The sequence below is a fragment of the Puniceicoccus vermicola genome, assembly GCF_014230055.1.
GTDB lineage: Bacteria > Verrucomicrobiota > Verrucomicrobiia > Opitutales > Puniceicoccaceae > Puniceicoccus > Puniceicoccus vermicola.
Genome location: NZ_JACHVA010000082.1, coordinates 113,536 through 170,166 on the forward strand (window position 1 = coordinate 113,536; position 56,631 = coordinate 170,166).

Sequence of the window (56,631 nt, forward strand, 5' to 3'; positions counted from 1 at the left end):
TGAGCCTCCCAGACAGTCGATCCGAATTCCCAGGCGCGTTCCCGGTCGGAGGTGAAGGAGCTGAGGTTGTTCAGTCGGGCGGTCAGGACTCGTTTCCGAGAGGGCTCGATGATGTTGTATTCGTCGGGATCGCACGTTCCCCGGTAGAGCGTGAGATGGGTCTCGCCGAGGTGACGACGGGTGAGTTCGTATTGGCAAAACTCGAAGAGGAGGTCGAGTTGAGAGTCGATGGCGTTGGTTCGGGCGTGTCCCTTCATCCGGTCTATGGCATATCGCGGCTCATCGTCGGTATGCTCCTCGGTCAGGCGACCCCGGTGATAGGTGGGAGGGATTCCGAAACGGCTTTCAACCCAACCTTTTAGAACGGCTCCTTCGACGCTGTTGGAGTCAACGCCCCAGCCTCGAATGAAGCGAAGGTAGCTGTTGCGAAGGCTGCGTCGGGCGTTGCTCTCGTATTGTTCCCAGTCGTGCAGTCGAAATTTCACCGAAAGGTATCCGTGGAAAACTTTTCCTCGTTCTTCCGGATCGTCAATCGTGTCGAGTCGCGTGAAGAGGTTTCGATTCGAGGACCGGACTCCGTCGAGCTCCACAGGGACGGGGTGCTCATTGAAGTTCAAGGAAGCCAGAGCCCAGGGAGGAACATTACAGTGATTGACGCGAATGGGACCCGACTTTCGGGGGAGCGGAGAGACTTCCGAAATTTTGGAGAGAGTATCAGCCATAGACGCGGAGGGAACTGGTCTTGAAGAATAGGACGATCGTCATCCCGGGTTCGAGCCTAAGCTCTTCGATGGCGTCCGAAGTCAGCTCAGCTACTAGGCTTCCGGAATCTTCCTTCTCGGCAAGCCGTGCGACAAGGAGGTGTTTGTCGCCGGATTTTCGGATGGTTTCAATCTTTCCACAGAGACGGTTGCGGGCCGAAACGCGACCGGGCGATGCCAGGCCAATGAGGATGTCGGTTGCGGAAATTCCGAAATGGACGGAATCGCCGAGTTGGCAGGGGGATGAGGGCATGTGCAGCATCTGGCCGCTGGGGAGGCGGCCGATCACGTGTTGGGCGGAGGCTTCGACGATGGTGGCTTTGAGGATGTTTTCGAATCCTCCGTCCTCGATGCCGGCGTAGACCCGGGAATCGGTTAGCACTTCTACGGGTGGACCTTGGGCAATTGCTTTTCCGTTGGCTAGAGCGACAACCTCGTCGCATATTCCCAGAACCTCGACCGGGTTGTGGGAGACCAAGAGAATCGGGAGGTCGAAGTTTTCCCGGATCCGGAGGAGAAAGGGAAGAATCCGGGAGCGCAAGCGAATGTCCAATGAGGCGAGGGGTTCGTCGAGAAGGAGTAGCCGAGGACCGGAACACAGGGCTCGGCCGAGGGCGACCCGTTGACGTTCACCTCCCGAGAGGGTAGGTACTTTACGCTTAAGAAGGGGATCCAGCTCCAGAGTTTGGATGACTTTCGTAAAGTGCTGGGCGTCGTATCGACCGCTGGACTGGGCCCGTTTTTCGCCAAAGCGGAGGTTCTGCTCCACGGTTTTGTGAGGAAAGAGAAGATGATCTTGGGGGACATAGCCAATTCCCCGTTTTTCAGGGCGGGTTTGCTGTCGCTTCGAATGATCGAGCCAGACGGCGCCTTGAAATCGAAGGATTCCTTTCGTCTCGGGACCGAGCCCACAGATGCAATTCAGAAGGGTGCTCTTCCCACTTCCCGAGGGGCCGAAAATACCGGTCACCCGTTTCGAAAGGGTCAGGTTTAGGTCGAGATCAAATCGGTCGAGGGGGACCCGGATCCCTATATCAAGGAGGGAAGGAGCACTCATAACGCTCGCCTCCGGCTGGATAGGCTCGGATCCCGTCCGAGCCATTCGGTGATGAAGATCGCAATGAAGCCAATGACCAGAGCCACTGCGACGAGAACATTTGCCCTGCCATCATTCCCAGCCTGTTGCGCACTGTAGATCGCCGAAGACAGCGTCTGCGTGTGCCCAGGGATATTGCCGGCGACGATGACGGTCGCTCCAAACTCTCCCATGGCCCGGGTGAATCCAAGAATAGCCGCGGCAATCAGTCCTCGATGGGCGAGAGGAAGGGTCACCGTCATGAAGGTGCGAATACGGCCGATCCCGAGGGTCAGTGACATCTTCTCCAGTCTTGGATCGACTTCTTCAAAACTCACCCGAGTGGTCCGGATCACGAGGGGAAGACTCATGACGGTACAAGCGAGAATCACCGCTTTCCAAGTCAGAAGGATTTGCAGGTCGAGCCCGAGGAAATCCCGCCCGAGAGGTCCGTGGTCGGCGAGTAGGCAGAGGAGTAGATAGCCCACTGCCGTCGGCGGTAGGACTAACGGGAGGCTGGTGAGCGTCGCGAGGATCCGTTTGCCCGGAAACGAGAAGCGGGCGAGGGCATATCCGAGAGGCAAGGAGAGAGAGAAGGCGAAAAGAGTGCTCAACGAAGCCCAGAGAACGGTATGGATGAGAGTCTGGAGAATGCTGGACACTGATTAATGCGGCGAGGATTGGACAACAAATCCAAGATTCCCGAATACCTTACGCGCTTTGTCTCCTTGAAGGAAAGTGAGAAACTCTCGCGCCAACTCGGGGTGGTCAGTATGCCCGAGGATCGCGGCGGGGTAGGAGATCTTCGGTCCCTCTTCAATTGGGACAGTGAAAAGTATCTTAACGGCTTCCGGGTAAGCTTTGGCGTCGGTTTGATAGACGATCCCGACGACGTCATGGTTGGATCGAACCTGAAATAGGGCCGAACGCACGTCGGTCGCCGGGGAAATGCGGTTTTGTAGCAGGTCCCACAGAGTATCTCCGGGACCGGCGGAAAGCCCTTCCAGCCATTGCTGGGCATAACGCCCGGCCGGGACGGAGGCCGGATCACCAATCGAAAGGTAGCGGAAGGGTTGATCGATAAATACGGAGGGCGATCCCCATCGGTAGTTGGCATTGGGGTTCTGGATTACGACAAGTTGATTGGAGAGGAGGGAAATGCGAGATCCAGCAAGGAGGAGATTGGCGGATTCGACTTCGTTCATCCACTTTCGGTTGGCACTGAGGAACACGTCGGCTCGTGGAGCCGCGAGAATCTGGCGCGCCAAGGCACCCGAACCCGCGAAATTGAACACGAGTGAACAATCGGTTTCTTCTTCGAACAACTCTCCGATCTCCGTCATGGCATCGGTTAGGCTGGCTGCGGCAAAAACGGTCAATTCCTGTGAGGAGGAAGCTTCTTGTCGGTGGCAAGAAACCAAAGAGACGCTCACAATCGTGAGGAGAAGAACTCTCAGGAGGGTCATGGCTGGCTATGTGCAGATTTCAGACCAGCCATGAGGTTTGGCGGGCAAATTCACGAAGGAGATTGAGAAGAACTCGCTCGAGAGGTTTCTGATCGGTTCGACTCGCTGACCAATTTTCATGGAAGACGTTCATGTGCAAAGGGATTCTCGTGGGTGAGAATAACTAATTTTCCCGATTAGAGAAATTTCTATCGAAAGTCGGAAACGCTGGTTTCACGAAGTTATACCGAATTTAGTAAGTTTTGACTGTTATGGTGCAGCGCAGAATCGAAGCAGCGCAAGGCGCAGGGATCGGATTCGTATCGAGATACGCTCCGATCCCTGCAACGCCGCGACCTTCGATTCTAGGCGCATCCCCTTGGGACGGGCGGGAAATGAGCCTGAGCAGCGTTGGCCCAAATGGCACGGGTCGCAGACCCGCCTCCAATTGGGCCGCCTCGCTCAGGCTCATTTCCCATCCCGCCATAACTATCAAAACTTCCTAAATTCGGTATTAGTTTTTCCGTGTGCAAATTCTGCCCACTTCCAACCTTCGTCGTTCGTTTCAGAATGTTATCGAGCTCGGCTCAATCGTTTTGGGAATCATCCTTCTGGCTGGACTGCTCGGTTGAGAGTTTGACCACTAGGGGATCCGTAGGGTTGTCGAGACTCCGGCGTCGTCGTTCTGGTGGATCGTTAAGGTGCCATTCAGGTGCTCACAGATTTCCCGAGCGAGGGCTAGTCCGAGTCCGATGCCTTGCTGCTCCTTTTTCTTCCGGCCAAACTGGACCATGGCTCCGACTTTTCGGATCTGCTCGGGAGTCATCCCTTCACCCTGATCGACAATCTCGATGAGAGACTCTTCGTTATCCCGGGAAAGGGTGACGGTCACGTGAGTACCAGCTTTTGAGAACTTGAATGCATTGTCGATCAGCTCGCAAAAGGCTTTTCCAATTAAGCCACAGTGTTGGGAGGTCGCGATGCCTCTCGGTAGGTTTAGCTTGAGGTCTTCACTACGGTGATGATGGGTAGCGATCGAATTTGCCAGAGGGAGGAGGTAGAGGTGGAGATCTTCGGGGTCGGAGTTCGAAGGCGATTCTTCGCTCGAGCTTTCGCGAAGGGACCGGAGGCGGGAGTAGAGACTGAGGTTCTCCGCAACATGGCGGAGCCGGTCTCCACTCTCGCTCATTAGGTCGAGATACTCTTGGATCTCGGCGGCCTCCAATTCTTGCCAATGGTCACGGAGGAGTTCCGTAAGAGTGCAGATGCTATTGAGAGGAGTCTTGAGCTCGTGCGGGATCATGGACGAGATCTCATCGCTCAACTGGTTCCATTCGCGGCGGGAGACCTCCTCGCGTTTGCGGAGTTTTTCGAGCCGCGTCTCCACGGCGCCAATGAGTTCTGCTGCCCTGAAAGGCTTGGCTAGGTAATCGTCGGCCCCGAGCTCCATTCCCTTGCGCACCTCGCTCTTTTCATCATGGGCGGTCAGGAAGATGAAAGGTGTGGTGTTCAGGCCCGGATCGTTGCGGAGTTCGGCAAGAACCTTATAGCCATCTTTTCCAGGCATGTTGATGTCGCACAAAATGAGGTCGGGGCGAAGGGTCGAAGCCATCTCCAAGCCTGCAATTCCGTTTTCAGCGGCAGCGACCTCGTATTCTTCATATTCGAGAATGTCCCGGATATTCTCCCGAATGCTTTCGTTGTCTTCAATGATGAGAATCTTTTCTTTCGGATTCATGACGTCGGTCTTCAGATTTCGGCAATAATTAGGCGGCCGGTAGCCTGAACGAGAACATCGTTCCTTGTCCGGGTTCACTTTCGACCCGAACTGCGCCCCCATGGGAATCGATGATCTTTTTTACGATGGTGAGCCCCAAGCCCGTACCGGGAATATTGCGGTGATCGGTGTCTTCCGAGCGGAAAAATCGTTCGAAGAGTCGGGGGATATCGGTTGCGGGAATCCCGATGCCCTGGTCTTCGACGAAGACATAAATCGACGGGTCGGGCTGCTCCTCTGACGAGGCGAGTGGGTTGGTTGAATCTTTATCAACGTCTGCGAGGGTGATGGTAACGGTGCCTCCTCCGGGTGAATACTTTAGGGAATTGCTCAGGAGGTTGTTGAACACCTGCTCGATTTGCCCTGGATCGCCGACTGTCTGGGTGTGAGGAGTTTCGATCTTTAGGTCTACGCGGGATCTCTCGTTTTCCGAATCCAAATTCTCGATCGATCTTTTGGCTAGCTCGACAAGGTCAATGGTATGTCGATTGTGCTCTTGGCCAGCTTCCAATCTGCCGAGATCGAGGAGGTTTTCGACAAGCCGTTTCATATCGTCCATGGTTCGCTCCATCCGCGCGAGTTGCCGTTTTTGTTTGGCAGTCAGATTCTGTCCGCGGTGCACCAATTCGATTCCCAGCATGAGGGAACCTATCGGGCCTTTTAGGTCGTGCGAGACCGTGTGAACAAACTCACTCTTTATCGCGTCGAGCTCCTTCAGGGAGGTTACATCCCGGAAGACCGCGGCCCAGCCGAGGATCTCGCCATATTCGGATTGGACAGGGAAGAGAGTTGCCTGGGCCACTCGTTTCTCGCCGAAACAGACTTCTGCCGCATCTCTCCGGTCTCGAAACAGATTGGCCGTTTCGGGGGAGGCTACGACCTCTTCGATGGGGGAGCCCGGTGCAGAATCGACGTCCGTCGAGAGCAGTGGGGCCGCCGCAGGATTGGCCATGAGGAGAATATTGTCCGGATTTACGAGAAGAAACGCGTCCTTCGAAGCTTGGAGAACGGCTCGCAGGGTGAGTCGCTCGTCAGACAGTTCCTGATACAGCCGGGAATTTTGGAGAGAGCTCCCGACCGCAGCGCTAAGGGCCTGGGCCAAAGCCTCATCGTCCTCGGTAAATGCAGCGGAAGTTCGTGATCCAAAGGCGAGCGCTCCTATGATCTCTTCTCCTTGCCGGATAGGTGTGACCAGCGTCGATTCGATTTTGGCTTCGTGCCAGAAGGTCTCAGCGCTAACTCCTTCTAGGCGATCATTGCGCTGAGTTCCGTCACCATTCAATACGGAGCCACAAATGCCTCCGGAAACAGGGAACTCGGATCCTTCGGTGGTTTGGTTTCCCGCGAGAACATGAGTTCGAAAATAGTCGGGTTTCTCGGATCGGAGGCATATCGCCAGAAAGTCATGAGAGATCAGGGCGGGGGAGAAATCAGCAACCACCTGAAAAATGTGACTGGGGATAGGGGAAGTGGCGAACTCCTCGAGAACCGTTGTCAGGGTTTTGAGCTTGTGGAGAATCATGCCAGGCAGCGTTCGCGAATGATGGACATCATCTCTTCGATCTGGGGAATGGGATCAATCGGGCCGACGACGGTTTTGTGTTGAATGATGCGTCCTCGATCGATGAGGAATAGCCCGTGCTCAACAGCAGTAGCTGCGTGGTGGTGAAGTCGCCGGAAGAAATTCCGATTGGCGACGTCGAGATAGACGCCTCGGGCGGTGGTTCCAATCTCGCCGGTTTTTATGGAAGTGGCGAGGGTCACTACTGCGTTTTTGGCGGCGTCGAGAGCTCCCCGATCCCCGAGCCCATAAACAGCGTAGAGTCGCTTGTCAGGGTCGCAGACAAAGGGAAACGGGGGGATGTCCGATCCGAAGAAGCGTTGGGCGGAGGAAGAGAGATTGGGGGCAACTTGAATCAATTCAGCTCCGACCTGCTTTACCTGATCGTATCCCCCGATGAACTCCATCATGTGGCTGCGGCAAAAATTGCACTGAAAGCCTCGGGAAAACCAGAGGAGGACATTCTGGCTTTGGCAAATTCTTTCGAGATCGATCCGCTGCCCATCCAAACTGGAGAGGGAGAAGGTCGGGGCCTCTGAACCGATGTCCCCAGGATCGGGGCTGTTGCCGGCGTTCGGAGAGTGAGTGGAGTCGGGCATAACGAAGAAAGCAGTTCTAGTGATTAAGGGGGTAAATATTCCTCAGATTGCAAATCATGGGGGAGAATGGTTGCCCGGAAATACCCCGATCGAATCGGGGGTTCCGCGCTTTCGGTGCACCCGGCTACGGAATGGCGCTAGGCTAGAGTCGAAGGCCATCGGAATCTGTTAATCCTTGAGAGCTGCGTGGAGGATCTCCACAGGATGCAAAGCGGTGCGTCCAGTGCCGTCGTGGATTTGGTGTCGGCAGGAAGTTCCCGGAGCGGCGATCACCGTTTCCTCCGGGGTATTGCGGACGGTCGGGAAGAGAACGAGATTGCCGACCTTTTGGGAGAGTTCGTAATGCTCCTTCTCATACCCGAAGGATCCCGCCATACCGCAACAGCCGCTGGGAATGACCTCGACGGAATAGTTTTGCGGAAGCCGGAGAGCTTCGACGCTGCCGGATGTCCCGACCAGAGCCTTCTGAAAGCAGTGGCCATGAAGCTTGATGGCTTGGTGGCGGTCGGTAAACGAATCGCTATGGATCCGCCCAGCGGCGGCTTCACTGGCTAGGAAGGTTTCCATCATCATGCAATGAGGAGCCATTTCGCGAGCGGTCTCCTTGAGGTCCGCTTCGGCGAGATCCAGGGCCTCGTCGCGGAAGGTAAGGATGCCGGAGGGTTCCACGCCGACCATCGGTTGCTCGGCCGTGACTTTACCCTGCAGCGCCCGCAGGTTCCCATTGATCAGCTTCTTGGCTTCGTGGACCAAGCCTTTTGAGAGCCAGGTGCGTCCGCTCTCTCCGTGTTCTGGCAATTCCACTGCGTAACCCAATCGCTCCAGCAGTTCAACGGCCTTGATGCCGACATGGACGTCGTTAAAGTTCGTGAACTCGTCGTTGAAGAACCAGACCTTGCCGACCTTGCCCGCGTTGGCGTGCAGTTCATGCTTTTTGAACCAAAAAGAAAAGGTGTGCTTCGGGAGGAGTGGAATTGTGCGGTCAGGATGAAATCCCACCATCGGGTTGAGAATTCGGCGAATCCAAGAAGTCCCGAACAACAGGTTCCAGGCCCAAGGGGCTTTGGCGGCAAGCTTTTGAGAACGGGCAAAGGAGGCAATCATCTTGGATCGCAGGGGAACTCCGTTGATCTCGTAATAATGCTGCATGAACTCGGCTTTGAGTTTCGCCATGTCCACTGTGGAAGGGCACTCCTTTTTGCAGCCTTTACAGGAGAGGCAGAGGTCTAGGACCTCTTTTACATCGGGATTGTCAAAGACGCTTTTCCGGGCCTCCTTCGGGCCTCCAGTGAGAGCGTTACGCAGGGTATTGGCGCGGGCTCGGGTCGTATCCTTCTCTTCGCGGCTAGCCATATAACTTGGGCACATGGTGCCTCCGGCTAGTTGAGTTTTGCGACAGTCGCCGGAACCATTGCACATTTCGGCGGCACCCAGCATGCCCTTTGTCTCCGACCAATCAAAGATCGTCGCTGGCTCTTTTGTGACCTGTCCCGGCTTAAACCGGAGAGAGCTGTTCATCGGAGGCGTTCCGACGATCTTGTTTGGATTGAAGATTCCTTTTGGATCCCAGCTCTTTTTTACGGCTTGTACCAGCGCGTAGTTCTTTGCACCGATCATTGTTTCGAGGAATTCTCCCCGCAGCCGACCGTCACCATGTTCGCCGGAGAGGGAGCCGCGGTATTCGCGCACGAGTTCGGCAACCGTCTGGGCGACTTCGCGGAACATTCGATTTCCGTCCTCGGTCTTCAGGTCAATGATCGGGCGGAGGTGGATCTCTCCCGATCCGGCATGGGCGTAGTGAACGCAGCCCAGGCCAAAGCGTTCTTTGAGCCGACGGTTAAACTCGGCGATGTACTCAGGCAGATCCTCGACACGTACGCAGGTATCTTCGACGACGGGCACCGGCTTGGCGTCTCCGGGCATGTTCGAAAGCAGTCCGAGGCCCGCCTTGCGAAGATTCCAGATCTTTACGGTGTCTTCGCCGAAGAGAACTGGGTAGGCATAGCCGAGCCCGGCTTCCCGCATTTCCGCCTCCAATTTTTTCGTGACTTCCAGAACCTGTTCTTGGCTGTCCTTCCGAAACTCAGTGACCAGAACTGCACCCGGTTTGCTCTCGATGAAAAAGCGATTTTCCCTGTGCTCGATGCTCCTCTCGGTGCACTCGAGGATATAGTGGTCGATGAGCTCGCAGGCGAAGCACTCGTGGCGGATGGCCAGTTGCGTCGCCCGGAGGGCTTCGTCAACGGTGGCAAATTGGGCACAGAGAAGTCCGTCCACCTTCGGCGGTAAGGGATCGCAGTGGAGCTTTACCTCAAGAACGAAACAGAGTGTTCCCTCGCTTCCGGCAATCAACTTGCCGAAATGAAAGAGTTTTTCGGAATTTGGATCGAAGCACCCCGCATCCATCAGCAAATCGAGGGCATACCCGGTATTTCGCCGGGGAATGTCTGGATGGGGGAAGTTCTTGCGAATCTCTTCTTGGTTTGCGGTGTCGCCAAGAAGGTCCCGGATCTCTCGGTATATCCGAGTCTCCAGAGTTTCGGGACCATCGCATTTGGCCGCAAACTCATCCGGAGTGAGAGATCCAAACACTACTTTGGATCCGTCGGAGAGAAGGGCAGTTACTTCCAGAACGTGGTCTCGGGTGCTGCCATATTTAATCGAGTTGGATCCACAGGAATTGTTCCCGAGCATTCCTCCGATCATGGCGCGGTTCTGGGTCGAGGTTTCCGGGCCGAAGAGAATGCCGTGTGGGCGGAGGGCGTCGTTGAGTTCGTTGCGGATGACGCCCGGTTGGCAGCGCACCCAGCCTTCCTCTCCGTTGATCTCTAGGATGTCTGTGAAATGTCGGGATACGTCGACGACAATGCCGTGACCCACTACCTGTCCTGCCAATGAGGTTCCGGCTGTGCGGGGGATGATTCCTACCCCTTGCTCATGAGCGTAGCGAATAATTTCGATCAGATCGTCTTCTGACCGCGGTATCGCCACGGCGAGCGGCATTTCCTGATAGGCGGAAGCGTCAGTGGAATAGATCCGACGTATGAATTCGCCTGTGTGGAATTCGCCTTCGAGTTGCTGGGCCAATGTTCCAAGTCCTTCGACCGAGGGGGAAACTGTCATGAAGAACTTTCTGACGGATTCGTCTCTTAATGGCGAGACTTTGGATGAAAAATTATGAGAGAAAGGGCGTTCTAAACGACAGGGACAATTCCCCGGAGGGCGATTCTTCTCAATCGCCGCAGGTATTTTTCCATTGGATAGCGGAGGCGAGGGTTGCTAGGATTCTTTCCATGAAAAAAGTAGCAGTCCTTCTCTCTGGCAGTGGGGTTTATGACGGTAGTGAAATCTACGAGGCGACATTTACTCTGCTGGCGTTGGAAGAGGCCGGGGTGGACGTGACCTGTTGCGCTCCGGATATACCGCAGATGCACGTCATCAATCATGTCACGGGCGATGTTGCGGAAGGCGAGTCGCGCTCTGTGCTTGTCGAGGCGGCTCGGCTGGCTCGCGGAGAGGTGACAGATTTGGCCAAATTGAGTGAGGCGGAGTTTGACGCCCTGATTCTTCCTGGAGGATTTGGGGCCGCCAAGAATCTTTGCGATTTTGCAGTGAAGGGCCCCGACTGTCAGGTCGAGCCGCAGGTTGCGGGGGTCGTTGAAGCGTTCCACGCCGCTGGTAAACCGATCGGGCTCATGTGTATTGCACCCGCGATCGGGGCGGCTCTTTTCGGAGGCAAGGGCATTCGGCTCACGATCGGAAACGACGCCGATACCGCCAGCGGGCTTCAAGCGTTGGGTGCCGAGCATGTCGATTGCCCGGTGGACGAGATTGTCGTGGATGAGAACAACAAGGTAGTCACGACTCCCGCCTATATGCTCGGGCCGAAGATGGCCGATGTGAAAGCGGGCATTGATAAGCTCGTGGCCAAAGTTTTGGAAATGGCCTGACGGCGATGCGCTTCGATGTTTTGACCCTTTTCCCGGCCATGCTGGAAGGTTTTTTGGCCGAGAGTATGGTCGGGAAATCCATCCAGCGAGGTATCGTGGAGGCCGCTGTCCACAATCTGCGTGATTGGACCACGGACAAGCACCAGATAACCGATGACCGCCCCTTCGGGGGAGGTGCAGGAATGGTCATGAAGCCGGAACCGATTTTCTCGGCCATTGAGGAGCTTCGGAGTGAGCAGAGCACCGTCATTTATCTCGCCCCGGATGGAGAACAACTCAGTCACTCTCTGGTCATGGAACTGGCGGCCAAGCCGCATTTGATCCTCCTGAGTGGCCACTATGAGGGGATCGACGAGCGGGTGCGGGAGAATCTCATCGATCGGGAGATCAGTATTGGCGACTACGTTCTCACCAATGGAACTCTGCCAGCCGCAGTTTTGATTGACGCAGTGGCCCGGCAACTCCCCGGAGTCCTGGGGGAGGCCCAATCGCTGGAGCAGGATAGCTTCTCGGACGGATTGTTGGGGCTTCCACAATACACCCGTCCCGCCGAATTTCGCGGGATGAAGATTCCGGAAGTTTTGCTTTCCGGCAATCACGCCAAGATCGAGGCTTGGCGGCAAGAGCAGCGAAGAGCGCGGACGGCGAAGCGACGGCCGGATTTGTTGTAGAGATGGCTGTGGCCATTCCTCTCCCTGCAAAAAGAAAATAGGTTCCTAACGCGAATCCCATGTGGGGTGGTCGCTTCAGCGCCACCCTTCGCGATTAGAAACGGCTCTCTCCAAGGCGCAGGAGAGGCGGAGCGGAAGCGCGATAAGCGATTTCGATTAGCCCCCGGCGAGTGCCGGAAGACTCTGCCACATCGCAAGGAAGGGCGATCTTCCTTTCTTCTACGGAGCGATGGTATCGAGAAGGGCTTGGACGCAGTCTATCCGGGTCTTCGGGCTGAGGCCGTGGCCGCCATTGAAGATGAAGCCGGGATCGCCTTTGCGGTTTTCGAGAATATTGGCAGCGGCCGCCCGGACATATTCGGGATCTGTTTCGAGAAGAATCGGGTCGAGATTTCCCTGGATGGCGATGTTGGGTCCGATAGTGGCTCGGGCTTGGGAGAGGGAGGTAGCCCAGTCGATCGCGATGGCTTCGGTCCCGACCGTCACTTGATCCGTGAGGCGGTTGGCCGCGCCTCGTGAGAAAAGGATCATCGGCTTGTCGCAGGCTTCCTTGATCTTACGGATGGGATCCAGACACCATTCTTCGTAAAACTCGCTGGGACAAAGTGCTGCCCAGGAATCGAATAGTTGAATTGCATCCGCCCCGGAGGCGCATTGCAGTCGGACGTAGTCGGTACAAGCGGTGGTAATGCCTTTCAAGAGGAGGCGGGCACTGTGCGGGTCGCGGTAGAGCATTTCGCGCAAGTTGCGGCCTTCGCCGGGAGATCCACCTTCGACGAGGTAGAGCGCGAGTGTCCAGGGCGCTCCGCAGAATCCGAGAAGGGTTTTCTCTTCGCCCAGCTCTTTTTTCAGCATTTGTAGAGCCTCCCCGACATATTCGAGACGTTCGGCGGCTCCTTCGGGAGTCAGTGAATCCACCTCGATTTCAGAACGGATCGTCCGCTCCAGTTCGATTCCGCCTTCATCGCGAAAACGATAATCAACCCCGAGGGCTTCGGGGATGACAAGAATGTCACTGAAGAGAATGGCCGCGTCGAGCTGGGGGAAACGCTTGAGCGGTTGCAGAGTCACCTCTGTCGCCAATTCGGGTGTGCGGACCATCGTCCGAAAATCGCTCTCTTCTTTCAACGCACGGTATTCGGGAAGATAGCGTCCAGCCTGTCTCATGAGCCAGACGGGGGGGCGGTCGAGATTGCGACAGGCGAGTGCGTCGAGAAAACGTTTCCTTGAAGTGGTCATGAAGATTGCTCGTTGTTTTCGAGAGGATGGGTCGGCGCGAGCCAGTCCCGTGGTCGTAGATATCGCTCGGTCAATTGTTCTTCTGGGGAACCGGGTTCGGGCGTCCAATTGTAGGACCAATTGGCTTCGGCGGGAAGCGACATGAGGATCGATTCCGTGCGTCCTCCTGAGGCGAGCCCGAACTTTGTGCCGCGGTCATGGAGTAGATTGAATTCTACGTAGCGGCCCCGCCGGAGGCGCTGAAATTGTTTCTCTCTTTCGCCGAACGGAGTGGATGCACGCCGATCCAGAATACGAAAGAAGGACTCGCGGAATCCGTTTCCGACCTCAAGCGAGAAGGCAAAGGTGCGCTCAAATCCCAATTCTGAAAAATCGTCGTAGAAAATACCTCCGATCCCTCGGCACTCGTCGCGGTGGGGAAGATAGAAATACTCATCGCACTCCCGCTTGAAGGATCGGTAGAGGCCAGGCTTGGCTTGCTCACAGATGTCATGGGCCGCCTGGTGCCATTCCACTGCATCCTCGTCAAAACCATAGCAGGGTGTCAGGTCGAAACCGCCGCCAAACCACCACTGGATCGATTGCTCTTCCAGAGCCGGGAGGACGAAGAACGCGCGGACGTTCATGTGAGCGGTCGGTGCGTAGGGGTTCTGCGGATGCAAGACTACGGAGACTCCCATCGCCTCGAACGGTCGCCCGGCAAATTCGGGTCGGCGAGCAGAGGCAGGAGCGGGTAGGGCGTCGCCGCTGACGCGGGAAAAGTTTACGCCTCCCTTTGAGAGGATTTTGCCGCCTTCTACGGCCCTTGAGATTCCACCTCCGCCGCCGGGGCGTTCCCAGGAATCCTCACGAAGGATATCCGATCCTTCCCGGTTCTCGATCTCCCGACATAGGTCATCTTGGAGCTTTTGAAAAGCGGCTTGGACCTGGTCCGGATCGGGCTGTGCGCTTTGGATCACTCTGCGATCGGGAGATCTGCCGCGAGCTGGCGTCTGCGTGAGTTCAGAATCGGGAAAAACCCTTCGCTCTGGAGGATCTCTGCAACCGAATCGGAGAGCAGGAATTCGAGGTAGGGAGCGAGGAACCGGTATTGGCTTCGCGGGACACAGACGTAATAAGCGAGGGCCAACGGGTAATCCCCGTAGTTCACATTCTCGAGGGTCGGGCCGAACGAGACGCCGCCGTCTTCAGCTTCGATGCGGAGAGCTTTCAGCTCGGTGGAAAGGGGCAGGGTGTCGATGACCCCGATCGCTCCGTCATTATTGCTGACGAAGGATTCCAGTTGAATGGAAGAGTCGTATTCTTGGATGCCGGAGCGGATAGGTTCCCTGTCGAGGAACCGGGCGCTGAACAAGTCGAGGACGGGGCTCGTTCCGGGGTTGGCGTAGGCAGCCTGAATGTTCCGGTTCTGCCAAGCGCCGGAAAGGCCGAGGTCCGACCACCGGGCAATCGCGTTTTCGGTCAGAGATCCATAAATCCCGCCAATCTGTTGCCGTGTCAGGGACTTCAGCGGATTCTTCCGATTGACGACAACGGCTCCAATTTGAAACGCGAAGGGCAGGACGGGGAAGTCTAGCTCCGTCGGATCCTGATGGGGCATGGCGACCAGAATCAGGTCGGCCTCTCCTTCGTAGAAATCGCGAAATGCGAGAAGACTGCCACCCAGTTGGATTTCGAGCTGGTCGCCTTCTTCGCTCGCGAAAGCTTCGAGAGCTTCGACGAGAGCGGGCGGAATGTAGTCGGACCCTTCGATGCGGACGACCCGCGCTTGAAGTACGGAACTGAGTGCAAGAGTCAGGAGAAGAATTTGGGGGAGAATGCCTTTCATGAGTGAGAGATTAAGATTCGAGGAGTTCGGGCCAGCGTGCAAGTTTGCGGTGGAGAGTACGGCGACTCATTCCGAGGAGGTCCGCAGCTTTCGTCTTGTTGTTGCCGGTTTGCAGAAGGGCGTTCCGCAGCAAGCGCTTTTCATTCTCCTCGACGGAGAGAGGGTTGGCCGCGAGTGTTTTGGAATTGCTCGTCGGAGTTTGTTGTTCGCCGAAGAATTTGCTGTCGAGATCGTACTCAGTGACCCGACTGCCCCGTTTGAGAATGACCGTATTTTCGCAAAAGTTGCGCAGTTCCCGGATGTTCCCCGGCCAGCTATATTTCTGGAGGACCGAGAGTGCTTCGGGAGAAAAGGTGACGGGCGGGACTCCGTTTTCGCGGCTGAAGTTAGCGACATAGTGCTCAAGCAGGAGCGATATGTCGCCTTCACGCTGGCGGAGTGGAGGGAGATCGACCGTGACGACGTTGAGCCGATAGAGGAGGTCTTCGCGGAAATCGCCTTTGCGCGCCATCGCCTCGAGGTCGCGATTGGTGGCACATACGAGGCGAACATCGACTTGCACAGGTTTGACGCTACCGAGTCGCTCAAAGGAGCGGGTTTCCAGAAAGCGGAGGAGCTTGATCTGGGTTGATGGATCGATCTCGCCAATTTCATCGAGAAAGAGGGTTCCGGAATCGGCAGCCTCGAAGCGGCCAATCCTTCGCTCGGTCGCACCGGTGAAGGCCCCTTTCTCGTGGCCGAAGAGTTCGCTTTCCAGAAGGTTTGAGGCCAGAGCGGCGCAATGCACGGCGACAAAGGGCCGGCGGCTGCGTTCGCTGTTCTGGTGAATGGCCTGGGCGATCAGCTCTTTCCCGGTACCGGTTTCTCCCTCGATGAGGACAGTCGCCTTGGAGGGGGCTACCAAGCGAACGGTTTCGAGGACGTTTTGAAGATTCGGTGAATTTCCGAGAATCTCGTCGAACTGGAATTTTTTGTCGAGGCGCTGATGGAGGTTCTGGTTTTCCTCCTGGAGGCGTTCGGACTGGAGAGCCCGTTCGATCAGGAGTTCGAGTTTTTCAAGACTGACAGGCTTCGTTAGGAAATCGTAGGCACCCCGCTTCATGGCTTCGACGGCAGTTTCGACGTTGCCGTAGGCGGTCATCATGATGCAGACGGGACGGGGGGAGAGCTTGAGAGTTCGCTCGATCACCGACATCCCCGATTTGCCAGCCATGCGCAGGTCGGTGAGGACGACATCAAATCGATCACTCTCGATGTGGTTGAAGGCCTCTCTGGCATTGTTGGCCGTTGTGATCTCGTAGCGATCCTCCAGGGCAGCCTCCAAGCCCTCGAGCGTATGAGGCTCGTCATCAACAATTAATATGGAAGCGGGCATTGTCGTCTGAGGATGGATGGTGGCGGCAGGAGGGCAAGAAATTCTTTGCCTCTCCGCAGCGGATTCAGCTGGCTATCTCCCGGACTCGGCACGGGAGTCCGTTCAGTTGCTGAGTACTTTTTCGACAAATTCCTGAGGCACTTCGGCGATCGAGGCGATGACCGCCGTGTCCCCATCTACCAGATCCGAGAGGGCCAGCAAGTAAGAGCTGCGGCAGGCGTCGAGAGTTTCGAAGAGGCTGATGTTTTCCGAACGGGCTTTCGGGGAAACTGCCGATTCGTCCTCATTCATGGCCTCGAGGACATCGCGCGCTGATAGCGGTCGACCGGAATAGTTTTGCTGAAGGCGGAAGAGGACCTTGCGGAGCTCGGTGAAGTTACCGGGCCAATCCCGCCCCCGAAGGAGATTGATGGCGTCAGCGTCCCAACTCAGAGAGTCGCCATCCTCGGTCTCGGCGGCGCGGGCAGCGGCTTCGATGTCGTCCGGGCAGTCGCTCAATAGAGGGACGTGAAGCTCAGAACCTCCCATCGAGAGGTAGAGTTCGTCGCTCAAAACACCTTCCTGGTAGAGGGTTTCCACGTCGGAGCCGATCATGAAAATGAAACGAAAGTGTCCCTCCCAGTGGTCGCTAAACGTCCCTTTGCGGGATCCTCGCGCCAATTGTTTTTGCTGGCCTGGATCGAGTCGCTCGGTCTCTGGGATGGAAATCACAAAGCTCTCGAGCTTCTTTTCTCCGGCTTCCCGAGCGATTTGTTCCAGCAATTCGAGAGAGAAATCGTTGGGTTCGATGATCCGGCTGTCCGCCGTCTCGGGGTTTAGCCAACTGAAGAAGTCTTCGGCGATGGCGCGGGTAGGGGTGCCGCGCGGGGTGACGATGCAAAGGTTTTGGCGCCGGTTCCGCATGCGGTAGATCGATTCGGCAAAGGCATGGCTCGCATCCGATTGGCAGGGGAGTGCCTTGAAGGGAAAACCGAGATCGTTGGCATCTCCCGGTTTTTCAACCGTTTCACTACTAGCCTTTTTCGTCTTGGACTTCCCTTCGGCGATCAACTTTGCCGCATTTTTGAGGAGCGAAAAGACGCTGAGAGGCTTCTCGTAGAGGCCGACGATGCCTTCGGATTCCATTTTTTCACGGTCCTTGGATTCCAGGAATCCAGAAACCATGATGATCGGGAGCTCTGTTTTGATCGCCTTGATCTTCTTGGCCAGTTCGAATCCGTTGAGCCCTGGCATCCGCAAATCGGTTACAACGAGACTAAAGTCCATCGAGCGTACCAGTTCCTCGACCTTCGTGGGCTCGCCGGTCATTTCCACATCGTAGGAAGCCTGAGAAAAAACGTCGGTCAGCAGAGAGGCGAAATCGAGATCGTCGTCAACAATGAGAATGCGGGGAGCTTCTTTTTCCATGGAGGTCTAAGGACTAGTGGTCGTTTTCGCTGTCGGCCGAATCGGTTTGCGAGATGCGGTCAATGGCTTCGGTTACGCACTGGATCGAAGCCCCGTACCAGATGATGGGCTTGTCCGCGGCCTTTTCCCAATATTCGACGACGGGGCGACTCGGGTAGTAGGCGGTGGCCACGAGATAATAGTCACCCACTAGATCAAAGGGGATCGTCCAAGTGGCCCAGCAGACATCCGGGTCGTTCATGGCATTGCCGAGGGGGCGCAGCTTATAATTGCTCAGAGCAATCAGCCCGATCTTGGATTCCTTGACCACGAAGTTGATGTAGTCCTTCTCATCGAGCTTCTTGAGATCGTAGATGAGAATGTTGAGGACGGAAATCTGTCGCGGATTGCCTCCGTCGATTGCGTCTAGAAGCCGTTCGTTGGCCTCGTCGATGTCCTCCTCGTTGACTAGGCCGTATTCGTTCAGGGTATTGGCGAGAAAACGGTTGCTGCGCAGAACGAGGGCTTTGTGTTCTTTGCTAATCGCGGGCATGTGATGTCAAGCTAGTCGGGGTTTCGCAGGGTTCAATCCAAAAGCGAGGGTGAGCCGTGTCCGCAATGCCAGTTCTTCCGCCGTGGTGAGGCGCGGTTCATGGGCAAAGTGAGCGATCCGGTCGGGAGAGAAGGTGTCGACCGGAGGTTTATCCCTTCGTCCGATCAATGTGGCCCAGATCGCGCCCTGGAGCAAGGAGGTCGCGGACTCGCTTTTTAAGTTCTTTGATTTCGGGGAATCCACCTTCTTCGCCGCGGTCCCAGAGAACGGTTTCGCCGGAAACAACCCTAAATACCCCGGAAGAATCGCTGGGGCTGAGGGTGACTCCGGCCAAATCCTCCTCGAAGGTGCTGAGAAGTTCCTGCCCCATCCATGCAGAGCGGAGCAGCCACTTGCAGCCGGGGCAGTAGGTAATGACGATCAGGGGTTTGGTGGTTTCTGGCACAGGGTTTGAAGAAATGGTCCTTTCCCCGGGGCGCAACGCGAAAGTCGCTTACTTTGGGGTGGAGAAGTGACTCACTCCTTGGGCCTCCTGTGGGGAAGAATGACTGAATTCGCAAATCCGATGATTTTTGGATTCGCCCGATCGGGATTGGGTCTTTACGAAGAGGATCATGAAAATCTCTCTCGGAACGGATCACGCGGGCTACACTCACAAGGAAGCAGTCAAGAAGCACTTGGAAGAGGCGGGCTACGAGGTTCTTGATTTTGGAACCAATTCAGTCGAAGCTGTCGACTACCCGGATTTCATTCGCCCGGCTGCGGAAGCAGTTCCCGCCGGCAAAGCCGATCGGGCCATCGTTTTTGGTGGAAGCGGAAACGGGGAAGCGATCACTGCGAATAAAGTGAAAGGAATTCGCTGTGCGCTTTGCTGGAATATTGAGACCGGTGAGCTGGCCAAGCAGCACAACGACGCCAATTGCCTATCCTTTGGTGCTCGCCAAACTCCGGTGGATGAAGTTTTGAAGATTATCGACGCTTGGCTCGCGGCAAAATTCGAAGGCGGACGCCACGAGCGGCGCATCCAAAAGATTGAGAACTGACCCCCGGCGGGCCGGACGATTTTCGTTCCGGTTTTGACACCGAGGGAACATCAGGCTTTGTAACCCATTATGGCTGAAATTATGCAGGCAAAAGAAAACCAAGAGGATAAGAAGAAAGAAGGCGGTTCGCTGTCAGAGATGGTGAAGAAACGCTTCCTCGAGGATCGTAAGATTTTTCTCTGGGGAGAAGTTTCCGATGATTCGATGAAAGAAGTCACCGAAAAGCTCCTCTACCTCGAATCCGAAGATCCCGGCAAGGAGATCAAGTTTTACATCAACACTCCCGGGGGCTCGATCACCGCTGGAATGGCGGCGTACGATACCATGAAGCTGATTTCCAGCCCCGTGACGGTCATTGTCACTGGGATGGCGGCGAGCATGGGCTCGATCCTTCTCTCGGGGGCTGACAAGGGGCGTAGATTCATTTACCCACACGGCCGGGTGCTGATTCACCAGCCGCTGATCAGCGGGACGTTCATGGCACCAGCCGTGGACATCAACATCCAGGCCCAAGAGATGGAACGCATTCGCGATGAGCTGAACAAGATTCTTGCCGAAGCGTCAGGGAAGGATCTTTCCGTCATCGAGAATGACACGGATCGGGATTTCTACCTCACCGCCGAGGAATCGATTCAATACGGTCTCGTCGATGAGATCGTCACCAAGATCTGATTTCTTCCTCCAGTGAGCCTGGTTTTTCAAAAATACCACGCCCTCGGAAACGACTACTTCGTCCTCGATCCTTCGAGCGGCGAGCTGCCGGATTCGAAGGGGATCGAACTCGTCTGCCATCGTAACTTCGGGCTGGGTTCCGATGGGATCCTCTACGGGCCACTACCTTCCGAGGTGGCGGATTTCCGGCTGAGGATTCTGAATCCCGATGGCAGCGAGGCGGAAAAGAGCGGGAATGGCCTACGGATCTTTTGCCGCTACCTGCACGACCGGGGAGAGGTGACAGATCGCCCCTTCACGGTTGAGACTGAAGGTGGGGTCGTCTCCGCTTGCATCCACGACGCCTCCGAGAGCATTGAGGTCGAGATGGGGAAGGTTTCCTTTTCCAGTCAGGTGATCCCCGTGAACGGAGAGGAGCGAGAGGTCATTCAGGAAACGTTGGAGGCGAACGGCCAGAAAGTTGAGTTCTCGGCGGCAACCATCGGAAACCCTCATTGCGTGGTTCTACGCGACAAGGTTTCTGAGCAGGAAGCCCGTGACTTGGGACCGCATCTGGAGAATCATCCTCTTTTCCCGAATCGTACGAATGTGCAATTCCTGGAGGTGATCGACCGGGGCAACATCCGTTTGGAAATCTGGGAGCGCGGAGCGGGCTACACCTTGGCCTCGGGCAGCAGTTCCAGTGCGGCCGCTTCGGTCGCTCGCAAGCTGGGGCTTGTCGATTCGGATGTGACCGTGCACATGCCCGGAGGATTGCTGACTCTCTCGATCAGTGACGATTTCGCGGTTCGGATGACAGGTCCCGTTCGACTCATCGGCGAGCTGACTTGGACTCCCGAAGACTAAAAAGGACTTTCCGTAGATCTACGGCCTAGCCGTAGGGATTCTCCGCCACGGCAAATGCTCCTCGGCTCTCGGGCTTCTTCAGTCCTTGGGCTTTTGATGGGCACCGCCCTTGGCAGAGGATTTTGTGCGGCCTTTAGATCGGGCGGTAGCCTTCTTGGTGTGTGTTTGACTTTCTTGCTTCTTGTTGAGGACAAATTCCTCCCTGACCGCGATCTGCGCTTGCGCGAGCTGGGTGACTAAGGCGACGAAAACGCCGATCCCGACGAGGGCGTAAAAGATCGTGAAGATTTTGGAGACATCCCGGGTGGGATGCAGATCTCCGTACCCAATCGTGGTCAGAGTCATTACACAAAAGTAGGACGCATCGACCACGGACCAACCCTCTGTTCGGCAATAGAACGCGGTTCCGCAGGCAACAATGGTCAGGGCTAGGATCAGAGTGATGCGAAAATGGGTCTGCTGCCAAGCCATCCGCAGGCCGCGAAAGAACTGTAGCACGGTAAGGAGAAATGAAGGCATGGCTTATTTTTTTCGTTTATCGGAGGAGGTGTCGACTTCAGATCCAGTCGCGGGGTTGCGTGCGTGCGCGAAGAGGAATTGCTGGGCGATCCCCGCTGCGGAGCCATAGTGGGCGCGGGCGAAGAGCTGGATTTGGTCATCTGTGAACGAATCAAGCCCGTAGGATTCTCGCATGTGCCGACTGATCCAGGTGTCGATCGGAAAGGCCTCGAGCCGTCCGTATCCAAACAGCAGAACGCAATCGGCGATTTTGCGTCCGACACCGGGTAAGGCGATCAGCTTGCGGCGGGCTTCGTCAGTGGGAAGACTTTCGAGACTGTCCAGATAGCCGTCCTGCTGACTCAGATAATCTGCGGATTGGTGGATCGATCGGGCGCGGTAGCCGATCCCACACATCCGGAGGTCCGCTTCCGGAACGGAGGCAAGCGTCGCCCAGGAGGGGGGAGCAAAAAGGCCGTGATCAAGGGCTTCACCCCATCGCCGGGAGATTTCGAGGAGGCCAGCGCGGATCTGCTCGATTCGTTTGAGGGGACTGAGAAGAAAAGAGAGGAGGGCGACATCCGGGCTTTGCCGGAGGATGCGCAGACCGGGAAATTGCCCGACGGCTTGGTTGAGGACTGGATCGGAGCGCCAGGGCAGGGCATCCACTTCTCGTGCGAAGTCGATCGAAGTGGCAAAGTACGATTCGATGGTTGCTTTTACATCCTCCTTGGACGAAGTGGATCCGGAGGCAGACCAAGTCAAATGGTGATCGGACAGAAGTTCCAATGTGCAGGCGTGTTTCCCGACAATGCCCTTCCAGGTTGTGGCCGTTATCGGCTCCCAGAGAAAGCTCTGTCCTCCTGCGAGGATCTCTCGGAGCACTCTTTGGCCCCCTTCGACCGGGAAGGGTAGCGTTCCGCTGGGAGAACCCGCGTCAGCTGGGTTCATTCGCTGGAGTCTGGGTGCCTGTTGCGGCCGGTGGAGAATCGACCGACCAGAGATAACTTTCCCTCTCCTCCAAGACTTTACCTTCAGGGTCGAGAATTTGAAGGTTCCAGGCAACTGGTCCGAATTGGATTCCGGGCCAATCCAATCCCGTCAAACCGATCCAGAGAGTGGCTCCAGAGCTGGCGGAGCGCTCTGGTTCCAACGTGAATTCCTTCATCTCGGGATCTCCGGGAATCTGCACCGAGAGGTGAATTTCACCAATGTCCCTCTGAGACATTTCCTTCGTGATGGGCAGGATCCAAAAATATCCGCCCCGCACCTCGGGATCCGTACGGACATAGATGCGATCCGTCTCGGGTTCTTGACCCGTGAAATATTCGCTGATGCGAAAAAAGTCTTCCTCTGGAATATAGCGGTGCTCAGTGGCTGGGCCCGAAGTCTGAGTCGTCGGGGTGCTGCAAGCCGTTAAAAGCGCTAATAGAAACAATTTACCTAAAATTCGCATCTCAATTTAGAGCAGGAAAAAGTTGACCTTGGTTGCTAAAAAACAATCCTCCTAACTTTCCCGATTATTGATCTTGTAACCGATTTAGTAAGCTTTCGCGAATTCATGTTTCTCCGCAAGTGTTTTGATCTTGGATCCTTTTCCCGCGAGGGAATGAGGGTATCGACTTCCTTTTTTGCCCTCGGCTTGATTGCCCTGTTCGCCTTGGCCATGCCGGCGGAGGTTTTTGGTGCGGAAGGAGACGCGAAGGTGGCCTCGGCACCGTCAGCAAGTGATTCTTCGGAATCTGCTGAGGCATCTGCAAAGGAGGGCACTGCCACCAATGAGGATGCGGGGACGGTTGATTCGACCGAGAGCGCAGTCCCGGGCGAGGCCGGTACTGCCGATGAGAATGCTGCGCCGGAGTCGGGAGAGGCCACCGAGGAAGTCGTTGAAGTGGTCGAGGAGAGCCCCTTCGTTTCTCCGCAGGAGGCCCTTGTCGCGGTCCGTGGCGATGCGAAGGTGGGCCTCGGCGTGCTCGCAACTTATGAGGAGCGGACGGTTGTCGTGACTTCCCTCTCTGCATTGAATGGAAGCCGCCGAATTCTGGTCAATACGGCTGGAGGTCAGGAGGTGCCGATCGTTGGTGTGATCGGAGTGAAGGGCAAGGATATGGCCTTTTTAGCAGTGGATTCAGCTGCTGCGGATCTTCCGGTTGCCGAGTTGAATCTTGAAGGGAAAATCGAGAAAGATGATTCGGTAAGAATTTTAAATCCGCGTCGCGAGATTAAGTTGAAGGTCAGAGGGGAGGAATCCGGCCGGATCGAGATCGGGGATGTGGAAGGGCCCGTTTTTGCAGGTTCTCCAGTGGTCGTTGGCAAACAGGTCATCGGAGTCTTTAGCCCAGCTCGACTTGTCGGGACTCAGGCTTCCTCGGGGGCTGATAGTACCGTGATTTGGAACGCGGGGATCGTTCCCTTCAGCTCTTCCATGCAGTGGGAACCGATCGATCTGGCGACGATGGCTCTGGAAAGTGAGACCCTCGATGATTGCCTCTCGGTCATTTCTCAGGTCGGTTCGTTTCTCAAGGTGAGTGGTTTTAAAGGAGAAGTTTCGATGCAGCGCCTTTTGGTCGCCCGGGACCGTTTGAAGGATGACCTCGCTCGTTCAAGCCAAGCTGTGGAGAAGGATAATGCCAGAAAGAAGTTCGCCTTCTCGGTTCGCAGTTCAACGGGTTCCGTCCAATCCGATCTCCAGGGAGCTCTTAACAATTACTATTCTTATTTCGATCCTGAGGTCACGCTTCTGGTCGATCTCTACCGCCCGGTGCATGAGAAGATTCAGGATTTGAACAATAACCTGCGGAAGGCGGACTCGTTCGCTCGCTAATGAGTCGAGACGCGGCCGATGCTGGTTCGTCCCGGAAAGAACCAGCAATACCTGAAAGCGAAAAGACAGGGGGATTGAGACCATGGGGCTGGCTTCTCGTCTTGGTCCTTCTCTCTGCGTTTCTTCGGTTTACACTTTTCCCGCCAATTTCCTTTTCCGAAGGCGCCTATTTTTTTCTCGCGCCTCTCCTACTCTGGAACTGGCAGGGGCACAGCCGGAAAGCCATCTTCGGATGGGGCTGGCTTGCTGGTTTTCTCTTTTGGGTCGCGTCGATCGTCTGGCTCCGCCACGTAACCCTGATTGGGATGATCGGGCTTTCGGGGGTGCTCGCCCTCTTCATGGGAGTCTGGTCGCTGGTCTTTGGGCGTTGGCTGCAACCGCGCTGGGCCGGGAAAGACACTTTTACCGGCTCATGGTTTGTCCCTTTGGTCGGGGCCGCCGTCTGGGTCCTTCTCGAGTGGACCCGCTCTTGGATTTTCTGGGGATTTCCGTGGAACCCGGTTTCTCTCTCGCAGTGGAATCGACCGGCTGTCCTGTCAATCGTCTCAGCGACTGGCGGGTGGGGGCTGACTTTTTTGCTAATCTGGATCAACCTGGCGCTCGTTCAGTGGTTGCGAACTCCCTTTACTGAGTGGAAATCCAAAGGGTTCCTTCCAGTTGCACGCAAGGTGCCAATCGTTCTGGTCGTTCCGATCGGAATTCTCATGGTCAGTGCCGGATCCTATTTTTGGCAATCGATGAAGCGGGAGCCATCGGAACCAGTCCGGGTTGGATTTGTTCAACCGTATTCCACCATGAAATGGGATCAGTCGGCTGTTTCCCGCAACATTGAGAACCTGTGGCAGGAAACCCGCAGCCTCCAGGGAGAGGACCCGGAAATCATTCTCTGGCCGGAAGCCTCGACACCCATCCCCGTCATTGGTGAGTATTCCATTCGTACGGGAGTGGAGGCACTGGCGTCGGGGATGAAGGCTCCGATCCTCATGGGAAATATGGCTTCCTATCGTGAGAAAGGGATTTACGAGAATGGAGTCTTTCTGGTTGAGCCGGATGGCGGGCTCGTCGCTGACTACTACGTGAAACGGGAGTTGGTTCCCTTCGGCGAGTTTGTTCCGTTTCGAGAGATTTTCCCCTTTCTAGAGAAGGTGGTGCCAATTGGGCTCGATTGTCGACCCGGAGAGCGGCCCGTCCTCTTCCCATTTCCCTCGGCCGACGGACAGGATAAGGTTGGGCCCTTGGTCTGCTATGAGGATGTCTTTCCCTCTCTGGCTCGCGACACGACCCAGGCCGGAGCGGACTGGCTCTTCGTCGCTACGAACAACGTGTGGTATGGAGAAGAGGCAGGTGCCTACCAACACGCCGCCCATGCGGTTGTCAGAGCCGTCGAGAACCGACGTCCTGTCTTGCGAAGTGGGAATGCCGGGTGGTCGGGGTGGATTGACGAATGGGGGCATATCCGGAAGAGGGTCTCCGATGAAAATGGGTCCATTTACTTTCGGGGAGCGGAAACGGTCTCGGTGAACCGGGACTTACGCTTTGATGGGGTGATGACACCCTACGCCCGATTTGGGGACTGGATCGTCGCTCTCGCCGCCGGAATCTTGGGCGCGGGTCTTCTCTCGAGCTGGAAAAGAAAACGTTCATAGAGGCTTCTCTGGGCTCCTGCGGGTCGTTTTTTCTCTGGTTTTTTAGGTGGATCGCCGCTTTTTCACAAGCAGCTCCACAGATGGAAGCCTTGCTTCTTGAAACTTGAAGCGCATTTGGTTTAAATTTGTGAAAAATGTATGAATCGATTCCTGCCCAGTATAATGATCTTAGGTCTCCTTATCAATTGGACGACCTCGCTGGCGGAAGGAGAAGAACTCGACTCTGTGCGGCTTCAATTGAAGTGGAGGCACCAATTTCAGTTCGCGGGATACTATGCCGCCATTGATCAGGGGTATTACCGGGAAGAGGGACTGGAGGTCGAATTAATTGAGCCCGAAGTGGGGCAGGATCCGTTTGACCTCGTCTTAGCCGGCAATGCGGAATTTGGAGTCTCGAATTCGGAAATTGTTTGGAGGAGCGCGGAAGGGGAGCCGGTGGTCCAGTTAGCGGTGATTTACCAGCATTCTCCGCTGGTTCTCCTGTCGATTCGAGACTACGGGATCGAGACCCTTCATGACCTGGCTGGGCATTCGGTGATGATCGAGCCAAACGCGGCCGATCTTTTGGCCATGTTTCGCTCCGAAGGAATCGACCTCGGCGAAATTCAGTTTCTACCCCACGAGTTCTCGGTAGAGCCGTTGGTCGATGGCGAAGTGCAGGCGATCTCTGGCTACGTCTCGGATGAACCCTATGCGGTGGAGCAGCTGGGGCTCGATCCCATCATTTTCACCCCTCGATCAGCTGGGATTGATTTTTACGGCGACGGAATCTTTACCACCCGCGAGCAAGTTGAGAAACATCCGGATCGCGTCGAAGCATTTCGCCGGGCGAGCTTGCGGGGATGGGAATATGCCTTGATGAATCCAGATGAAATCATCGATCTCATCCTGAACGAGTATTCTCAGCGGAAGACTCGGGATCAGCTCGAGTATGAGGCGATGAAAACGATGCAGCTCGTTCGGGCGGATTTGGTGCCCGTGGGTTACATGAATCCCGGCCGGTGGCGATACATTAGCGAAGTGTTCTATGAGAATGGTCTCATTGAGGAGCCAATCTCCCCTGAGCAGTTTCTCTATGCTCACGACGCTCGCTTTCCCTGGAAAACCTTTTTTGTCTCCACGATGGGTCTCGCGGCAATCGCCATTGTTTTGACTCTTCTTGCCTGGTACCTCTACCGCAATAAACTGCGGCTCGAAGCGGCAATCAGAAGTAAGACTGAGGTAGAAAAGAAGCTGCGCCACAGCGAAGAATTTTATCGTAATTTCTACGAGTCCGCCCCGCTGGCCTTCGTTATTTGGGATGAGAATTTCAAAGTGCTGCGATGGAATGCAGCAGCTGAGCGAGTCTTTGGCTGGAAGGCCAGTGAGGTGGTGGGGCGTTCATTCGATGAGTTCATGGTCCCCGAAGAGGATTTTGGGAATCTCGAGAAGGTCGTCTCCCACGTCCGTCAGAAAGAAGTGGCCTGCATGGCAAATTGGAACCTGCGGAAAGATGGCACGAAGATTTGGTGCCAATGGCACAATGTCGCCCTTTTCGGTGGAGATAGGGAGTTGGTAGAGGTGCAATCAATCGCTCTGGATGCAACCCTCCAATACGAAAGGGAGCAGCGGCTCGTGACCGAGAGAGAAGTGGCTGAGATGGCCAGCAAGAACAAGGGGCAATTCTTAGCCAGTGTCAGTCACGAAATTCGCAACCCCTTGAGCGCGATCATCAGCTTCGCCAACTTTATCCGGGAAGATTGCGAAACCGAGGAAAGGAGGGAGATGGCCGACACCATCATTTCCAGCGGAGAGGCGTTGATTCGGATTCTCAACGATCTGATCGACCACGAGAAGCTGGGAGCGGGCGTAGTTGAGCTGGTTCCTTCACGCATTTGTCTTGGGGAAGTGGTCCAGAAAACCATGAAACTCCATCAACGGATGGCGAAAGAAAAAGACCTGGAATTGCATTTTGAAATCTCACATCCGAAGGTGGAAGTGACCTTGGATACGCTTCGGGTTCAGCAGGTGCTCAACAACCTTCTCTCGAATGCGATCAAATTTACCGAAAAAGGGTCGATCCTGATTTCAGTGGACTTCGACCAAACGCGTGAGCTCCCCGTGCAAATTCGTTGTGAAGATACCGGAATCGGTATCAGCCAATCGGAATTGAAGAGTATCTTCCGAATGTATGACCAAGGGGAGCACGGAAAATCGAAAGTTTTCCGGGGCACGGGTGTGGGACTGGCGGTTTGCGAAAAGCTGGTCGTGCTCATGGGCGGCCGCATTGAGGTGCAGAGTAAAGAGGGGGTCGGCAGCACCTTCACTGTCCACTTGCCGGAGGAAATGGCCGTACACTCGACCGGACGGGAAGACTGCGGAGCACAATCCTCGTGATCCGAAGATTTTTTAAGAAAATACAAAATTTCCCTTGCCCTCAGTTCAGGAATCTGGAGAGTCATCTGGCTTTGGGCCTGACTAGCTCAATTGGTAGAGCAGTTGACTCTTAATCAATTGGTTCGGGGTTCGAGTCCCCGGTCAGGTACCATTCTCGAAGTCGCCGCGCCTTAGCGGCGTTTTTTGTGGCCGCTCCAAGAGCGACGATAAATCCACCAGCGAGGAGGAGGCATGCCGCTCATCGTAGGTTTCGAATCTCGATTGACTCTTATACCGAATTTAGTAAGTTTTGATCCTTATGGTGCAGCGTAGAATCGAAGCAGCGCAAGGCGCAGGGATCGGATTCGTATCGAGATACGCTCCGATCCCTGCAACGCCGCGACCTTCGATTCTGGGGCATCCCCCTGGGACGGGCGGGAAATGAGCCTGAGCAGCGTTAGCCCAAATGGCACGGGTCGCAGACCCGCCTCCAATTGGGCCGCCTCGCTCAGACTCATTTCCCATCCCGCCATAACTATCAAAACTTCCTAAATTCGGTATTACTTTTGCGGGGGACTCCAAAAGGCTTTTGTGAAAGAGGCTAGGAACGGTGTTGGGAGGTTTTCTGAGCTCTTGCTCTCATGACGAGCACAGAGCCCAATGAGGGAGCAGAGATGTGCATTGACTTGGAGAGATTAGTTATTTGTTCCCCCATGGCTCCTCGAGGGAATCATTTACGATCTCCGCGTAATTCAACGAGAGATACATTCATCAATTTAATCGCGTTGGCGAAGGTTGTCATGAGCGAGACCTGATGAAGTGTCGCCCAATAAGCCTTCCCACGGGAAATGCCAAAGGAGTGAGAGCTTCCAGCTCTCTCCAAAACGAATCCGTCAACAACGAAGGAATGTTCTTAGTGAACACCTTCTAATGGGCGGGGGACCGCAGATTTCAATCCGCCAGCTGAATCGGAGTTTTCGCGCCAGCCCACAGGGCTAAGTCCGGGAGGAATGCCTGTGCGCGTTGCTTGCGCCTCAAGGGCGCTACCGAGGCTATTCGAAGTATGCGACGAGTTCCGGTGGGAGCGGCTTCACGTCGCGAGGAGCGGAGCCGTTACGGATCGAATCGGTGGCTTCGCAAGCCGCAGCAACACTGTATCGTGCGGCGACTGGAGAGGTCGTTGCTTTACTTCCGTCCCGGGCGAAATCGAGAAACTCCTGAACAATTTGCGGGTCGGCTCCTCCGTGGGATCCTGAGGCTTCGGCGATGCCGAATTGCTCGTCGGCTTCCGCGTTATATTCAGAACGTTTCTTCCACAGTTTGATAACCGTGCCTTCTCCCACGTCTCCGAAATTTTCGATTCGTCCTTCGGTTCCGATGATCGTGTAGTTGCGCCAGTAGTCGGGCGTGTAGTGGCATTGTTGGTAGCTACAAAACACTCCGTTATTGAGTTCCATTTGGACCATGCTGATGTCCTCGACATCAATGATCGGATGAAGACCTTTTTGGCTGAGTGGAGGCCAGTTCTCTTCAGACCAGTCGCGTTTGCCAGGTTCGGGAGAGGAATCGCGGTCCTCAATCTGATCGTACAGAGTCAATCCGCCCATGGCCGAAACGCGTTTGGAATATCCGCCGCAGAGCCAGTGCAAAATGTCGATATCGTGGGATCCTTTCTGCAGGAGCAGTCCCGTGGTGTTCCGACGGTCGGCGTGCCAGTCTTTAAAGTAATAGTCGCCACCCCAACCCACGAAATGCCGACACCAACCTGCTTTGACTTCTCCAATGAGTCCATCGTCGATGATCTTCTTCATCTGGAGGACGAAGGGCATGTGACGCATGTTATGGCCGAGATACAATTTGGCGTTCGATTTTCGGGCGGCTTCAAGGATTCGGTCGCATCCGGCTACGGTAATCGCCATTGGCTTTTCCAAGTAGACGGATTTTCCGGCTTCCAGGCAGGCTACGGTGTGTTCCTCGTGAAGATAGTCGGGAGAGGAAACGAAAACCGCATCAATGTCCTCGCGGGCTGCCAGTTCCCGATAGTCGTGGGTAAGAAACTCGGCATTGGTGGCTTCCTCGAATTCTTTGAGAAAGGGAGGGTGGGGATCCGCGCCGGCAACGATTCGCGAGCCTTCGCCAGGTTTGTGCGCAAGTCGCGCAAGTTTGCCGCGCCCGCTAACGCCGATTACACCGATTCTGAGTTCTTTTTTCATGGGATGGGAGGAAAGGTTTTTCTAGAGGGAAAAGATTTATGAGTTGGGATTCAGTCGATTGGTATTGTAGGCGGAAATGTATCTCAAGGTCGAAATATGGCTAAAATGACTCATTGAGTCGATATTGGGGTAGGGGAAAGGAGGGAGAGGAGCGGGGAGTGGGGATTTGGAAGACATCTTATTCTGCCTTACAGAACCGATAACCGATAACCGATAACCGGAAACCGGAAACTGGCAACCTCTCTGAAGTCGGAACAACAGACCCGATTATGGAGGATCATCAAGGTAGCGCGGGTTGGCTCAACCCGCAGCCAAGTCTGAATATAGGTAACCTGGTCCCTTTGTTCCCGGGATGAGCCATGAGGCCATGGCTCGCTACCTGACGAGGGCCTTACGCCTGCTTGTCGTACAGATCTTTGTAGAGGGGGCAGGTCTGGTAAACTTCGCTGTGAGGGCCGTCGGCGATGATTCGTCCATCGTCGAAGACGAGGACTCGCTCGGCGCTGCGGATGGTGCTGAAGCGGTGGGCGATGACGATGGCGGTCTTGCCGGGGAGAAGTTTGTCGAGGGCTTGCTGGATCTTCTGTTCGCTCTCGGTGTCGAGGGCGGAGGTGGCTTCGTCGAGGATCAAAATCGGAGCGTTGCGGAGGAAGGCGCGGGCGAGGGCGATGCGTTGCTTTTGACCGCCGGAGAGGCGGGTGCCTTTCTCGCCGACAATGGTCTCGTAGCCGTTGTCGAGATCGACGATGAACTCGTGGGCAAAGGCGTTGCGGGCGGCTTCTTCGATCTCCTCGCGGGTGGCATCGAGACGGCCAATGCGAATGTTCTCGATGACGGTGTCGTTGAAGAGGACCGGATCCTGAGAGACCAGTGCGATCGAGTCGTAGAGAGCTTTCTTTTCGACCTCGCGGATGTCGCGTCCGTCGATCCGAAGAGCGCCCCCTTGGACGTCGTAGAAACGGCTAACGAGGTTGGCGAAGGTCGATTTTCCGGCGCCACTGGGGCCGACGAGGGCGACGACTTGGCCGCCTTCGATGGTCAAGTCCACATTCTTCAGGGTCGGAGACTTGTCGTAGCTAAAGGAGACGTGGTCGAATTGGATGGCTCCTACGTCAATGTGGAACGGTTTGGGATCTTCCGGTTCGGGAACCTCAATCGGGGCGTCGAGGATATACTCGATGCGCTCGAGGGAGGCAGTGGCCTGGCTAACGCGGTTGTGGATCATGCCGAGCTTTTTCACGGGCTCGTAGGACATATAGAGCGCGAAAATGAGGGGGACGATCTGTTCCAGGGTCACCCCACGCCGAGCCGCGAAGTAGATGGCAATCGCGATGCCTACCGCTGAGATGAACTCGATTAACGGCGAGAGCATATTCGCATATTTGACGACCTTCATCTGGTGGGCGAAGAGGCGCCGGACGGAATTGAAGAATCGTTTTTCTTCCCGTTCCTTCAAGTTGAAGGCGCGAACTTCGCGGGGGGCGGAAAGGTTCTCGCTGAGGATGCCCGTCAAATCTCCGGATTCATCCTGCATGAGCCGGGCTTTCTTGAGCATCTTGCGGCCAACGTAGCGAATGGGGAGAACAGCGACGGGAATGGTCAGGAGGCAAAGAAGAATGAAGGCCAGATCGCTTTCCCTGAGGGAGAGGTAGATCAGCGCCCCGATGGCCCCGACGAAGGTGACCGGCTGCTTAACGAGGTCGTTGGCAACGAATATGATCCCATTCTGGAGCTGAGTCGTATCGACGACGACTCGGCTTACGAGCTCTCCGCTCTGGTTCTTCTGGAAGAAAGAGAGAGGCAGAACCTGGAGCTTGGAAAAGATCATACAGCGTATCTTCTCGAGGACCCGGACGCCGCAGTAATTGATCAGGTAGGTATTGGCAAAGGCACTGAGTCCACGGACTGCAAAGGAAGCGGGGAGGATGGCGACGGCAAGGATGAGAATCCAGAAGGACGTCCCTTGGTCCTTGTCCCACCCTAGCTCTTTGCGCTGCTCGGTGGTGATGACTTCTCCCATCTCATCGGTCATCTGCTGCATTTGCTCGTGGGTCAGGACATCCCGGGCTTCCTTGGAAAAATGGGCGTATTCCGCTTGGTTGAAAATGATCGGGAAGACCTCGCTGGTGACGAAGGGCAGTCCGAACCCACTGGCCAGACCGTAGATGATTCCAGCAAAAATCGCCCCGGTAAAGTGCCACTTCACCGGACGAAGCATTTTGAGATACGGCCAGAATTCTTTCATCGGAAGCGATCATCTTCACGGTCCAACCCCCTCGCGTAAAGTCTCAATCCAACGGGATTTTCTGTGGAGGCATTTCCTCGCGGATCCTCTCCAATCTTTTACCGGAAGAAGGGCGTTGATGGTGGGCTTGGCGCTCGCGGCTGGGCGGGTTTAAGATCTGAGGAACTTCTTGGTCGAGGAGCGGTGGGTGAGTGGTTCCGCTTTCTCTCGGCACGGGATGGCTTGAGAGTCGTGGCCGACTGCGGGAGGGGCTTACGCACTGGGTGGGCGCTGAAGCAACCCACCTACCGTAGATATCGAGTTCCATTTTCGGTTTCTCCCTTTCGTTGGGTCTTGGAAACTACTGGGAGGGAGATAGGTGAGAAGCGAAATTTCCTCTTTACATTCAAATGAGAAAAATTAATTTCAAATATGAAATGGAAAAGCGTAATACGATTCCCGCTGTCGATAAATCGATGAAGCTGCTGACCGTTCTCGCGGAGAGTGACGAGTCGTGGAGTAGTGCGCAGCTGGCGCGGAAATTGGATATTTCACCTTCGACCTGTTACCGGATTCTCCAAACCCTGGTCGGTCGGAACTGGTTGCGATTGACGCCCAATGGAAACTTTACCTTTTCGGCGGGGATCTTGCCTCTCTTAAAGCCCCTTTCCGACTATCAGCGACTCTTTGAGAGCTTGGGCGCGCCACTCCGCGGGTTGGTGTCGCAGACTGGGTTGACTGCCAAGATTTCGGTGAAAGAGGGTGATTCAGCCTCCACCGTCTATCGTGTGGAGTCACCTCGGCCGTTGGCTCCGAGTTTCAAGCTGGGGGGATCCTTCTCGCTATCTTACGGATCGAGTGGTGCCTGTCTGCTGGCAGGATTGGAAGATGAGGAAATTCAGCGAATCGTCGAAGAGAGTTCTGACGAAGTATGGACTTATCAGCAGCCAGAGGACGTTTGGCAGCGGGTCCAATCGGTGCGTTCGCAAGGCTTTTGCAGTGATCCCGGACTGTACCAGCCATCGGTCTTTGGAATTTCGGCTCCGATCCAGAATCAGAATGACTCCTATTTTGCCGCGCTTTCCTTGATCGGTTGGGAGGCGGATTTTATGGAGGGGAAGCGGGAGGAATTGGAAACCCTCGTCCTCCAATGTGCGCGGGAGTGCTCCGAGGCTCTGGGAAACAAGGCGGTAGCCTAAGCATAACAGATATGAAGAATACCTCATTTTCATTGGAAGGGCGTACGGCCCTCGTAACCGGATCTTCCCGTGGAATCGGCCGGGCGATTGCGATCGGACTGGCCCAGTGTGGTGCCCGATTGGTCCTCCACGGGATCCGCAGGTCGGACAATGTGCAAGGGGTGATCGATGAGATCTCGGCCCTCGGGGGCAAAGCCTCTTTTATTGCGGGAGACTTGAGTGGGGATGGGGCTGGAGCAGCCTTGGCGAAGAGGGTTCTCGAAGAGGTGGGGACGGTTGATGTCGTCGTCTTGAATGCCTCGATCCAGATCAAGAAGGATTGGAAAGAGCACACTGCGGAAGACTCGGCGCTTCAGATGCGGACCAATTTTCAGTCCTCCCTCGAGCTCCTTCAGACCCTTGTTCCCGGTATGGAAGAACGCGGCTGGGGACGGATTCTTGCAGTTGGGAGTGTGCAACAATCGAATCCGCATCCGATGATGTTGCCCTATGCGGCTTCGAAGTGTGCCCAGATGAGTTTGGTGACAAGTTTGGCCAAAGAATTGGCTCCATCCGGCATTACCGTGAACAATTTGGCGCCGGGAGTGATCCTCACGGATCGCAATACGGAAGCGCTCTCAAACGCCGAATACGAGAAGCAGGTTCTGGAAAAGATCCCGGTACGCTTCTTCGGTGAGTCGGAGGACTGTGTCGGCATCGCCCAGCTTCTCTGTTCCGATGCCGGCCGTTACATCACCGGCCAAAATATTTATGCCGACGGAGGGATGTCCCTCTAAGTCTTCTTTAAATCCGAAATTTACGACCCAGGAAAATTATGTCCGTGAATGACTACAAAAAAGAAGTCGAGATGATGAATCTCGAGAAGTTGATCGAAGATCGCGAGTTGGTGACGATTGAGCCATTTCCGATCCCCGCCAAAGAGCTCTTGGCCCGTTTTGAAGACCTCTACACCGGAGCCGTTAACGATGTGCTGCGTGAATTTTGTCTCCTCGACCAGGCCCTGCCGGGTCATATTGTGCCACTCCGTGAATACCGAACCGTCGCGGGGTTGGCCTTCACGGTGAAGAGCGCCCCCAATGTGAAAATCACCGGGGAGATGACCTACCGCACCGAGATGCTTGGGGAGCTGGGCGAGGACGCATTTGTGGTTTGGGATACGACCAAGGATGAAAAAGCGACTCTCTGGGGTGGGGTGATGACCGCCACCGCCAAGGGCTTAAAAGTGAAAGCTGCCTGCATCGATGGAGGGATCCGCGATACGCATCAAATTCTCGAAGCGGACTTTCCGGTCTTTTACAAGTATCGCATTTCCAATGGGAGCCTCGGTCGGTGCTTGATCACCCACTACCAGATTCCGATCAAAATTGGTGATGTCGACGTGCAACCTGGCGACGTGGTTCTCGGGGATATCGACGGCGTTCTCGTGGTTCCCCGCAAAATCGCTTACGACGTCCTATTGCGGGCCGAGGAGATTAAGCGGAACGAGAAGGAGATTTTTGGCTGGGTGGCCGAAGGGCAAAGCATCCAGGAGATTACCGAGAAGGGCGGCTATTTTTAAGCCATGATCCTCGCTGATTTTCTACCCGCTGAACCGGACCGTTCCTGGAAATTAGCCCAGCAGGTTGGGGTGACTCATGCGATTGTTAAAGCGGCCCCGGAGCTAACTGGTCTTCAGGCTCCCGATGACCTCGATGCCCTGCGAACCGTGCAGAAGCGTTTTGCCGACGCAGGTTTTCAGCTTATCGGAATGGAGGGCGACCAGTTTGACATGCAGCGCATCAAGCTGGGCCGGGAGGGACGCGATGAGGACTTGGAGAAATACTGCCAGATGCTGCGGAATATGGGTGAGCTGGGAATTTCTCTGCTTTGCTACAACTTCATGGCGACAATCGGATGGTTTCGGACTCAGGTGAAAGTTCCGGCCCGCGGGGGAGCCTGGACGAACCGCTTCGTTCTGTCTGAAGTGGAACCTGGCGACGTACCCCAAGAAGATCAGGTCACCGAGGAGAAGCTCTGGGAGAATTATCGCTATTTTATTAAGGCAGTGATGCCTACTGCGGAAGCGGCAGGCGTCTCCATGGGCTTGCATCCTGACGATCCTCCCCTGAGTCCACTTCGTGGAGTGGGTAGGATCTTCTCTTCTCCCGATGGATTTGCGAAGGCGATGGAGTTGAGTGACAGTCCCTCGCACGGAATTACCTTTTGTCAGGCCAATTTCGTCGCGATGGGGGCTGACCTTCCCAAGTGTATCGAGCGGTTCGCATCTCGAATCAAGTTCATCCACTTTCGGGATGTGAAGGGTTCGGCTGAAGACTTTGAAGAGACCTTTCACGACAACGGTCCGACCGACATGGCCGAAGTGATTCGCCTTTACGCCGCAGCGGGTCTCGACGCGCCGATCCGGGTCGACCATGTCCCAACCATGGAGGGCGAGGACAACCGCAATCACGGCTACGCGGTGTTGGGGCGATTATTTGCCCTTGGCTATCTGAAGGGAATTCTGGACACCCACCGGATCCCATATCGCTAGAACGCGTCAGCGGGAGAAAAGGCCTCCTCGAACGTCTAAATTCGGCGGAGAGAAGGGATCCTTCGGGGCACTCTTCTGCGCCCGGTTTTTGGGATTCTGGCTGGATCTGGATTTTTATCCCGCATAGCAGCGGGGGAGAGTTGCCTTCCGCCTAGTGGCAGATGATGGATTTTTTGGGGGCTGAGGTTTTTAAAAGACGGCGCGTCGTTTGCGTATTCATGGTCGATCGTTATGTTCGATTTGTATCGAACTATATAGCTTATGACGCAACACCTTCAGTATTCTCTTCTCGATCTAGTTCCTGTGATTCAGGGCGGGTCTGCCTCGGACTCTTTTCGGAATGCTTTGGATTTGGCCCGGCATGCGGAGGCATCGGGATATTCACGGTTCTGGGTGGCCGAGCACCATAACATCCCCGGGGTGGCCTGTGCGGCGACCTCTGTGTTGATGACCTACCTTGCCGGGGGGACGGAGAAGATTCGCATTGGCTCCGGAGGAGTGATGTTGCCGAACCATGCTCCCTTGTTGATCGCCGAACAATTTGGGACGCTCGAATCCCTTTTTCCGGGAAGAATCGATTTGGGCTTGGGGCGCGCACCGGGTGGAGATACTCCGACGATGCGTGCGATGAGACGCAACCGCGATAACGTCGATCATTTTCCCCATTCGGTCCAGGAATTGCAGGGCTACTTGGGAGATCGGGTCGCTGGACAGGAAGTGCATGCGATACCGGGAGAGGGGACAAAGGTGCCTCTCTATTTGCTCGGTTCGAGCACCTACAGCGCGCAACTCGCGGCGAAATTGGGTCTTCCTTTCGCGTTTGCCTCCCATTTCGCGCCGGACCACCTCGGAGAAGCCTTGAGGCTCTATCGGAAATATTTCGAGTCCTCGGATCAGTGCTCTACGCCGTATGTCATGGTGGCCGTCAATATTCTGGCGGCTGACGAACGTGCCGAAGCGGAGCGTTTGGAGCGAGGGCTGCACCAACAGTTTCTGAACATGGTTCGCGGACGACGCCAAGAGATGGCCCCTCCACCGGATCAGCTTGGATGGGCAAAGTGGGAGGAGGCCGAAGTGAGGCGGATGACGCGTTATTCCGCCGTCGGCGTCGCCGACGAAGTTCGCGATCAGCTCGTGTCCATTCTCGAAGATACGCAGGCGGATGAAATTGTCGCCACCGCCCAAGCCTACGATCATGAACGGCGGGTTCGCTCCTTTCAAATCGCGGCAGATGTTTTGGCCGGACTGACGGTTGCCGCATAAAGCATCGGAAGCAAAGAGGGTTGTCTCTCGGCGGGCTCTGTTTAGGTATCGGGGCACCATGCTCAAGTACTCAGTCCTTCTCGCCTGTCTTGCTTCTCTCCTTCATGGGGAGGAGTCTCATTCGGTTGAACCTGCCATTCAAAAAGAGGTTCTCGTGCAATCCTCGGAATCCTGGGATGGGCAATCACTCCCCGCATATCCAACCGAGGAACCGCAGATTAGTGTTGTCCGCTTCATCATTCCGCCGAATTCCCAGTTGCCTATGCACAAGCATCCGGCAATCAATGCCGGTGTGTTGGTCAAAGGGACGCTCACGGTGATCTCGGAGACCGGCGACGAGAAGCTCCTGGAGGAGGGGGACGCGTTGATCGAGCTCGTCAATGCCTGGCACTACGGGCGTAACGACGGAGACGTTCCGGCGGAGATTGTAGTCGTTTATGCCGGGGTGAAAGGTCAGCCTTTGGCGGTTCTGAGGGAGCAGAAGTAGGATCGGGGTTTACGCATTGGCAGAAATGCGAAGCCTTCAACCTCTCTCATAAGCATCCATTGATGCCATGGAGATCGGCTGCGCCCATTCGGGTCATTCATTAAAACCACGAGACCAGATTCGCAGGTTTACGGATGAGGGGCACTGGGGAGAATATACGGGTGTTTTCTATTTTTAGTGCAACTTGTTTAGTGAGAGGGAGATCTGACTATTTTCTCTTGTCCAATTTCTTCATCTGTTTCAGGATCATTATCGTTCACCCCGCTGTAGTTTTCTATGAATATTCGAAGTTACCCGCTCTTTCTTTCATCAGCACTCTTTCTCGCCGTCGGAACCGTTTCTCATGCGGCAGTATTGGTTGGAGAACTGGTGAACGGCTCTCCCTACCGGGAGAATACGGTTTTTGATCTTTCTGAGTATGGAACCTCAGATTGGGCTTATTGGAATACGACCGCCAGTTCGTTAGCGTCCGGATCGCCGACTAATGAAATGAACGGAGGCAGCATGATCGGCGATATTTCGGTCATTGGTTCGGGAAGCCTTCGCGGTTCAAAAGCATCGACAAAGCCCGCTGCCTCTTATTCGTTTACGAATGGAACGAGTCCGGTTTCAGGAACGGTTCAACAACCGAGCGGGCTGTTTAGCAAAAGTCTGACTAGCGATGGTTCGGGAGTCAGTTTAGCGATCATTCTAGTGGAGGTGCGGACCTACGAGATTTATCTCTGGACGGGGGCCTATAATGTTTCTGTGGGTACTTTGAGTGCTAAGTTTAAGGGGAAAGAGAACCCTACTTTCGTGAACTCAGAGATTACCGCTGGGACGGGGACTAAGGCGATTTTTCTTTATCGGTTGACGGTGACTCCCGATCAAGCCGGCGATGAATTGATTGTCGATGTCGTCAATACCGATTCGGGTGGAGGTAACGCGCATATTCTTCTGAGTGGTGCGGCAGTATCAGCCGTTCCCGAACCCAGCTCGGCAGGCCTTTGGATTCTCGGTTTCACTTTGGCCTATTTCGTCTCCGCTCGGAGACGGAGAGGGCCTCGCGCTTAGGTTTGGATCTTTGACGCAGATTTTGTATTCTTCGTGCGGGTTTGAGAGCTTCCAGATTGATTTGAAGGAACGAACCAGCCTACAGTTGCGGGTTTATGGCCCAAAAGACTGTCGTTGAATCGAACAAGACCATCCGCTTCGCTCTCGTGGGCTGCGGATCGATTGCCAAAACCCAGATCAAAGCGTTGCGGGAGCTTTCTCCTCTGGCTGAGTTGGTCTGCATCTGCGACCGGATTCCTGAGCGGGCAGAAGCCTTGGCCCAAGAGTTTGGTTTGGAATCGATTGAGTTTGAGACCGCTTGTGGAGATCCGGAGATTGATGCGATTACCTTTTGCACGCCGTCCGGCGTCCATGCGGGTCAGGCGGTTGAGGCTCTTGAGGCGGGAAAGCACGTGGTCGTGGAGAAGCCGATGGATGTGACGGTGGAGGCTTGTGAAAAGTTGAAAGCTGCGGCGGATCGGTCGGGCAAGCAGTTTGCCGTAATCTCGCAGCATCGCTTCGATCCAGCTTCCAAAACTGTAAGTCAGGCGATCGTCGAGAGGAAATTGGGAGACCTGGTTTTTGCCGAAGCCCGGATCCCGTGGTATCGAACGCAGGAATACTATGACTCCGGCGACTGGCGGGGCACTTGGGAACTCGATGGGGGCGGATGCCTCATGAATCAAGGGATTCACACCGTCGATCTGATGCTTTGGCTCGCCGGACCGGTAAAGCGGGTGTTTGCCCGGATGAAAACCGTAGCTCACGAAAGGATTGAGGTCGAAGACTTGATCACGGTTCAGGTTGAATTTGCGTCTGGGATGATGGGATCCCTCATCGCCTCCACGGCGCTCTACCCAGGTTATCCCATTTCCTTGGGATTGTTTGGCACGACGGGTTCAGCGGTCATTGAAGGGGATGAATTGGAAACCTTGGCCATTCAGGGTGAGGAGACGATCCGCGGAGACGGGGCCAATGCCCATGCGGTTCAAGTCGCAACCGGGGGAACCCGCTCAGCCACGAATGAAGCGGAGAAGCCCAGTGATTCCGTATGGAAATGGGGCGATGCGCACCGGGAGCAGTTTCGGGAGTTCGTCGAGTGTATCCATTCGGGGGCGAAGCCAACTGTGACTGCGGAAGACGGTCTCGCCGCCGTACGATTTATCAAATCCTGTTACGAGTCGGCTCAGAAAGGGGACTGGATCGAGCTAGGAGGCTAGATCCAGAGCTAGGCTTAGCTCGAAGTTTGAATCGGACTCTGCTGGAAAGTTGGTCCGCTGGATTTCCGGGGGTTCTTGAAACTGCGATTCTCCAAGAGGATGGATCTCAGTTTCAGGCTTGGTTGCTTCCTGCTCGGATGCGAAGACCGTTCGTCGAGAGCCGATTTACGGCTCGCTCACCAGGCAGGACACAGCGATAGCCGCGCTCTTGCAGGGCCTGAAGGACTTGGGCGATGGCGTGAACTCGAATCGATTCTGTGAGGGAAGAACCTTCGTGCAAGAGTAGGATCGCTCCTGGCCGCAGTTTGGAAAGGATGCGCGAGGTTACCGATTCGGGAGAACGAGAAAAGCTATCGCCGCTACGAATGGACCAAGACACACAGTGGAGCCCATGTTCACGAAGAGTGCGCCGAAGCCAGAAATTTTTGATGCCTACAGGAGCGCGAAACCAACGAAGGTTCGCTCCCAGGCCTTGGAGAAGTTTGTGGCATTTTTCCACCTCGCTCTGAGTCCGAGACGCTCCTGCAAACCAGAAACTGGCGACTGGATGCGTATAGGTGTGCGTGCCGATTTCGTGACCACGGGCTAGCACTTGCCGGATCAGTTCAGGATGGCTTTCGGCCGGTTCCCCGACCACGAAGAAAGTGGCCTTGGCGTTGTATTTATCGAGTAGGTCCAGGATCTGAGGCGTGTCTTCCGGAGAGGGACCATCGTCGATCGTCAGCCACACTTCGGGTGCGTCGGTGATAAAGCGGGACGTGACATCGCAGAGCCCCTGCAGTCGGGGATGGAGCAGATGGAGGACGACGAACCCACCAGCCCCGAAAAAAAGAAGCCATCCGGTGATGGTGAAAGTCCCCTCTAAAATCAGGCAAATCGCTAAGATCTTGATGGCGAGGGTCTGAATGAGGAGCCAGGGTTTCACAGAATCACCTTTCTCCTGTGTGCCCACCACAAATTGAGAGGAGAAACGACGAGAGCCAGGAATATTCCAGACAATACATCGATCCAGACATGTTGTCGGGTGGTGAGGGTGGAGAGGACAATCGCCACGCACCAGATGATGTTGATTCCTTTTGGAATGGGGCCAGTGCCGGAAATTCGGAGAATTTCGTGGAGCCAGGATGCGGCAAAGACCGCATAGGCCACGTGCAGAGACGGACAAGCATTGCCAGAGTGGTCCTTCGATTTGAGGAATTCGAGCAGCGGATAATGAGTCCAGTCCGCTGGCGTGTTGGGGACTGAGGTCGGGAAAAAATAGAAGAAACTGAGGCCGACGAGGGCCATGACCGTCGCCCCCAGCAGATAATGGCTCATTGCCCGCAGATTGATCATGAAGCCCGCCGGAAGGGAGATATAGATCCAGAGAGAGAAATAGACCAAGGCGCTCCAGTCGAGAATCGGGAGTTTCCCGTCAATCGGCAGTAGAGGGGCCTCCCGGACTGGGTAGGCCGGATGATCCAGGAGATAGAAGTAGGCGACAAAAAAGAGGAAGATCGCGAGAGAAGTTCCTAGCGCCTTCCAGAGCATGAGCCTGGTGAAACGCTGCTTCCATTTGACGGATTCCATAAGGAAAGAAGGGGGGATATCGCGGTGTCAGGCAAGAAGGTTTCCGGCCGTTCGGGAAAGTGGAAGCAAGAACCCGTATCCTCGAGGACATGAGGGCGAGTCAGTTGCAGAGGCGTTTCTTGCCCGGATTTAGTGAGGTCTCGACCATTAGATTGGGAGGCGATTCGGCTACGAGCCTGTTGGAATTTCTTTTCGCACCCGATGAATTCGGGTAAACAGGGGAGGAATGAGTAATATCTACCAAGTCGCGGAACGAGCAGGAGTCTCCCCAAAGACGGCTGCCCGTATTTTGGCCGGACAATCCCTCCGGTCCAAAAGTCGCGACCGGGTGTTGGAAGCTGCCCGAGAACTGGGCTATGTGCGCAACCAGCAGGCAGCGAATTTGCGCAATGGATCTTCCTCAATGATTGGAGTCGTTGTGCCCAATATCGACAATCCTTTTTACGGAGCGGTGATCCAATCTATGCACGATGCCTTCCTTGAGCGCGGTTTTGCGATTCAGGTAGCTTCAAGCTTTGGCGATTCACGAGAAGAGGCCAGGGCTCTGCAAACGCTGCAGTCTTATCGCGTCGATGGGATATTTTTCAGTGCCTCTGAGCATCCGATGAGTTCCGAAAGTCGAAAAATTTGCTCCCAAATGATCCATCAAGGTAAGCCCGTGGTTCTTGGAGGAGTTATTGAGAATTTGGTCGATGGGGCGGAAGTTGTTCAACTTCGCAACGAGGAAGCCGTCCGGAAGGCCATTCGCTATTTAGTCGCTCAGGGGCATCGGAGAATCGGATTCCTTGGGGGGCTCGCTGCGAGTCGTACGGTTCAGGCCCGGTTGGAGGGCTACCGCGAAGGTATGGCCGAGTCAGACTGTCCAATCCAAGAGAGGTTCACGATCTACGCCGAGGGAGGCCCAAAGTCTGTTCTCTCCCAGATGTTGGCCCTGCTAAAGAATGAGTCCACTGACGAGCGGCCCACCGCGTTCTTCGCTGCGAACGACATTATTGCCATCTCCGCTCTCAAAGCCTTTCGAGAGCTCTCCCTAAGAGTCCCGGAGGACATTGCCATCGTCGGGTTTGATGGAATTGATCTGGGCGAACTGGTGACTCCCTCCCTGACCACTCTCCACCAACCAATGGATACGATCGCCCGTGACGTTGCGGAATTGTTTGAATCCCGCGTTCGTGGAGTTCCACTTACCCGAGAGATTTCCCTGATCTACGAGCCCGAATTGATCCTCCGGGGTTCCGCCTGAGGAGGTCGCTCCGTCGAGACGATAAACGATTTTCCCATCCCCCCCCGGAGGATGACGAATGCAGCCCGACCGTGGTGATCGATTACGGGATAACGACCAGGAGCCTGAAGAATGGCACCAGCCAAACCGAACCTTTTCCTGCTCTGTAAGCCGGACCGATTGGAGAGATTTTTCCCAAAGTAGTGAGAGCTTCCAGCTCTCTCTTGCGGATAGGAGAGAAATGGCGACCTATCAAAGTCCAACACCATACCCCAAAATATCGATCTGTCCTCTGCAGAGGTCGCGATGATTTGCATTCTCAAGGAACGGCGAACCGAGAACTGACAAATCGATAACCGAACCACTCGCCTCGTTTTTTATCCGGCTTACAGTAGCCGCTCAGCTTTAGCTGCGCGGTCTTGTGGTTTTGCAATGTTCCTTGAGGAGACGAATGGACCAGATAAGCGATCCAATCTTGAAGAGGAAGATGGCCTTTCCTTTTTGGAGGTTCACATCCTACTGCTTCACCACCAGATCGGTAAACCACAGATGAAATGGGCCGTCCGGGTAGGCTTTGTGTTCGGTGCTCAAGGTGAGGGGTCCGACTTTTTCGTAGTCGCTCCACGTCGCGACGAGGCTCGGTTCTTCGCTACCTCCCTTACGGTAAACCCAGTGGGTAATCCGGTCGTTTGGGTCGTAGTAGACTTCGTAAACATCACCGGGGGTGTAGCCGACACCGTCTGGATAGATGACTTTGATCCCGCCAACCGCCTCAATCCCGGCGGTGAAGTTTTCCGGGTCGATGGTTTTTAAGGTGACGGAGTCGTCCCAGACGACAGCGAAGGGAAAGGCCAGCCAGTAGAGGTCGTTGATGAATTTCCCGTCAACCGCTGGATCGGCGTCTGGTCCCCGAGTGTAGGTGATTGTTTCTCCTCCATCTTCATACTGGACTTGATCGGTTGTGGGCCACCATTTCCAGCTGCGCTCAACTGTACGGCTGGGGAGCTCGACATGAAAGGTGTATTCAATCGACTCGACAGACGGCCATTCTCCGAGGCCGGAGGCAGAGGCGATCTTTTGCATGATGTCCTCCGCGGAATCATTCGCGCGAGAAAACCCAGGAAGAAGGACAAGAATTACGACGAGGAGGCGGAGTTTGAAAATCATCCTACAGGCTTTATTCAGGTAGCTTGGAATGGCAAATGTCCCGGTCAGTTCCTCGATGGTTCTGAGAAATTCGTATATTCGGCCCTCGGCTTGACCGACTTGCAGAAGAACCTACTGGGAATCTAAACGGGGAGGGGGCGGGCCGGCAGTGTTTGGCCTTCGATCCAAACACCAGAGGTCAGGAGGAGAATCGGAGCCTCGGGGATTCCCGTCTCATGGGAAAGGCGGGCGCGGACGAGCAAGTCGATTGCTCCCCGGGCCATTTGAGCCGTATTCTGATAGATCCCTGAAATACTTCCTGAACGGTCGTGAACCCCTAGGGATAAAAAGCCTCTTTCTCGGACCGCTTTGGGGATGAGCTCGAACCAAGGGTCCGAGTCGGCAATGATCACATCTGGGTTGACCTTCTGAAGCCATGAACTGAGTCCGTCGGCCTCTCGCTGAGGGGGTTGCCAGATATGTTCGGCCGGATGATCCCACGCCAGGAAGGCGGCACTATAAGCGCGAAGCATCCGCATCTCAAGGTCACTTCGGAGCAGAAGGCAGGGGCGGCTGAACCCAGATTGCTGGAGTCTCTCTAAAGCCTGAGACATTGCATTGTAGTGGCTGGTTTGGGATCTATGAAAGGCGGGCTCACGGAGAGAACTCCCGACGAATACACTACTGAGATTTTTCCACTCGAGCTGAGGAACTCGAGCTTCGGAGGAAGTGGGCGGGGTAATGATCACTCCTTGAATATTCCGGGCTTCGAGGATTTCCATGATGACTTGAGGGGTCATCTCTGGGTTGAGGACGAAGTGGTCGATTCCTCGCCCGTGTATTTTTGAGCCTTCTTGAAGACCGTCATAGATATCCGCATCAAATCCATGATTCGAATTCACTCCGGCCCACCTCTCTGGCCACCAGAGAGCGGCAAAGGTCTCCTGGTAATGGATGGGGCGCCGACTGGCAAAACGGGTCATGAGTTCACTGACCATCTTGTCCGGAGCGTATCCTAAGTCGCTCGCCGTTTTGAGAATTTTTTCGCGCAGCTCAGCCTTGATGGACGAATCCTTCTTGAAGGCACGAGAGACGGTCATTCGGGACACTCCGACCTCCTCGGCGACTTGACGGAGGGAGGCCGCCTTGCGTGAATTGGATGAGGACTTACCGACCATCTCAGAAAACGCTGTGACAGTAACAGATGTTGGGCAATCCATTTCTCTCAGAAATCGTGAGGTCCGGGGCTTCTTTCGGCGTATCCGGGAGCGGCACCTCGTCCGAGGTGACGATGAGAAGAATCAACGTCGGTGGACTGTCTTAGTTGATCTCACTCTCCCCCAGGTCTCAATAGTTAGGGTTTTACCCTTTTCATCGAACCTGTGACCAACCCAAGGTTTGGTTTAGAGGTTATACGGTGGATTGAGTTGACTCGGATTTCTTTTCCCGCGTCGATTTCAACGTGGTCCCCTCGACCCACGTCCCCGACGTGAGCATGAGCAAAGGTTCCCGGGGTTCCCCTCGCTCGTGTTGAAGCCGTGCGCGTACCAACAGGTCCACGGAGCATTTGGCGATACTCGCGGCGTCCTGGTAGATTCCCGCGACACGGCTCTCTATAGAGCGGACGGAGAGGGCGACAAAGTCCGTCTTTTGATCTTCGTTTGGAAGTAGATCGTGCCAAAGTTCCCAGTCGCCGATGATTACGTCTGGTTTTACCCTATTTAACCATTCAGATAGTTCGGGAATGCAATGGCTTTGCGATTGCCAAATGCGGGCTGGGTCATGGCCCCATGCCAGGAAGGCCGCCCGGTAACCTCTGTTTGTGCGCTTGTCCATGTCGCTATGGATCAGTAAGCAGGGTCGCTCGTATTGTCGTTCATTTAAGGTTTCGAGTACTCTGACCATCATGTTGTAATGACCAGGTTGGGTGCGATGGAAGTTCGGTTTTTGATACGAGTAGCCAATGGTCGCGGCACTCAAATGATCCCATTTCAGTTCGGGAGGTTCCGCGTCGGCCGCGCTGGGAGGAGTGAGGATAACCCCCTGAATATTTCGAGCGGTGAGCATCCGGTCAATGACTCGGGGGGTCATCTCTTGGGTCATGACAATGTGATCAATAGACCGACCATGGAGTTTCGCACCTTCGATCAAGCCGTGATAGAGGTCGTAGTGGTATCCTTCGCCCGTGCCGATTTCAGCCCACCGTTCGGGAGACCAGATTGCGGCGAAGGTTTCCTGATAGGAGATGGACCGACGGCTCGCAAAGCTAGTCATGAGCTCGCTCACCATCCTGTCGGGCTTGTATCCTAGTTTGTGAGCCGCTTCTAAGACTTTCTTGCGCAGTTCTTCGCTGATGGGAGCATCTTTCTGGAAGGCGCGAGAAACCGTCATCCGGGATACGCCTACTAATTCAGCGACTTGGCGTAGTGAGACCGCTGCTTTTTGGGGTGGGTTGGAATCCGAAGGCAAACCGGGCATGAATTACCAATTTGTGTCCGTTGCAGATAGGTGAGGCAATTCCCATTTCGCGCGAAGCTACATCGCAAAGAAAATGAAATGCCTTCGCCGCTTCATTGCGGGAGGCTTCTTCGTAAGGAGCTACGAAGAAACGGGTGACGTTGTGAATCTAAAAAAAGGGGCGGGTCTAGTGGTAGACCCGTCCTAGTGAAAGGTTTCTCGGCCAGGGCGAGACTACCGGCGGCGGCGTAAGATTACGAAGGACGCTGATAAAACACTGAAAAGAAATGCTGCCGAAGCGGGTTCAGGGATAGCGTTGATTTGAACCGCACCCAAGTATGAATATTCGCTCTCGTTATTGGATCCTTTTTGAACGGTAAGGGAAATCGTTCCGCTTGCCGTGGAACGGATTCCAATGGTCGTTACCGTACCCGCAATGTTGTCTCCTGCGTTGAGATAGACGGAATTGCTGTTTTCACCGACAAAGTCGTATTGGGTCTCGCGGTTATCGGTGGCTTTCCGGGACGCATACATGGTGAAAGTATAGGTTTTTGCCGGGTCGAGTCCGGAGAACTCCAAGATGCCTAGGCCGTCGCTGGGAGTGATTCCAGCTTCTGCAGTGGCTGTGTAGAAGCTGTCTTCCGTCGCTGTTGTAGGATAAGGGGTCGGCCCTCCCGTGTTGAAGTTTGAGGAACCGAATCCGTTGATGTTTCTTCCATCGAAAGCATTGGTGATGTCTAGCGAGATGCCGGTTGGCTCGCCTTCCGTATCGACCATATCAGAAAAGAGCCGACCTGTATTCCCCCCGGCAACAATGCCAAGGTGGGCATTGTTCCAAGTCTCCGGCTGTCCGGTCGTTTGTTTGTTCTCATCGCCGAAATCAATGAGGATTGACTGCGCGCAGAGGAGGGTGGGTGCGATCCCTAAGGTGGAGAGCAGAAGGTTGATTGATATTTTCATGATGGATAGGACAAATGGGGTTCAGATTTCTGTTTGGCAGAGGGTTTGAATCGGGGGAGTTCACCGATAACTCGGGAGGTTTAAATACCTTGCGAGAGATTGAAGGTGGAAGGTTTCAAAATCAATATTTGAGTGTATTTTAACAGATTTCCTTGCCGGGAATAATGGCAGTAATTGCTGAAATAGTGTCGATTTTACTACTTTTGAAACCGAGTCCCTGACGCTCACCAGAAAATTAGATAGAGCGCGAGAGTTGCGACAATGACTGCATACCCGCAAATCATGGCTGGTTTTGAACTCTTGAGTTCAATGGCTTCATTTTCCGGCAGCACGACCGGGACTTTCATCGGCTTCCACTTCGTCAGGGCAATACCAGCGAGAATGACGATGAAAAAGCAAAGAGCCATTCGGTCGAGAAAGGCCATTTGGTCAGAATACCACCAGCCGCGTGAGATCAAAAAGGGGCCTCCCACCCACTTGAAGAATCCGTAAGCAAAGACGTTGAGGGCGATGCCGATAGCTCCGAAATAGCGAGGCGTCTTCGGTGAGAAAAAACCGAAAATGAATACGGCCAGGATTCCCGGAGAAATGAATCCTTGGAATTCCTGAATATAGGCGAAGATACTGGAGAACTTGTCGAGTTGGGGAGCGACCAAGGCGGCCATAAGGACAAAGATAACGACGAAGGCACGTCCGACGCGAACCAGTTTGACTGGGTCTTTTTCTCCGCTGAACTTGGAGTACAGGTCCATGGTGGCGATGGTTGATGCGGAGTTCAGCATGGAAGCCAAAGAGCTAATGACTGCGCCGGTCAATGCAGCGAGAACAAACCAGGAAACTAAAGGCATTGGTTTGATTAGGTTTCGGACGAGGACCGGAAAGGCTCGGTCGTAGTCGTATGCTCCCGTCGCACTATCCAGAAGATCGGTGCTAAATAGATTGTAGGCTAGTATTCCTGGTATGACGACAAGGAAAGGGATGAGTAGTTTTAAAAAAGCGGCGAAGACGATGCCTTTTTGGCCTTCGGCTAGCGACTTTGATCCGAGAGTGCGTTGAACGATATATTGGTTCAGACCCCAGTAGAAAAGATTGGGAATCCAAAGGCCAATGAGGAGGGCGGTCCATGGCAGGTCGGAGTCTGTTTTTGGACGGATCATGTGAGCCTTTCCGCCGATCCCGTTCTCGCCTTCTCTGGCAACTGCTTCGCCTTCGACACCGTCGTTCAAGAGCATGAACCGTTCCCAGGCATTCGCATCCTGCAGATCTTCAACGGTTGCGTTTGAATTATGGACCTTAGTCAGAATTAGTTCATCGGCCGGCTTTTGGGCGAGGACCGAGAAAGCTAAGATCATAACGATGAGTCCACCTAGGATGAGCGCAGACCCCCAAACCAAATCGGTCCATGCGCAGGCTTTCAATCCTCCAACGAAGACATAGAGTGCGGCAAAAAGAGCGATCATCCAACAGACCGCGGTCAAGTTGTTGAGAATGGGAACGGTATTGTAATACTCCGATACAAACTTTGCTCCAGAGAAGATGACGGATGATGTTGTCACGAAAACCATTGTGACGATGGCAGGGATCGCCATGGCCATCCGAGCGACACCATCAAAACGGTATTCGAGAAATTCTGGGATCGTGTATAGACCGGCCTTCAAAAATTTAGGAAGGAACCAGAAGCCCACGATGACTAGGGTGATCGCCGCTATCCATTCGTAGGATGCGATGGACATGCCGAGCCAGTTTGCCGCAGATCCGGACATACCGACAAACTGTTCCGTTGAGATATTCGCGGCGATCAGGGAGAATCCTACTAGCCACCAAGTCAGGCCTCGCCCTGCGAGAAAGTAGTCGGAAGCTCCTTTTTCCTCGTAATTTCCGCTCCCGCGACTTTTCCAGATTCCGAGGGTGATGACACCGACAACGGCGAGGATGAATAATGAGACTTCGATGATATTCATGGGGTCGTCTTCGAGGGTTAAATGGTCGAGGGGCTCAAGCGCGGGCGATGAAGCGCGCGAAGACATAATCGAGGCTTTCAGGTATTTGGATCCGAAGAAAATCCGACTCTGATTCCACTGCTCCATTGGGGCTTAGGATTTCCCAGTCTACCTTTTCAAGTTCGAGACCGCTGGGGAGTTCGATCCGGGCATGGTTACTGGGATTCCGCTCGCGGAAGATCAGGATGAATCCACGATCTTTCTTTACGGCAATAGACATGAATCCTGTGTAAGCAATCCCGTCTGGTTCCTTCCCGATCGGAAGGATTGTTCCGCTGAATAGTTCTTGGCGATGATCTTTCCATTTTTGAACTAGAGGCGCCAAGTCCTTTTGATAGTCATTTGGGAGATTCGAGCATTCGAACCAACCAAGAGGGTTCGCGAACATGACCGTTGCGAATAGGGTATCGGATTTGTAGTGGGCCGGAGCGAGCGGGTCCTGACTGTATTTCGCGGTGTTGCGCTCCTTGTTCAAGAATTCCATTCGCAATCGTTTCGAATCGATCCATCGGGAAAGTTGCCACAGATTGCGAAGGGTGTGATGCGGCCAATATGACCTCCAGTCTGAGTAGCGATTCTCGACAAAGAGAGGCCCTACGGAAATTTCACCTAAGTACCCCGGCCGTTTGCCGGCGGTGATATCGAGATCGAAGAGGACTTCTCCCCGGCTTTCGGTGAGAACCCGGTTGAAGAATGCGCGTAAGTTATTACGTCCGTCATCCGTGTTCACATTGAGACTATCCACTTTGAAAAACCGGATCCCGTAGGTGCGATGAAGCTCCAGGACTTTCTCGGCATCTTTTTTCCAGTTCTCTAGACTATTCCACGAGTCGGGTGCATACCACAGGCCGATTTCGATGTCCTGGTTTTTTGCATGCGCAAGAATCGGGTGTAATCCGTTGGGGAAGCGATTAGGATCAACCTCCCAGAATCTAGGGTTTGTCTGCCAGAAATTCTCCCAGACTCCTCCATTGTCTTCGGCATTCGTCGAATTGGCGCTGGTCCCTTGCTGCCACCCGTCATCGAGTTGAACAACCTCGACTCCGATTTGGGCGGCAGCATCAATTTCGGCAAGAATGAACTCTTCTCTCATCCGGGAATCCTGGGAGCGATCGCCCCAAGTGTTGCTGAGAAAGCGGGGAAGTCTTTGGATCTCGTTGTCAGGGCGTTGCTCTCTTTGCCAGTTCTGAAGAGCTTGGGTCCGGCCTAATTCGCCTCCCTCGTATTGGAGAACGGTCCAGGTGCCCTCCGATTCTTTTTCATACAAGCGGACCGAAACGCCTGCTTCGCGGTGAAACGTCACTCTGAAGTCTGAATTTGCCGGGACTTTTCGTGCTGAAGGCAAAGGGGCGCGCTTGATAAAAATGTAGCCCGACTGATGGATCGTGTCTTCGATCTGGAAGAGGTTTCCATCCAAAGCCAAGTCATCCTCGTTGGGGTGCAAAAGCCAGACCCGCTCCTGAACGAGCTCGTCGCTATGGTCGGTTGCATCATTCAGATAGACCTGAGTGAGTTTGAGGTGAGGGGAGGCGATTTCCAAAATTCTTGAAGGTCGACCTGAATGGCTTGATTGTCCCTGCTCGATCTTAGAGGATTGAGTTTCGATACCGCTGGGGAAAACTTCTTCGTGGGGCATTCGTAAAAAGGTTGGAGAGGGAGAGGGGTGGTTGCTGTTGGATTCGGTAGGCGCAAAACGGTGATTATAGGCATTATCGCTCCCGCAGACAATGGTGAAAACAGTATAGAATGTGTCGATATTGCCCAAATTTTCTTGCTCGAATAGCAGGAACCGGAGATGGTCTTCTGTGTGACGGCGCCTGTTGTGCATGTAGGGATTACTATTGACGTGTCGAGTGGGGAAGGCCGGGAAATGCTTCGCGGCGCTGCCGATTTTGCTCGGCAGCGAGCGAGTTGGGAAATCGTTCTTCCTTGTTTTGAGTCAGCTGTCGGAGCCATCAACGTCCCGTATTGGTGCGACGGCCTTTTAACGAGGCCTTTGAAGCCAGTGGATCGGGAGGCCTCTTTGAGATTTAAAGGACCTAAGTTTGGTCTGGTTTCAGCGGGAATGGTAGAAAACGGGATTCCATTTCTGACGAGTGATGGCGTCTCATTCGCGCTTCAGGCCTTCGAGCATCTGCGCGGTTTGGGCCTCAAGCGCATGGGGTATGTGGGATTCGGCGGGGTGCTCTATTCCCAATTGCGCCAAGAAACGTTTTTGCGAACTGCGGCTGAAGCGGGCCGCGAGGTTGATGTTTTCAACATTGGAAGTCCAAGTGATCGAAGAGAACTCATCCTGTGGCTGAAGAATTGGTCGGCTCCGTTTGGTCTTTTCGCGGCAAATGACTTACTTGCGAGGGAAGTCATCAACTGTGCGCACGAAGCCGGGATTCGGATCCCTGGTGAGATGTGTATCGTGGGAGCGGGTAATGATGACTCCATTTGTACAATGGTTCAACCCACACTCACTTCAGTCGATCCCGGCTCCTATCAAATAGGATTTGAAGGGGCGCGCCGTCTTGACGATCTGATGTCCGGTAGGCCAGTTAGCCCGTCTGGTTATGTTTCTTCCTTAGGTGTCGTGGCGAGGGAGTCCACTGATATTCGCCTTCAGGATCCATTGATCGCACGAATCCTCAGTGTGATCCGCTCAGATGCCCCACGCGGCCTGAATGTGGTGGATCTTCTCGGGCAATTTCCGATTTCCCAGAGTTCATTGAATCGCCGTTTTCGGGAAGCAACTGGGCGGAGTCCCTATGAGGAAATTCAAAGAGTCCGTGTGGAGCGTGCCAAGTATTTACTTCGCCATTCGGATTTAAGTAATGAATTGATCGGGGAGGAATGCGGCTTTCCCACCACCAAAGCGTTTTACTCGGCCTTTCGCTCTTCAACGAATCTCACTCCCCGAGCCTATCGTTTCCAGACCGGACCGAGGACTTGATCCCCCCCGACCTTCCGTGAGTCGATCGCTTGGGATTCGGGCGTATCCACGACAATCTCGGCGGCTTCATTTACCGTACTCGGGTCTGGGTCTTTGAACGAAGAACCGGCTTCAGGTGCAGCACTGCCCGAGGTCATTCGGCCGTTGTAGGCCAGTGAAATTGCCGAGGCACTCGCGGTCAGGGCGAGTCCAATAATTAGTGCGAAGAGGGTTCGGAATGGTCTGCGCGTGATTGGGAATGAAGAAAGAAAGCCTGCCGTCCGAGAACGGCAGGCATCTTGAACCAATTAGCCAAGGGGGCCCAAAAAATTAGGTTCGGCGGCGGCGCATCACTACAGCGCTCAACATGGCGAGACCGGAAAGTAGAGCGAAGGTTCCCGGTTCGGGGATCGCTGTGCTGGTCAGGGTGAAGTTATCGAAGTATCCATTCTGGCCGCCCGAGACAATATTGGCCGTAAATCCTACTGCAACTATCTCTGACAGGAGATCGGCGGATTCGGAGGAGGAATAGGTATAAGTCGAGCCGTACTGCACATTATCCACCCACAGTTCCAGGGAAAACTGGTCACCAAGAGTTCCAGCATCGGTGTCAAAAGTATTGAGGATGAGCTTAAAGTTGCGGCTCGTCGTGATATCAAAGTTTGAATCAATGGCTGTTGCACTGGATCCATCGGCAAAGAGGGATAGGTCACCCGTGTCTGTCTCGCCGGTTCGTAGGTAGGTCCAAGGGGTGCTTGGACTTTGACTACTAAAAGGTTGGAATTTGGAGCCAACCGTGCTGAAAAATCCGAAGCCGAGAAATTGTGAAGTTGTTCCAGACGCTAATGTGTCTGAATACATATCAATGGAGAGTTCATAGCTATTTCCGGCGCCTAGACTGGTCGACAAGTAGCTGGTAGAGTTGGCGGCGTTGGTACCACCACTACGGGTTCTGACTCGGTTTCCGCCGTTAATTACGTAGCTAGGGGTAGACCAAGTTCCCGTACCGACGTCTGGTGTTGTGCCATTGATGTCATCCCCGAAACTTCCAGAGAATGCGTCACTGAAGATTGTTGTCGTCTGGCCGGAAGCGGCCAGTGCCGCCAGTAAACCAGTGGCGATGAGGAGGGTCCGTATCATAGGATGGCAGGGATGAGGTGATGTTGAATTCATGATTTGTTTGGGTTGTGTGAAACAGTTAACTCGATCTCTCGAGGATGTGTCTCAGAATATTGCAGTCGTCCCATCCGTTTTAAATCCCCTTAGTCCTGTTACAGTCACACCTCCTATTGCCAGTGGTGTAGAGCCATACATTTGGAGTCGTCCGAATCTATTCCATGAGGCAGCGCTCGACTCTTTGAACGGCACTATCCATTCAACGCAAAAAGAAAGGCACGCCGTTCGTAAACGACAGACCTCTATGCCTCAGAAGAATAGATCTACTGAGTTTTGAACCCTTTCAGTCAGTAGGGTTAGTTTGCTGCTAGAATCGGACTTACTTCTGAACGATTTTCCAGAGCTTATGATTGCCGGCAACTTCGTCTTTCGACATGCTGACTACACTTCCATCGAAGAACGCGATGTTTGCCATTCCGTTGTGCCGGTATGATATGGCGTGCGCCACGTACTGGTCGTCTTTAGAACTGCGGGCTGCGTACATGAGTATTTGCCAGTCAACGGCATCGGCAAAAGCCATCGTGGTGGACGGATTGGCGACCTCGACAACTCGCGCCGTACGTTTACCGGGCTCGCTCCATCCTCCTGGGACATCGGTGATGTTGAGACCGTAGCTAAACCCCGACATCCCCCCAGGCTTGAATTCCTTGTTGTTTAAGTTGGTAGGGCACTTCAAAGGAGGCTGGTCTCCCATGTATTCGAGGACTTCGGGATTCTCGTACCAGTTGACCCGATCAATCTTCCCACCGCTGCTGAGGGTGTTGGTAATGCTGGGGATAAAGTAACCGTGGTCGGAGGCATACAGAGAATTGGCCGCTTGGAGTTGCCGTAGGTTGCTCTGGCATTTGCTGGAATTGCCTTTTTGGCGAATATGGCCAACAGCAGGGACGATGATCGCCGCCAATATTCCGATGACTGCGATTACACAAAGAAGCTCTATGAGTGTAAACGCACTGCGAAACTTTCGACGAAGCGGGATTGATGGATGGATGGGAGAGGGCATTTTTTCGATTCTTTTCGAGTGGGATTCTCTTTCATTGCAGGGCAATTGTCTGAGAATTAATTTTTTGATACGTTGAGGAACGATGTTGTTACCGCAACAGGAGAGTTCTCAGCCTCACTGCTGAGGGAGTTTTCTGAATCAGACAGATCGATCCCGCGCAGAATTCTCCGGGCATTTGTGTCTCGGGCCTTTAGGTTTTTGATTCTATTGCTCCTCTGCTGGTTGCTCCGCAGGAACAAATTCCTTGTAACGACGGATTTCGATGGGGTTTACGGGGTCATCGCTGTTGAACATGAAGATGTTGACGCGATTGTCGGTTTTATGACCCCACAGGGAACTGTAGGCCAGCTTCCATTCATCGCCTTCGGAGCGGGCGAATTTAACCTCAATGGTGGTTGTTTGCTGAGCCGGAAGCTCAACGATGACCGAGTCCTGCTTGGCGAGAGTGAACATCTCGTCGTCGATTTTACCAGTGATGCTAAAGTCGCTGAAATTGAAGATCTGGTAGCTTCCACGAGGGAATTGTTTGCGGTTTCGCGGGATTGGATAAACCCGATAGAATTCTCGCTGAGAGTTGGTTTTTTTCTGAAATACGAGCAGCACCTCATTAAGATTCTTGGGGAGACGCGTTTGGGCGACCGGGGTTCGGACCATCTCTCCGGTTTGTGGGTGGGCGGTCTCGCGGAAGAAGACGAGATTTGCCGGGCCTTTGTAGTTCACGGGAATGGACAGTCCGCGGTTGTAGACGGTTGCGGTTTGCACTTCACTATCAGATTCAAACTTGAGATCACGGATCACCGAAGGAGCCCAGTTTAAGGTGGTGAATTTAACCTCAACGAGGTTCTCCTCCCCAATTTGGCCTGGGAGGGAGGGGGCAATCCATGCCGACAAGAGAAGGATCGAGAAGGAGGCCGGTTTTAGAAGCTTCATGGGATTGAAAGTTAGACTTCGTCGGGGCTCAGCCAACGGAGGCTGACGATTTTGAACTGACGCCCGAAGGTTCCCGGCGGGTCGTTGCGATCGATGCTGGAATTGGGGTCTCCTTCGACCGGTTCGGACATGCGCTGAACAATGGCCTCACAATAGGCAGTAGACTGCACATCGTTACTCACTTCGCTGCGGGAGTCGCCATAGGCGCGTACGACAAAAGTATCGGAGCGTGTGGTCAGTATGGGGCCAAGGGCTTGAAGAAGGTCTCCTTGCAACAGGTGCCCCGGTGTGCCGGAAGCCTGCTGGCCAGAGGTTGTTGTGAGGAACGGTGTGCTGCCGTGAGTGACTCCGACGGAATCGGTCAGATTCGGGTCAATGTTGCTGTTGATGTTCGTGGAGGTCGTATCAATGGCCTGTTGAAGAATTCCGCTGAGTCGCTCATCCTCGGTCGTGTCAGGTAGGTCAATCAGGCTTCGATTTACGAAATCCGCGAGCGTCCCGAAGGGGCTGCCCCGCGCTTTGAGAATCCGGACGATTTCGGTGGCGAGGTCGGTAATCTGGGTCGTCGTCAATTCCTGATATCCACGCCAGAAATTGTCGAAGCCGGAATTGTCGATAGTCTTGTAGGCAAGGCCGTATGGGTTGCTCAATCGAGTGAAAAAGAGGTTTCCGGTGGTGACGGTGGTGGTATTCGTGGTTGGTTCGTGGACCGGTAGCGCCAAGTTATCCATCGAGCTGAGAACGGAGATCCATGCCTCAACGGATGTGGAGTTTACATTGAACGGACCATTGACGGTCATGTAAGAGGCGAGAGCATGGAAGTCGTCGATATCCGTTTTCGCATCGTCGAAGACGCCGATGGCGGTCAGGTCAGAGGCATTTTCACTGAAAGCGTATCGTTTGTTCCGATATTTCTTGTTAGCTATGAGGTTTTCGATTTGTCCATTGCTCAAGTTCGGATCGATGGACGAGAAGAAGT

The 56,631-nt window shown here is 54.6% G+C and carries 53 protein-coding genes and 1 tRNA gene (2 of these 54 cut by a window edge); 19 read left to right on the top strand and 35 right to left on the bottom strand.

The annotated features are described in order from the left end of the window. The 9 genes from H5P30_RS10310 to H5P30_RS10350 form a co-directional block, all read right to left on the bottom strand. Positions 1-722, bottom strand: the 5' portion of a protein-coding gene (locus H5P30_RS10310) for an NAD(+)--dinitrogen-reductase ADP-D-ribosyltransferase (protein WP_185692867.1). It extends 118 nt beyond the left edge of the window; 722 of the gene's 840 nt are visible here — the first part of the coding sequence; its start codon is at positions 720-722; its stop codon lies off the left edge, out of view. Further along, complete coding sequence (gene modC, locus H5P30_RS10315; RefSeq protein ID WP_185692868.1) at positions 715-1,818, bottom strand: molybdenum ABC transporter ATP-binding protein; 1,104 nt, start codon at positions 1,816-1,818, stop codon at positions 715-717. Before modC ends, H5P30_RS10310 begins: the two co-directional genes overlap by 8 nt. Continuing rightward, complete coding sequence (gene modB, locus H5P30_RS10320) at positions 1,815-2,498, bottom strand: molybdate ABC transporter permease subunit (protein WP_185692869.1); 684 nt, start codon at positions 2,496-2,498, stop codon at positions 1,815-1,817. Before modB ends, modC begins: the two co-directional genes overlap by 4 nt. Before the next feature lie 3 nt (positions 2,499-2,501). Further along, positions 2,502-3,302: a molybdate ABC transporter substrate-binding protein gene (gene modA, locus H5P30_RS10325; RefSeq protein ID WP_185692870.1), complete on the bottom strand. Its 801-nt coding sequence runs from the start codon at positions 3,300-3,302 to the stop codon at positions 2,502-2,504. Between the two features lie 232 nt (positions 3,303-3,534). After that, positions 3,535-3,768, bottom strand: a complete 234-nt coding sequence (locus H5P30_RS10330) for a hypothetical protein (protein ID WP_185692871.1) — start codon at positions 3,766-3,768, stop codon at positions 3,535-3,537. A gap of 156 nt (positions 3,769-3,924) precedes the next feature. Next, positions 3,925-5,019, bottom strand: a complete 1,095-nt coding sequence (locus H5P30_RS10335) for a hybrid sensor histidine kinase/response regulator (protein ID WP_185692872.1) — start codon at positions 5,017-5,019, stop codon at positions 3,925-3,927. Positions 5,020-5,047: 28 nt separating this feature from the next. Next, the gene (locus H5P30_RS10340; protein WP_185692873.1) at positions 5,048-6,580 is read right to left on the bottom strand and encodes an ATP-binding protein; all 1,533 of its coding nucleotides are present in this window, start codon (positions 6,578-6,580) and stop codon (positions 5,048-5,050) included. Beyond that, positions 6,577-7,218, bottom strand: coding sequence for a redoxin domain-containing protein (locus H5P30_RS10345; protein WP_185692874.1), 642 nt, complete (start codon positions 7,216-7,218; stop codon positions 6,577-6,579). The genes H5P30_RS10340 and H5P30_RS10345 overlap by 4 nt, the downstream gene beginning before the upstream one ends. Before the next feature lie 168 nt (positions 7,219-7,386). Further along, positions 7,387-10,341 (bottom strand): FAD-binding and (Fe-S)-binding domain-containing protein, encoded by a 2,955-nt coding sequence (locus H5P30_RS10350; protein ID WP_185692875.1) that lies wholly within the window; start codon positions 10,339-10,341, stop codon positions 7,387-7,389. Positions 10,342-10,511: 170 nt separating this feature from the next. Here H5P30_RS10350 and elbB point away from each other — a divergent pair, with 170 nt between their 5' ends. After that, positions 10,512-11,168: an isoprenoid biosynthesis glyoxalase ElbB gene (elbB, locus tag H5P30_RS10355; protein WP_185692876.1), complete on the top strand. Its 657-nt coding sequence runs from the start codon at positions 10,512-10,514 to the stop codon at positions 11,166-11,168. Positions 11,169-11,173: 5 nt separating this feature from the next. After that, positions 11,174-11,839 carry a tRNA (guanosine(37)-N1)-methyltransferase TrmD gene (gene trmD, locus H5P30_RS10360; RefSeq protein ID WP_185692877.1) on the top strand — a complete coding sequence of 222 codons (666 nt, stop codon included), beginning with the start codon at positions 11,174-11,176 and terminating at the stop codon, positions 11,837-11,839. Between the two features lie 219 nt (positions 11,840-12,058). Here trmD and hemE read toward each other — a convergent pair whose 3' ends face one another. The 7 genes from hemE to H5P30_RS10395 form a co-directional block, all read right to left on the bottom strand. Beyond that, entirely contained in the window at positions 12,059-13,078 is a 1,020-nt protein-coding gene (hemE, locus tag H5P30_RS10365; RefSeq protein ID WP_185692878.1) for a uroporphyrinogen decarboxylase, read from the bottom strand. Then, entirely contained in the window at positions 13,075-14,034 is a 960-nt protein-coding gene (gene hemF / locus H5P30_RS10370; protein WP_185692933.1) for an oxygen-dependent coproporphyrinogen oxidase, read from the bottom strand. Before hemF ends, hemE begins: the two co-directional genes overlap by 4 nt. After that, positions 14,034-14,906 carry a PstS family phosphate ABC transporter substrate-binding protein gene (locus H5P30_RS22045; RefSeq protein WP_185692879.1) on the bottom strand — a complete coding sequence of 291 codons (873 nt, stop codon included), beginning with the start codon at positions 14,904-14,906 and terminating at the stop codon, positions 14,034-14,036. The genes hemF and H5P30_RS22045 overlap by 1 nt, the downstream gene beginning before the upstream one ends. A gap of 10 nt (positions 14,907-14,916) precedes the next feature. After that, entirely contained in the window at positions 14,917-16,281 is a 1,365-nt protein-coding gene (locus tag H5P30_RS10380; RefSeq protein ID WP_185692880.1) for a sigma-54-dependent transcriptional regulator, read from the bottom strand. A gap of 102 nt (positions 16,282-16,383) precedes the next feature. Continuing rightward, positions 16,384-17,688, bottom strand: coding sequence for a response regulator (locus H5P30_RS10385; protein ID WP_185692881.1), 1,305 nt, complete (start codon positions 17,686-17,688; stop codon positions 16,384-16,386). Between the two features lie 13 nt (positions 17,689-17,701). Beyond that, on the bottom strand, positions 17,702-18,220 hold the full coding sequence (locus tag H5P30_RS10390) for a hypothetical protein (RefSeq protein ID WP_185692882.1): 519 nt from the start codon (positions 18,218-18,220) through the stop codon (positions 17,702-17,704). A 148-nt stretch (positions 18,221-18,368) separates the two neighbouring features. Then, entirely contained in the window at positions 18,369-18,665 is a 297-nt protein-coding gene (locus tag H5P30_RS10395; protein WP_185692883.1) for a SelT/SelW/SelH family protein, read from the bottom strand. Positions 18,666-18,834: 169 nt separating this feature from the next. On the opposite strand from H5P30_RS10395, the gene rpiB reads away from it, so the two are divergent. The 3 genes from rpiB to dapF all read left to right on the top strand — a co-directional run bounded on the left by rpiB (position 18,835) and on the right by dapF (position 20,781). Next, the gene (gene rpiB, locus H5P30_RS10400; RefSeq protein ID WP_185692884.1) at positions 18,835-19,263 is read left to right on the top strand and encodes a ribose 5-phosphate isomerase B; all 429 of its coding nucleotides are present in this window, start codon (positions 18,835-18,837) and stop codon (positions 19,261-19,263) included. Positions 19,264-19,344: 81 nt separating this feature from the next. Beyond that, positions 19,345-19,935 (top strand): ClpP family protease, encoded by a 591-nt coding sequence (locus H5P30_RS10405; RefSeq protein WP_185692885.1) that lies wholly within the window; start codon positions 19,345-19,347, stop codon positions 19,933-19,935. An 18-nt stretch (positions 19,936-19,953) separates the two neighbouring features. Then, entirely contained in the window at positions 19,954-20,781 is an 828-nt protein-coding gene (gene dapF / locus H5P30_RS10410; RefSeq protein ID WP_185692934.1) for a diaminopimelate epimerase, read from the top strand. 78 nt (positions 20,782-20,859) lie between these two features. On the opposite strand, the gene H5P30_RS10415 is transcribed toward dapF, so the two are convergent. Genes H5P30_RS10415 through H5P30_RS10425 form a run of 3 tightly spaced genes read right to left on the bottom strand, consistent with a single transcriptional unit; the run spans position 20,860 to position 22,717 of the window. After that, positions 20,860-21,300 carry a potassium channel family protein gene (locus tag H5P30_RS10415; protein ID WP_185692886.1) on the bottom strand — a complete coding sequence of 147 codons (441 nt, stop codon included), beginning with the start codon at positions 21,298-21,300 and terminating at the stop codon, positions 20,860-20,862. A 3-nt stretch (positions 21,301-21,303) separates the two neighbouring features. Further along, on the bottom strand, positions 21,304-22,230 hold the full coding sequence (locus H5P30_RS10420; RefSeq protein ID WP_185692887.1) for a DNA-3-methyladenine glycosylase 2: 927 nt from the start codon (positions 22,228-22,230) through the stop codon (positions 21,304-21,306). Then, positions 22,217-22,717, bottom strand: a complete 501-nt coding sequence (locus tag H5P30_RS10425) for a hypothetical protein (RefSeq protein WP_185692888.1) — start codon at positions 22,715-22,717, stop codon at positions 22,217-22,219. The genes H5P30_RS10420 and H5P30_RS10425 overlap by 14 nt, the downstream gene beginning before the upstream one ends. Before the next feature lie 123 nt (positions 22,718-22,840). On the opposite strand from H5P30_RS10425, the gene H5P30_RS10430 reads away from it, so the two are divergent. The 4 genes from H5P30_RS10430 to H5P30_RS10445 all read left to right on the top strand — a co-directional run bounded on the left by H5P30_RS10430 (position 22,841) and on the right by H5P30_RS10445 (position 28,276). Then, complete coding sequence (locus H5P30_RS10430; protein ID WP_185692889.1) at positions 22,841-24,103, top strand: hypothetical protein; 1,263 nt, start codon at positions 22,841-22,843, stop codon at positions 24,101-24,103. A 74-nt stretch (positions 24,104-24,177) separates the two neighbouring features. Further along, complete coding sequence (gene lnt / locus H5P30_RS10435; protein WP_185692890.1) at positions 24,178-25,749, top strand: apolipoprotein N-acyltransferase; 1,572 nt, start codon at positions 24,178-24,180, stop codon at positions 25,747-25,749. 138 nt (positions 25,750-25,887) lie between these two features. Then, the gene (locus H5P30_RS10440; protein ID WP_185692891.1) at positions 25,888-28,125 is read left to right on the top strand and encodes an ABC transporter substrate-binding protein; all 2,238 of its coding nucleotides are present in this window, start codon (positions 25,888-25,890) and stop codon (positions 28,123-28,125) included. Positions 28,126-28,200: 75 nt separating this feature from the next. Further along, positions 28,201-28,276, top strand: a tRNA-Lys gene (locus H5P30_RS10445). Positions 28,277-28,421: 145 nt separating this feature from the next. Here the strand turns inward: H5P30_RS10445 and H5P30_RS10450 are convergent. The 3 genes from H5P30_RS10450 to H5P30_RS10460 form a co-directional block, all read right to left on the bottom strand. Further along, the gene (locus tag H5P30_RS10450) at positions 28,422-28,637 is read right to left on the bottom strand and encodes a hypothetical protein (protein WP_185692507.1); all 216 of its coding nucleotides are present in this window, start codon (positions 28,635-28,637) and stop codon (positions 28,422-28,424) included. A 519-nt stretch (positions 28,638-29,156) separates the two neighbouring features. After that, positions 29,157-30,317 (bottom strand): Gfo/Idh/MocA family protein, encoded by a 1,161-nt coding sequence (locus H5P30_RS10455; protein ID WP_185692892.1) that lies wholly within the window; start codon positions 30,315-30,317, stop codon positions 29,157-29,159. Between the two features lie 391 nt (positions 30,318-30,708). Then, positions 30,709-32,562, bottom strand: a complete 1,854-nt coding sequence (locus tag H5P30_RS10460) for an ABC transporter ATP-binding protein (RefSeq protein WP_185692893.1) — start codon at positions 32,560-32,562, stop codon at positions 30,709-30,711. A 389-nt stretch (positions 32,563-32,951) separates the two neighbouring features. Between H5P30_RS10460 and H5P30_RS10465 the strand changes: the two genes are divergently transcribed. From H5P30_RS10465 to H5P30_RS10500, 8 genes are all read left to right on the top strand, one after another. Beyond that, entirely contained in the window at positions 32,952-33,740 is a 789-nt protein-coding gene (locus tag H5P30_RS10465) for an IclR family transcriptional regulator (RefSeq protein WP_185692894.1), read from the top strand. An 11-nt stretch (positions 33,741-33,751) separates the two neighbouring features. Then, the gene (locus tag H5P30_RS10470) at positions 33,752-34,516 is read left to right on the top strand and encodes an SDR family NAD(P)-dependent oxidoreductase (protein WP_185692895.1); all 765 of its coding nucleotides are present in this window, start codon (positions 33,752-33,754) and stop codon (positions 34,514-34,516) included. 38 nt (positions 34,517-34,554) lie between these two features. After that, complete coding sequence (locus tag H5P30_RS10475; RefSeq protein ID WP_185692896.1) at positions 34,555-35,298, top strand: RraA family protein; 744 nt, start codon at positions 34,555-34,557, stop codon at positions 35,296-35,298. 3 nt (positions 35,299-35,301) lie between these two features. Continuing rightward, a complete protein-coding gene (locus tag H5P30_RS10480; protein WP_185692897.1) occupies positions 35,302-36,270 on the top strand; it encodes a mannonate dehydratase in 969 nt (322 codons plus the stop codon). A 261-nt stretch (positions 36,271-36,531) separates the two neighbouring features. Beyond that, positions 36,532-37,533 carry an LLM class flavin-dependent oxidoreductase gene (locus H5P30_RS10485; RefSeq protein ID WP_185692898.1) on the top strand — a complete coding sequence of 334 codons (1,002 nt, stop codon included), beginning with the start codon at positions 36,532-36,534 and terminating at the stop codon, positions 37,531-37,533. Between the two features lie 58 nt (positions 37,534-37,591). Then, positions 37,592-38,020, top strand: a complete 429-nt coding sequence (locus tag H5P30_RS10490; RefSeq protein WP_185692899.1) for a cupin domain-containing protein — start codon at positions 37,592-37,594, stop codon at positions 38,018-38,020. A gap of 276 nt (positions 38,021-38,296) precedes the next feature. After that, entirely contained in the window at positions 38,297-39,073 is a 777-nt protein-coding gene (locus H5P30_RS10495) for a PEP-CTERM sorting domain-containing protein (protein ID WP_185692900.1), read from the top strand. A 95-nt stretch (positions 39,074-39,168) separates the two neighbouring features. Further along, positions 39,169-40,272 carry a Gfo/Idh/MocA family protein gene (locus tag H5P30_RS10500; protein WP_185692901.1) on the top strand — a complete coding sequence of 368 codons (1,104 nt, stop codon included), beginning with the start codon at positions 39,169-39,171 and terminating at the stop codon, positions 40,270-40,272. Between the two features lie 112 nt (positions 40,273-40,384). On the opposite strand, the gene H5P30_RS10505 is transcribed toward H5P30_RS10500, so the two are convergent. Further along, positions 40,385-41,197 (bottom strand): polysaccharide deacetylase family protein, encoded by an 813-nt coding sequence (locus tag H5P30_RS10505; RefSeq protein ID WP_185692902.1) that lies wholly within the window; start codon positions 41,195-41,197, stop codon positions 40,385-40,387. Beyond that, complete coding sequence (locus tag H5P30_RS10510) at positions 41,194-41,841, bottom strand: phosphatase PAP2 family protein (RefSeq protein WP_185692903.1); 648 nt, start codon at positions 41,839-41,841, stop codon at positions 41,194-41,196. The genes H5P30_RS10505 and H5P30_RS10510 overlap by 4 nt, the downstream gene beginning before the upstream one ends. Positions 41,842-42,067: 226 nt before the next feature. Here H5P30_RS10510 and H5P30_RS10515 point away from each other — a divergent pair, with 226 nt between their 5' ends. Continuing rightward, entirely contained in the window at positions 42,068-43,084 is a 1,017-nt protein-coding gene (locus H5P30_RS10515; RefSeq protein ID WP_185692904.1) for a LacI family DNA-binding transcriptional regulator, read from the top strand. 495 nt (positions 43,085-43,579) lie between these two features. On the opposite strand, the gene H5P30_RS10520 is transcribed toward H5P30_RS10515, so the two are convergent. From H5P30_RS10520 to H5P30_RS10545, 6 genes are all read right to left on the bottom strand, one after another. After that, positions 43,580-44,230: a hypothetical protein gene (locus tag H5P30_RS10520; RefSeq protein WP_185692905.1), complete on the bottom strand. Its 651-nt coding sequence runs from the start codon at positions 44,228-44,230 to the stop codon at positions 43,580-43,582. 122 nt (positions 44,231-44,352) lie between these two features. Further along, positions 44,353-45,429 carry a LacI family DNA-binding transcriptional regulator gene (locus H5P30_RS10525; RefSeq protein ID WP_185692906.1) on the bottom strand — a complete coding sequence of 359 codons (1,077 nt, stop codon included), beginning with the start codon at positions 45,427-45,429 and terminating at the stop codon, positions 44,353-44,355. Between the two features lie 190 nt (positions 45,430-45,619). Next, a complete protein-coding gene (locus H5P30_RS10530) occupies positions 45,620-46,687 on the bottom strand; it encodes a LacI family DNA-binding transcriptional regulator (protein ID WP_185692907.1) in 1,068 nt (355 codons plus the stop codon). A gap of 213 nt (positions 46,688-46,900) precedes the next feature. Next, the gene (locus tag H5P30_RS10535; protein WP_185692908.1) at positions 46,901-47,626 is read right to left on the bottom strand and encodes a hypothetical protein; all 726 of its coding nucleotides are present in this window, start codon (positions 47,624-47,626) and stop codon (positions 46,901-46,903) included. A gap of 224 nt (positions 47,627-47,850) precedes the next feature. Then, complete coding sequence (locus H5P30_RS10540; RefSeq protein ID WP_185692909.1) at positions 47,851-49,587, bottom strand: sodium:solute symporter family transporter; 1,737 nt, start codon at positions 49,585-49,587, stop codon at positions 47,851-47,853. 34 nt (positions 49,588-49,621) lie between these two features. Then, positions 49,622-51,454, bottom strand: a complete 1,833-nt coding sequence (locus H5P30_RS10545) for an alpha-galactosidase (RefSeq protein ID WP_185692910.1) — start codon at positions 51,452-51,454, stop codon at positions 49,622-49,624. 18 nt (positions 51,455-51,472) lie between these two features. On the opposite strand from H5P30_RS10545, the gene H5P30_RS10550 reads away from it, so the two are divergent. After that, the gene (locus tag H5P30_RS10550; protein WP_185692911.1) at positions 51,473-52,564 is read left to right on the top strand and encodes a substrate-binding domain-containing protein; all 1,092 of its coding nucleotides are present in this window, start codon (positions 51,473-51,475) and stop codon (positions 52,562-52,564) included. On the opposite strand, the gene H5P30_RS10555 is transcribed toward H5P30_RS10550, so the two are convergent. The 5 genes from H5P30_RS10555 to H5P30_RS10575 all read right to left on the bottom strand — a co-directional run. After that, the gene (locus tag H5P30_RS10555; RefSeq protein ID WP_185692912.1) at positions 52,534-52,701 is read right to left on the bottom strand and encodes a hypothetical protein; all 168 of its coding nucleotides are present in this window, start codon (positions 52,699-52,701) and stop codon (positions 52,534-52,536) included. The two genes, H5P30_RS10550 and H5P30_RS10555, sit on opposite strands and share 31 nt — an antisense overlap. Before the next feature lie 172 nt (positions 52,702-52,873). After that, the gene (locus H5P30_RS10560) at positions 52,874-53,683 is read right to left on the bottom strand and encodes a PEP-CTERM sorting domain-containing protein (RefSeq protein WP_185692913.1); all 810 of its coding nucleotides are present in this window, start codon (positions 53,681-53,683) and stop codon (positions 52,874-52,876) included. Positions 53,684-54,038: 355 nt separating this feature from the next. Beyond that, the gene (locus tag H5P30_RS10565) at positions 54,039-54,722 is read right to left on the bottom strand and encodes a prepilin-type N-terminal cleavage/methylation domain-containing protein (protein ID WP_185692935.1); all 684 of its coding nucleotides are present in this window, start codon (positions 54,720-54,722) and stop codon (positions 54,039-54,041) included. A 204-nt stretch (positions 54,723-54,926) separates the two neighbouring features. Next, positions 54,927-55,652 carry a hypothetical protein gene (locus H5P30_RS10570; RefSeq protein WP_185692914.1) on the bottom strand — a complete coding sequence of 242 codons (726 nt, stop codon included), beginning with the start codon at positions 55,650-55,652 and terminating at the stop codon, positions 54,927-54,929. An 11-nt stretch (positions 55,653-55,663) separates the two neighbouring features. Beyond that, positions 55,664-56,631, bottom strand: the 3' end of a protein-coding gene (locus tag H5P30_RS10575; protein WP_185692915.1) for a hypothetical protein. 2,215 nt of this gene lie beyond the right edge of the window; 968 of the gene's 3,183 nt are visible here — the last part of the coding sequence; its start codon lies beyond the right edge, outside the window — the gene reads right to left on this strand; it ends in the stop codon at positions 55,664-55,666.

Excerpts from the sequence above, each read along its gene's own strand:
- modC (WP_185692868.1), bottom strand. The coding sequence starts at position 1,818 with ATGAGTGCTCCTTCCCTCCTTGATATAGGGATCCGGGTCCCCCTCGAC.
- modA (WP_185692870.1), bottom strand. The coding sequence starts at position 3,302 with ATGACCCTCCTGAGAGTTCTTCTCCTCACGATTGTGAGCGTCTCTTTG.
- H5P30_RS10330 (WP_185692871.1), bottom strand. The coding sequence starts at position 3,768 with ATGGCGGGATGGGAAATGAGCCTGAGCGAGGCGGCCCAATTGGAGGCG.
- H5P30_RS10335 (WP_185692872.1), bottom strand. The coding sequence starts at position 5,019 with ATGAATCCGAAAGAAAAGATTCTCATCATTGAAGACAACGAAAGCATT.
- H5P30_RS10340 (WP_185692873.1), bottom strand. The coding sequence starts at position 6,580 with ATGATTCTCCACAAGCTCAAAACCCTGACAACGGTTCTCGAGGAGTTC.
- H5P30_RS10345 (WP_185692874.1), bottom strand. The coding sequence starts at position 7,218 with ATGCCCGACTCCACTCACTCTCCGAACGCCGGCAACAGCCCCGATCCT.
- H5P30_RS10350 (WP_185692875.1), bottom strand. The coding sequence starts at position 10,341 with ATGACAGTTTCCCCCTCGGTCGAAGGACTTGGAACATTGGCCCAGCAA.
- elbB (WP_185692876.1), top strand. The coding sequence starts at position 10,512 with ATGAAAAAAGTAGCAGTCCTTCTCTCTGGCAGTGGGGTTTATGACGGT.
- trmD (WP_185692877.1), top strand. The coding sequence starts at position 11,174 with ATGCGCTTCGATGTTTTGACCCTTTTCCCGGCCATGCTGGAAGGTTTT.
- hemE (WP_185692878.1), bottom strand. The coding sequence starts at position 13,078 with ATGACCACTTCAAGGAAACGTTTTCTCGACGCACTCGCCTGTCGCAAT.
- H5P30_RS22045 (WP_185692879.1), bottom strand. The coding sequence starts at position 14,906 with ATGAAAGGCATTCTCCCCCAAATTCTTCTCCTGACTCTTGCACTCAGT.
- H5P30_RS10380 (WP_185692880.1), bottom strand. The coding sequence starts at position 16,281 with ATGCCCGCTTCCATATTAATTGTTGATGACGAGCCTCATACGCTCGAG.
- H5P30_RS10385 (WP_185692881.1), bottom strand. The coding sequence starts at position 17,688 with ATGGAAAAAGAAGCTCCCCGCATTCTCATTGTTGACGACGATCTCGAT.
- H5P30_RS10390 (WP_185692882.1), bottom strand. The coding sequence starts at position 18,220 with ATGCCCGCGATTAGCAAAGAACACAAAGCCCTCGTTCTGCGCAGCAAC.
- rpiB (WP_185692884.1), top strand. The coding sequence starts at position 18,835 with ATGAAAATCTCTCTCGGAACGGATCACGCGGGCTACACTCACAAGGAA.
- H5P30_RS10405 (WP_185692885.1), top strand. The coding sequence starts at position 19,345 with ATGCAGGCAAAAGAAAACCAAGAGGATAAGAAGAAAGAAGGCGGTTCG.
- H5P30_RS10415 (WP_185692886.1), bottom strand. The coding sequence starts at position 21,300 with ATGCCTTCATTTCTCCTTACCGTGCTACAGTTCTTTCGCGGCCTGCGG.
- H5P30_RS10420 (WP_185692887.1), bottom strand. The coding sequence starts at position 22,230 with ATGAACCCAGCTGACGCGGGTTCTCCCAGCGGAACGCTACCCTTCCCG.
- H5P30_RS10430 (WP_185692889.1), top strand. The coding sequence starts at position 22,841 with ATGTTTCTCCGCAAGTGTTTTGATCTTGGATCCTTTTCCCGCGAGGGA.
- H5P30_RS10440 (WP_185692891.1), top strand. The coding sequence starts at position 25,888 with ATGAATCGATTCCTGCCCAGTATAATGATCTTAGGTCTCCTTATCAAT.
- H5P30_RS10450 (WP_185692507.1), bottom strand. The coding sequence starts at position 28,637 with ATGGCGGGATGGGAAATGAGTCTGAGCGAGGCGGCCCAATTGGAGGCG.
- H5P30_RS10455 (WP_185692892.1), bottom strand. The coding sequence starts at position 30,317 with ATGAAAAAAGAACTCAGAATCGGTGTAATCGGCGTTAGCGGGCGCGGC.
- H5P30_RS10460 (WP_185692893.1), bottom strand. The coding sequence starts at position 32,562 with ATGAAAGAATTCTGGCCGTATCTCAAAATGCTTCGTCCGGTGAAGTGG.
- H5P30_RS10465 (WP_185692894.1), top strand. The coding sequence starts at position 32,952 with ATGAGAAAAATTAATTTCAAATATGAAATGGAAAAGCGTAATACGATT.
- H5P30_RS10470 (WP_185692895.1), top strand. The coding sequence starts at position 33,752 with ATGAAGAATACCTCATTTTCATTGGAAGGGCGTACGGCCCTCGTAACC.
- H5P30_RS10475 (WP_185692896.1), top strand. The coding sequence starts at position 34,555 with ATGTCCGTGAATGACTACAAAAAAGAAGTCGAGATGATGAATCTCGAG.
- H5P30_RS10480 (WP_185692897.1), top strand. The coding sequence starts at position 35,302 with ATGATCCTCGCTGATTTTCTACCCGCTGAACCGGACCGTTCCTGGAAA.
- H5P30_RS10485 (WP_185692898.1), top strand. The coding sequence starts at position 36,532 with ATGACGCAACACCTTCAGTATTCTCTTCTCGATCTAGTTCCTGTGATT.
- H5P30_RS10490 (WP_185692899.1), top strand. The coding sequence starts at position 37,592 with ATGCTCAAGTACTCAGTCCTTCTCGCCTGTCTTGCTTCTCTCCTTCAT.
- H5P30_RS10495 (WP_185692900.1), top strand. The coding sequence starts at position 38,297 with ATGAATATTCGAAGTTACCCGCTCTTTCTTTCATCAGCACTCTTTCTC.
- H5P30_RS10500 (WP_185692901.1), top strand. The coding sequence starts at position 39,169 with ATGGCCCAAAAGACTGTCGTTGAATCGAACAAGACCATCCGCTTCGCT.
- H5P30_RS10510 (WP_185692903.1), bottom strand. The coding sequence starts at position 41,841 with ATGGAATCCGTCAAATGGAAGCAGCGTTTCACCAGGCTCATGCTCTGG.
- H5P30_RS10515 (WP_185692904.1), top strand. The coding sequence starts at position 42,068 with ATGAGTAATATCTACCAAGTCGCGGAACGAGCAGGAGTCTCCCCAAAG.
- H5P30_RS10520 (WP_185692905.1), bottom strand. The coding sequence starts at position 44,230 with ATGATTTTCAAACTCCGCCTCCTCGTCGTAATTCTTGTCCTTCTTCCT.
- H5P30_RS10525 (WP_185692906.1), bottom strand. The coding sequence starts at position 45,429 with ATGGATTGCCCAACATCTGTTACTGTCACAGCGTTTTCTGAGATGGTC.
- H5P30_RS10530 (WP_185692907.1), bottom strand. The coding sequence starts at position 46,687 with ATGCCCGGTTTGCCTTCGGATTCCAACCCACCCCAAAAAGCAGCGGTC.
- H5P30_RS10535 (WP_185692908.1), bottom strand. The coding sequence starts at position 47,626 with ATGAAAATATCAATCAACCTTCTGCTCTCCACCTTAGGGATCGCACCC.
- H5P30_RS10540 (WP_185692909.1), bottom strand. The coding sequence starts at position 49,587 with ATGAATATCATCGAAGTCTCATTATTCATCCTCGCCGTTGTCGGTGTC.
- H5P30_RS10545 (WP_185692910.1), bottom strand. The coding sequence starts at position 51,454 with ATGCACAACAGGCGCCGTCACACAGAAGACCATCTCCGGTTCCTGCTA.
- H5P30_RS10555 (WP_185692912.1), bottom strand. The coding sequence starts at position 52,701 with ATGACCTCGGGCAGTGCTGCACCTGAAGCCGGTTCTTCGTTCAAAGAC.
- H5P30_RS10560 (WP_185692913.1), bottom strand. The coding sequence starts at position 53,683 with ATGATACGGACCCTCCTCATCGCCACTGGTTTACTGGCGGCACTGGCC.
- H5P30_RS10565 (WP_185692935.1), bottom strand. The coding sequence starts at position 54,722 with ATGCCCTCTCCCATCCATCCATCAATCCCGCTTCGTCGAAAGTTTCGC.
- H5P30_RS10570 (WP_185692914.1), bottom strand. The coding sequence starts at position 55,652 with ATGAAGCTTCTAAAACCGGCCTCCTTCTCGATCCTTCTCTTGTCGGCA.